This is a genomic window from Mesorhizobium sp. M0159, from assembly GCF_040322295.1.
Classification (GTDB): domain Bacteria; phylum Pseudomonadota; class Alphaproteobacteria; order Rhizobiales; family Rhizobiaceae; genus Mesorhizobium.
In genome coordinates, this window is record NZ_JAMYTF010000011.1 from 111,077 (window position 1) to 159,055 (window position 47,979).

Annotated in this window: 39 protein-coding genes and 1 tRNA gene; 17 read left to right on the forward strand and 23 right to left on the reverse strand. The window is 63.3% G+C overall.

Going from position 1 to position 47,979, the window contains the following annotated elements:
* Positions 1 to 5: 5 nt before the first annotated feature.
* The 3 genes from NKJ32_RS14320 to NKJ32_RS14330 all read right to left on the reverse strand — a co-directional run bounded on the left by NKJ32_RS14320 (position 6) and on the right by NKJ32_RS14330 (position 3,059).
* Complete coding sequence (locus NKJ32_RS14320) at positions 6 to 830, reverse strand: carbohydrate ABC transporter permease (protein WP_352458566.1); 825 nt, start codon at positions 828 to 830, stop codon at positions 6 to 8.
* A gap of 19 nt (positions 831 to 849) precedes the next feature.
* A complete protein-coding gene (locus NKJ32_RS14325) occupies positions 850 to 1,722 on the reverse strand; it encodes a carbohydrate ABC transporter permease (RefSeq protein WP_352449432.1) in 873 nt (290 codons plus the stop codon).
* Between the two features lie 68 nt (positions 1,723 to 1,790).
* Positions 1,791 to 3,059 (reverse strand): ABC transporter substrate-binding protein, encoded by a 1,269-nt coding sequence (locus NKJ32_RS14330; RefSeq protein WP_352458565.1) that lies wholly within the window; start codon positions 3,057 to 3,059, stop codon positions 1,791 to 1,793.
* A 256-nt stretch (positions 3,060 to 3,315) separates the two neighbouring features.
* On the opposite strand from NKJ32_RS14330, the gene NKJ32_RS14335 reads away from it, so the two are divergent.
* Both NKJ32_RS14335 and rnd read left to right on the forward strand, forming a co-directional pair.
* The gene (locus NKJ32_RS14335; RefSeq protein ID WP_023674455.1) at positions 3,316 to 4,563 is read left to right on the forward strand and encodes an MFS transporter; all 1,248 of its coding nucleotides are present in this window, start codon (positions 3,316 to 3,318) and stop codon (positions 4,561 to 4,563) included.
* 73 nt (positions 4,564 to 4,636) lie between these two features.
* On the forward strand, positions 4,637 to 5,788 hold the full coding sequence (gene rnd, locus NKJ32_RS14340; protein WP_352827891.1) for a ribonuclease D: 1,152 nt from the start codon (positions 4,637 to 4,639) through the stop codon (positions 5,786 to 5,788).
* Positions 5,789 to 5,800: 12 nt separating this feature from the next.
* On the opposite strand, the gene NKJ32_RS14345 is transcribed toward rnd, so the two are convergent.
* Genes NKJ32_RS14345 through guaB form a run of 3 tightly spaced genes read right to left on the reverse strand, consistent with a single transcriptional unit; the run spans position 5,801 to position 8,322 of the window.
* Entirely contained in the window at positions 5,801 to 6,220 is a 420-nt protein-coding gene (locus tag NKJ32_RS14345; RefSeq protein ID WP_352755177.1) for an MAPEG family protein, read from the reverse strand.
* A gap of 28 nt (positions 6,221 to 6,248) precedes the next feature.
* Complete coding sequence (locus tag NKJ32_RS14350) at positions 6,249 to 6,788, reverse strand: hypothetical protein (RefSeq protein WP_352692526.1); 540 nt, start codon at positions 6,786 to 6,788, stop codon at positions 6,249 to 6,251.
* Positions 6,789 to 6,819: 31 nt separating this feature from the next.
* A complete protein-coding gene (gene guaB / locus NKJ32_RS14355; RefSeq protein WP_352458563.1) occupies positions 6,820 to 8,322 on the reverse strand; it encodes an IMP dehydrogenase in 1,503 nt (500 codons plus the stop codon).
* A gap of 275 nt (positions 8,323 to 8,597) precedes the next feature.
* Here guaB and NKJ32_RS14360 point away from each other — a divergent pair, with 275 nt between their 5' ends.
* The gene (locus NKJ32_RS14360) at positions 8,598 to 10,019 is read left to right on the forward strand and encodes an MFS transporter (RefSeq protein WP_352755175.1); all 1,422 of its coding nucleotides are present in this window, start codon (positions 8,598 to 8,600) and stop codon (positions 10,017 to 10,019) included.
* 181 nt (positions 10,020 to 10,200) lie between these two features.
* On the opposite strand, the gene NKJ32_RS14365 is transcribed toward NKJ32_RS14360, so the two are convergent.
* Positions 10,201 to 10,896: an RlmE family RNA methyltransferase gene (locus tag NKJ32_RS14365; RefSeq protein ID WP_023674449.1), complete on the reverse strand. Its 696-nt coding sequence runs from the start codon at positions 10,894 to 10,896 to the stop codon at positions 10,201 to 10,203.
* Positions 10,893 to 12,305: a Ppx/GppA phosphatase family protein gene (locus tag NKJ32_RS14370; RefSeq protein WP_352571487.1), complete on the reverse strand. Its 1,413-nt coding sequence runs from the start codon at positions 12,303 to 12,305 to the stop codon at positions 10,893 to 10,895. Before NKJ32_RS14370 ends, NKJ32_RS14365 begins: the two co-directional genes overlap by 4 nt.
* Positions 12,306 to 12,790: 485 nt before the next feature.
* Here NKJ32_RS14370 and NKJ32_RS14375 point away from each other — a divergent pair, with 485 nt between their 5' ends.
* The 3 genes from NKJ32_RS14375 (at position 12,791) to NKJ32_RS14385 (ending at position 14,248) form a co-directional block, all read left to right on the forward strand.
* Positions 12,791 to 13,723 carry a putative bifunctional lysylphosphatidylglycerol flippase/synthetase gene (locus NKJ32_RS14375; RefSeq protein ID WP_352571488.1) on the forward strand — a complete coding sequence of 311 codons (933 nt, stop codon included), beginning with the start codon at positions 12,791 to 12,793 and terminating at the stop codon, positions 13,721 to 13,723.
* A 119-nt stretch (positions 13,724 to 13,842) separates the two neighbouring features.
* Positions 13,843 to 13,916 (forward strand) — tRNA-Gln (locus NKJ32_RS14380).
* A 116-nt stretch (positions 13,917 to 14,032) separates the two neighbouring features.
* Positions 14,033 to 14,248, forward strand: coding sequence for a hypothetical protein (locus NKJ32_RS14385; RefSeq protein ID WP_352571489.1), 216 nt, complete (start codon positions 14,033 to 14,035; stop codon positions 14,246 to 14,248).
* A 211-nt stretch (positions 14,249 to 14,459) separates the two neighbouring features.
* Here the strand turns inward: NKJ32_RS14385 and NKJ32_RS14390 are convergent, their stop codons facing one another.
* Positions 14,460 to 14,759, reverse strand: coding sequence for a hypothetical protein (locus NKJ32_RS14390; RefSeq protein ID WP_352571491.1), 300 nt, complete (start codon positions 14,757 to 14,759; stop codon positions 14,460 to 14,462).
* 252 nt (positions 14,760 to 15,011) lie between these two features.
* On the opposite strand from NKJ32_RS14390, the gene NKJ32_RS14395 reads away from it, so the two are divergent.
* Complete coding sequence (locus tag NKJ32_RS14395; protein WP_023674444.1) at positions 15,012 to 15,434, forward strand: CBS domain-containing protein; 423 nt, start codon at positions 15,012 to 15,014, stop codon at positions 15,432 to 15,434.
* 155 nt (positions 15,435 to 15,589) lie between these two features.
* Here NKJ32_RS14395 and NKJ32_RS14400 read toward each other — a convergent pair whose 3' ends face one another.
* The 4 genes from NKJ32_RS14400 to NKJ32_RS14415 form a co-directional block, all read right to left on the reverse strand.
* Entirely contained in the window at positions 15,590 to 16,015 is a 426-nt protein-coding gene (locus tag NKJ32_RS14400; protein WP_023674443.1) for a hypothetical protein, read from the reverse strand.
* Positions 16,016 to 16,749: 734 nt separating this feature from the next.
* Complete coding sequence (locus NKJ32_RS14405; protein ID WP_023674442.1) at positions 16,750 to 17,181, reverse strand: YybH family protein; 432 nt, start codon at positions 17,179 to 17,181, stop codon at positions 16,750 to 16,752.
* Between the two features lie 737 nt (positions 17,182 to 17,918).
* On the reverse strand, positions 17,919 to 18,581 hold the full coding sequence (locus NKJ32_RS14410) for an acyl-homoserine-lactone synthase (protein WP_352571494.1): 663 nt from the start codon (positions 18,579 to 18,581) through the stop codon (positions 17,919 to 17,921).
* An 83-nt stretch (positions 18,582 to 18,664) separates the two neighbouring features.
* Positions 18,665 to 19,387: a LuxR family transcriptional regulator gene (locus NKJ32_RS14415; protein WP_352571495.1), complete on the reverse strand. Its 723-nt coding sequence runs from the start codon at positions 19,385 to 19,387 to the stop codon at positions 18,665 to 18,667.
* A 150-nt stretch (positions 19,388 to 19,537) separates the two neighbouring features.
* Between NKJ32_RS14415 and NKJ32_RS14420 the strand changes: the two genes are divergently transcribed.
* From NKJ32_RS14420 to NKJ32_RS14430, 3 genes are read left to right on the forward strand one after another with little or no spacing between them, the layout of a single operon-like run.
* Complete coding sequence (locus tag NKJ32_RS14420; protein ID WP_352571496.1) at positions 19,538 to 20,185, forward strand: cysteine hydrolase family protein; 648 nt, start codon at positions 19,538 to 19,540, stop codon at positions 20,183 to 20,185.
* Complete coding sequence (locus NKJ32_RS14425; RefSeq protein ID WP_352827897.1) at positions 20,182 to 21,495, forward strand: type I glutamate--ammonia ligase; 1,314 nt, start codon at positions 20,182 to 20,184, stop codon at positions 21,493 to 21,495. The genes NKJ32_RS14420 and NKJ32_RS14425 overlap by 4 nt, the downstream gene beginning before the upstream one ends.
* Positions 21,495 to 22,271, forward strand: a complete 777-nt coding sequence (locus NKJ32_RS14430; protein ID WP_031211164.1) for an N-formylglutamate amidohydrolase — start codon at positions 21,495 to 21,497, stop codon at positions 22,269 to 22,271. The genes NKJ32_RS14425 and NKJ32_RS14430 overlap by 1 nt, the downstream gene beginning before the upstream one ends.
* A gap of 65 nt (positions 22,272 to 22,336) precedes the next feature.
* Here NKJ32_RS14430 and NKJ32_RS14435 read toward each other — a convergent pair whose 3' ends face one another.
* Genes NKJ32_RS14435 through NKJ32_RS14445 form a run of 3 tightly spaced genes read right to left on the reverse strand, consistent with a single transcriptional unit; the run spans position 22,337 to position 23,817 of the window.
* Positions 22,337 to 22,603 carry a hypothetical protein gene (locus NKJ32_RS14435; protein WP_352827900.1) on the reverse strand — a complete coding sequence of 89 codons (267 nt, stop codon included), beginning with the start codon at positions 22,601 to 22,603 and terminating at the stop codon, positions 22,337 to 22,339.
* Between the two features lie 44 nt (positions 22,604 to 22,647).
* Positions 22,648 to 23,100 (reverse strand): hypothetical protein, encoded by a 453-nt coding sequence (locus NKJ32_RS14440; protein ID WP_352827902.1) that lies wholly within the window; start codon positions 23,098 to 23,100, stop codon positions 22,648 to 22,650.
* Positions 23,101 to 23,160: 60 nt separating this feature from the next.
* Positions 23,161 to 23,817, reverse strand: a complete 657-nt coding sequence (locus NKJ32_RS14445) for a hypothetical protein (RefSeq protein ID WP_245274617.1) — start codon at positions 23,815 to 23,817, stop codon at positions 23,161 to 23,163.
* A gap of 257 nt (positions 23,818 to 24,074) precedes the next feature.
* On the opposite strand from NKJ32_RS14445, the gene NKJ32_RS14450 reads away from it, so the two are divergent.
* From NKJ32_RS14450 to NKJ32_RS14475, 6 genes are all read left to right on the forward strand, one after another.
* A complete protein-coding gene (locus NKJ32_RS14450; RefSeq protein ID WP_352590445.1) occupies positions 24,075 to 24,701 on the forward strand; it encodes a DUF4129 domain-containing protein in 627 nt (208 codons plus the stop codon).
* Entirely contained in the window at positions 24,698 to 25,897 is a 1,200-nt protein-coding gene (locus NKJ32_RS14455; RefSeq protein WP_023674433.1) for a DUF4350 domain-containing protein, read from the forward strand. Before NKJ32_RS14450 ends, NKJ32_RS14455 begins: the two co-directional genes overlap by 4 nt.
* The gene (locus NKJ32_RS14460; RefSeq protein WP_352755170.1) at positions 25,884 to 26,840 is read left to right on the forward strand and encodes an AAA family ATPase; all 957 of its coding nucleotides are present in this window, start codon (positions 25,884 to 25,886) and stop codon (positions 26,838 to 26,840) included. The genes NKJ32_RS14455 and NKJ32_RS14460 overlap by 14 nt, the downstream gene beginning before the upstream one ends.
* Positions 26,837 to 28,141, forward strand: coding sequence for a DUF58 domain-containing protein (locus NKJ32_RS14465; protein WP_352755168.1), 1,305 nt, complete (start codon positions 26,837 to 26,839; stop codon positions 28,139 to 28,141). Before NKJ32_RS14460 ends, NKJ32_RS14465 begins: the two co-directional genes overlap by 4 nt.
* A complete protein-coding gene (locus NKJ32_RS14470) occupies positions 28,138 to 29,169 on the forward strand; it encodes a stage II sporulation protein M (protein WP_352724518.1) in 1,032 nt (343 codons plus the stop codon). Before NKJ32_RS14465 ends, NKJ32_RS14470 begins: the two co-directional genes overlap by 4 nt.
* Positions 29,170 to 29,233: 64 nt before the next feature.
* Positions 29,234 to 30,022 (forward strand): RDD family protein, encoded by a 789-nt coding sequence (locus NKJ32_RS14475; protein ID WP_352724516.1) that lies wholly within the window; start codon positions 29,234 to 29,236, stop codon positions 30,020 to 30,022.
* A gap of 269 nt (positions 30,023 to 30,291) precedes the next feature.
* On the opposite strand, the gene NKJ32_RS14480 is transcribed toward NKJ32_RS14475, so the two are convergent.
* On the reverse strand, positions 30,292 to 30,978 hold the full coding sequence (locus NKJ32_RS14480; RefSeq protein ID WP_352457149.1) for a D-lyxose/D-mannose family sugar isomerase: 687 nt from the start codon (positions 30,976 to 30,978) through the stop codon (positions 30,292 to 30,294).
* Between the two features lie 145 nt (positions 30,979 to 31,123).
* On the opposite strand from NKJ32_RS14480, the gene NKJ32_RS14485 reads away from it, so the two are divergent.
* A complete protein-coding gene (locus NKJ32_RS14485) occupies positions 31,124 to 32,182 on the forward strand; it encodes a D-TA family PLP-dependent enzyme (protein WP_352724515.1) in 1,059 nt (352 codons plus the stop codon).
* Positions 32,183 to 32,416: 234 nt separating this feature from the next.
* Here the strand turns inward: NKJ32_RS14485 and NKJ32_RS14490 are convergent, their stop codons facing one another.
* From NKJ32_RS14490 to hutG, 6 genes are all read right to left on the reverse strand, one after another.
* Positions 32,417 to 33,169 (reverse strand): heme ABC transporter permease, encoded by a 753-nt coding sequence (locus NKJ32_RS14490; RefSeq protein WP_352827910.1) that lies wholly within the window; start codon positions 33,167 to 33,169, stop codon positions 32,417 to 32,419.
* Positions 33,170 to 33,428: 259 nt separating this feature from the next.
* The gene (locus NKJ32_RS14495) at positions 33,429 to 35,198 is read right to left on the reverse strand and encodes a glucan ABC transporter ATP-binding protein/ permease (protein WP_352827912.1); all 1,770 of its coding nucleotides are present in this window, start codon (positions 35,196 to 35,198) and stop codon (positions 33,429 to 33,431) included.
* 363 nt (positions 35,199 to 35,561) lie between these two features.
* Positions 35,562 to 44,132 carry a glycoside hydrolase family 94 protein gene (locus tag NKJ32_RS14500; protein ID WP_352827914.1) on the reverse strand — a complete coding sequence of 2,857 codons (8,571 nt, stop codon included), beginning with the start codon at positions 44,130 to 44,132 and terminating at the stop codon, positions 35,562 to 35,564.
* Between the two features lie 268 nt (positions 44,133 to 44,400).
* Positions 44,401 to 44,988 carry a HutD/Ves family protein gene (locus tag NKJ32_RS14505; protein ID WP_352827916.1) on the reverse strand — a complete coding sequence of 196 codons (588 nt, stop codon included), beginning with the start codon at positions 44,986 to 44,988 and terminating at the stop codon, positions 44,401 to 44,403.
* A gap of 8 nt (positions 44,989 to 44,996) precedes the next feature.
* Positions 44,997 to 46,667 carry a urocanate hydratase gene (hutU, locus tag NKJ32_RS14510; RefSeq protein ID WP_352457143.1) on the reverse strand — a complete coding sequence of 557 codons (1,671 nt, stop codon included), beginning with the start codon at positions 46,665 to 46,667 and terminating at the stop codon, positions 44,997 to 44,999.
* 32 nt (positions 46,668 to 46,699) lie between these two features.
* Positions 46,700 to 47,518, reverse strand: coding sequence for an N-formylglutamate deformylase (gene hutG / locus NKJ32_RS14515; protein WP_352827918.1), 819 nt, complete (start codon positions 47,516 to 47,518; stop codon positions 46,700 to 46,702).
* Between the last annotated feature and the right edge of the window lie 461 nt (positions 47,519 to 47,979).

Consider the following 47,979-nt stretch of genomic DNA (forward strand, 5'->3'; position numbering starts at 1 on the left):
TGCACTCACCCCTTGACCCCGCCCGCGGTGAGGCCGGAGATGATCTTGCGCTGGAAGATCAGGACAAGGATGACGAGCGGCACGGTGACGATCACAGATGCGGCCATGATGTTGCCCCACGGGATCTCGAATTGAGAGCTGCCGGAGAGCAGGGCGATGGCGACCGGCACGGTTCGCTGCTCGTTGCTGGAGGTAAACGTCAGGGCAAACAGGAACTCGTTCCAAGCACCGATGAAGGCGAGTAGCCCGGTGGTCGCCAGCGCCGGCCACATCAGCGGCAGGAAGACGCGGCTGATGATGATCCAGGGCGTGGCGCCATCGAGGATCGCCGCTTCCTCCAGTTCGATCGGCAGGTCGCGAACGAAGGCGGTGAGCACCCAGACGGTGAACGGCAAGGTGAAGATCATGTAGGACAAGATCAGCGCGAACGGCGAATTGTAGAGGCCGAAGGTGCGGATCAGCTCGAAAAGACCGGCAAGCACCGCCAATTGCGGGAACATCGAAACGGACAGGATAGTGAGGAGCAGAGCCGAGCGGCCGCGGAAGCGGATGCGCGCCAGCGCATAGGCAGCGGTGACGCCCAGGAACAGCGAAATGACGACAACGGCGCTCGAAATGAATAGCGAGTTCACGAGGTTGCGCAGGAAGGTCCCCTCGGTGAAAACGGTCTTGTAATTGCTGAAGGTAATCGTCTTCGGCCAATAATCGATCTGGAAGAGCGCCGTCCCGGATTTCAGGCTGGTGATGATGGCGTAGTAGAACGGGAACACCGCGACGACGACGATAACGGCGACGAGGAGATAGAAAGCCGTGCGCTTGACGATCCACATGGTCAGTAGTCCCCCATGATCAATAGTCCTTGTCCAGTCTTATCCGGCCGAGCCAAAGAACGAGCATGGTCAGCAGAGCGAGGATAAGGAAGAGAAGCGTCGAGGCGGCGGAACCGGAAGCGAACTTGTCGAACTCAAACAGGCTCTCGCGGGCAAACACCGACATCGACTTGGTGTGTATGTTGTTTGGCGTAAGCACGTAGATCAGGTCGAAGATGCGCAGGGCATCGAGACCGCGAAAGATCATGGCCACCATCAACGCCGGTCGGATGAGCGGCAAGGTGATCTTCCAGAAAATTCTCCACGCGCCGACGCCGTCGAGCTTGGCGACCTCGTAGATTTCTTGTGGAAGCATCTGGAGGCCGGCGAGAATGAGAAGCGCCATGAAGGGGGTCGCCTTCCAGATGTCGACAACAAGGACGGCGACCATCGCCGTGTCGGCGCTGGCCGTCCAGGCGATCTTGGTGCTGATCAGGCCGAGCTTGAGCAGGACGTCGTTGATGATGCCGAACTGGTCGTTGAGCATCCACTGCCACATTTTAGCCGAGACGATCGTCGGGATGGCCCAAGGGATGAGAATCGCGGCGCGTACGATGCCGCGGCCGCGAAACTTGGCGTTGAGCACCAGCGCGACGATCATGCCGAGCACCGTCTCGCAGGTCACCGAAATCACAGCGAAGCGCACCGTGTTCCAGACGGCGCGCCACCAGACCGGATCGGCGAGCAGCCCGTCATAGACGACGCGGCCGCTCGGCATTTGCAGGACGGAGAAATAGTTGGCGAAGCCAACCCAGCGGCGGGCTTCGAGGTCGGCGAGCGAGGCATCGGTGAAGCCGAAATAGATCGTGCGCATCAACGGCCAGCCGGCAACGGCGGCGAGCACGATGAGCATCGGAGCAAGCAGCAGCCATGCCGAGCGCACACGCTGACGCGCCAGCAGCGAGCCTGAGCGCGGCGAGGTCACCAGGCGGTGCCCTTGAGCCTGGTCAAGGAGAACTCCAGATCGGCAAGGTTGTCGGCGGCCGTGCCCTCGCCGGACATGGTGTTGTGGACGGCGGTCCAGAACTCGCTCGATGCCTCATTGTACCTGGTCTTGGCCTGGGCCGAGGGACGCGGCACCGCGTTGAGGACGACTTCCTTCCAGCGCGGAATGACCGGCTGCGCGCCGGCGATGTCGGCATCGTCATAGAGTGCCTGGATGGTCGGCAGATATGCCCCCTTCAAGGCGCGGTACTTCTGCATCTGAGGCGAGGCGATCCATTTGACCAGCTCGATCGCTGCATCCGGGTTCTTCGAATATTTGGAAACCGCGAGATTCCAGCCGCCAAGCGTTGCTGCCGGGCGCGCGCCCTCACCCGACCCCGGCGGCAGCGTGGTCACCTTGAACTTGCCTTTGATGGGGGAGCTTTCGCTGTTGCCAAGCGCGTAGGCGTAGGGCCAGTTGCGCATGAAGACGGCGTTGCCGGTCTGCCAGACGCCGCGCGACTCTTCTTCCTGGTAGGCCAGAACGCCGGGCGGCGAGATGGTTCCCACCCAGCTCCTCGCCATTTCCAGCGCCGCGGCTGCTTGCGGATTGTTGATGGAGATCGTGCCGTCCGGCTCGATAATCTGGCCGCCGCCGTTCGACTTCACCCATTCGAGTGCATCGCAGGTCAGCCCCTCATAGGCGTTGCCTTGGAAAACGAAACCCCACATGTCCTTGTTGCCGGCCGCGCGCTCCTTGTCCATGACAAGCTTGGCGGTATCGGCAAGTTCAGCCCAGCTGGCCGGGACCCTGGCGCCGTATTTGTCGAGGAGATCCTTGCGGTAGTAGAGCGCCGGAGCGTCGGTGAATATCGGCAAGGCGACGAGCTTGCCGTCCACGGTCTGCGATTTGATGATCGATGGGAAATGGGCGCCAACGACATCCTTGGTCGCTTCGGTCAGGTCGATGAACTGCCTTGCAAGCTGGGGGGCCCAGATGATGTCCGTTTGATAGACGTCGACGTCGCTGCTTCCGGCGGCAAGCCAGAGCCGGTATTGGCCAAACTGGTCCGTCGCCGAGGGAGGCAGCGGAACGACGCTAACCTTGTTGCCGGTCTTTTTCTCGTATTGATCGAGGATCTCGCGAAGGATTCTCTGGCCGTTGCCGGTATCTCCGGACACCATGGCGAGGTCGACTGCCCGCGCCGGCCCGGCCGCCAGAACTGCGGCCACGGCAAATGCCGCAAATGCGGAATGAAATTTCATGATGGCGGACCTCCCTTTGGAGCTTCAGGCCGGGCAGCAGAAACGACGTCGATGCCTGACACCGTCTCCGCACACCGGCAGCTCACAAGACGCGTATTCGCCCACCAGCACTGAACTACAAAGATACGCCTTGGTTCCCAACACGGAGGGTCCGGCGCCACGCGGTAGCCCCCGGCTGGCCCCAACGCCACCTGGAATTGCCGCTGGCATTGGCGAAGGCGATGGTTCAAGAAGGATCAACGACAGGCTTTCCTTCATGTCCTCCATCCGCCCGCTGATCCCCCTCCTGATCGCCGCCGGCATCCTGCTCGGCGGCAACGGCCTGCAGAGCACGTTGATTGCGCTGCGTGGTGCCCAGGAAGGTTTTCCCGCTTCCTCGATCGGCCTGATGGGCACGTTCTATTTCGCCGGCTTCCTGCTCGGCTGCCTTGCCGTGACCCGCATCATGAAATCCGTCGGCCATGTGCGCGCCTTTTCGGCACTCGCGGCGATCGCCTCGGCGGGAACGCTGCTTTTGGTGCTGGTCATCGATCCGGTGATGTGGTGCGCCGTGCGCTTTGCCGGCGGGTTCTGCTTTGCCGGCCTGTTCACCATCATGGAAGCCTGGCTGAATTCCGGCGTCACCAACACCGACCGGGCGCGGGTGCTTGCCATCTACCGGATGGTCGACATCGGCTCGGTGACGGGCGCCCAGTTCCTGATCCCGATCTTTGGCGCCGGCGGCTTTGCCATCTTCGCCATCATGTCGATGATGATCACCGTTTCGCTGGTGCCGGTTTCGCTCGGCGACCGCTCCAATCCGACGCCGCCGGAAGACGTCAAGCTCGATTTGGCGCGCGTCTGGCGGATCTCGCCGCTCGGCTGCTTCGGCTGTATCGCCGTCGGCGTCACAAACAGCGCCTTCCGCACCCTGTCGCCGGTCTATGCCGAGCAAATCGGCATGTCGGTCGCCGACGTCGTCACCTTCGTCAGCGTCGGCATTTTCGGCGGCGCCATCATCCAATACCCGCTTGGCTATCTCTCCGACCGCTGGGACCGGCGCTCGGTGCTGCTGATGACCACGTGCTGTGCGATGGTGGCGGCACTGGCGCTGGCATTCGTGGCAGGCGGCAGCCCGTTTCTCAACTTCCTGCTCGTCTTCATCTTCGGCTGCTTCGCCATGCCGCTTTATTCGTTGTCAGCGGCGCATTCCAACGACCGCGCCGACAAGGGCGAGTTCGTGCTGATCAACGCTGCCTTGATGCTGTTTTATTCCTTCGGCGCCATCGGCGGGCCGTTCGCAGCCTCGACGGTGATGCAATTTTTCGGGCCGAGCGCGCTGTTCGTGTTCAGCGCCACCGTCTATGCGATCTTCGTGGCCGTCATCCTTTACCGGATGCAGGCGCGCTCCGCCGTGCCGGCCACCCATCGCAGCCGTTTTACGGCGCTGTTGCGCACTTCGACGGTTTTTGCCCGGTTGGCGAAGCGGAATGCCGATCCCGATGAACCCGCAAAGCCTGGATAGAGGTGCTTGCGCTTGACGAAAGCGCGCGCGGCTGAAATTGAAAGAGACCCTATCCCTTGCCAAAAGCGATTTGATGCACGTCATCACCGCCCAGAAAGAACTCGAGACCGCTATTGCCGCTTTCGAAAAGGCGGAATTCGTCACCGTCGATACCGAATTCATTCGCGAAACGACCTTCTGGCCGATCCTGTGCCTGATCCAGATGGCAGCGCCCGGGGTGACCGCGCTGATCGATCCGCTGTCGCCCGACATCGACCTGAAACCGTTCTTCAGGCTGATGGCCAACGAGGCGATCGTCAAAGTCTTCCATGCGGCGCGCCAGGACATCGAAATCATCGTGCATCTCGGCGATCTGGTGCCGCATCCGGTGTTCGACACCCAGGTCGCGGCAATGGTCTGCGGCTTCGGCGACAGCGTCTCCTACGACCAGCTGGTGCAGCGCATCACCGGAGCGCGGCTCGACAAGTCCTCGCGCTTCACCGATTGGCGCCACCGTCCGCTGTCCGAAAAGCAGCTCGACTACGCGCTCGCCGACGTCACCCACCTGATCGAGGTCTACAAGCATCTCAGCGCCGAGCTGGTGCGGGAAAACCGCGCCCACTGGCTGAACGAGGAGATGGACGTGCTGACCTCGCGCGAGACCTACGATCCGCATCCCGAGGATGCCTGGAAGCGGCTCAAGATGCGGCTGCGCAAGCCGCAGGAACTGGCGATCGTGCAGGCGGTGGCCGCCTGGCGCGAACGCGAAGCGCGCGAGCGCGACGTGCCGCGCGGCCGGGTGCTCAAGGACGATGCGATCTACGAAGTGGCGCAGCAGGCGCCGCGCGACGCTGCGGCGCTGAGCAAGCTGCGTACCACGCCGAAGGGCTGGGAGCGCTCGTCGACGGCGACGGCACTGCTTGGCGCGGTAAACGCTGCCCTTGCCCTGCCCAGGGAAGAGATGCCGAAGCTGCCGAAGAGCTTCCAGCCGCCGGAGGGGTCAAGCGCCGCGGCGGAGTTGCTGAAGGTGCTGCTGCGGATCGTTGCCGAAAAGGAGGGCGTCGCATCCAAGGTACTCGCCTCCAGTGACGACATCGACCGCATCGCTGCCGAGGGCGAGGAAGCCGACGTGCCGGCATTGCAAGGCTGGCGGCGCGCCGTCTTCGGCGAGGCCGCGCTCAAGCTGGTGCGCGGTGAACTCGCCATCAGGTTCGACAAGCGCAAGATCGCTGTATTCGATTTGTAGCCTTGAGCTTGCTCAGATCAAGCCGAGCAGATGCAGCGCTAGCCATATCCAGCCAAGTGCAAGAACGACCGCGCCCAGGTAGAATGCCCTGCTGCGCAGGATTAGCCGATTGCTGGTCAAGTGGACCGACGCGTGAAGATAGCGGGAGACGACAAAGATCCACATCAGAGCCAAGGTCAGATAATTGACGCCATTGGTCACGTGCAGCGTCAAGCATAAGACGTAGAAAAGCACCTGCAGTTCGAACTCGTTGCTCAGATTGTCGGCGACGGTGATACTGGACCCAGGCTCCGTCGAGCGCGTCTTGAACTGGCCGGTCTTGGCTTCGCCCGACCTGACCGCACCATAGCGGCGCCGGCCCATTACGATATAGACGATATAGACCAGCAGCACCTGCGCCAGCATCGGCCAGAAGATCGCGGTCTGGTTCAAGACGCCCCCTGTCGTTGTCACCCAGCCTTCAAGGCCGTTTCTGAGCCATCAGAGTGAAAGCCGCAATGACCGTCACTGGTATCGCCAGTAGGGCGAACTTGGTGACGATCAGCGCCGAGGCGAAGGATAGTGAATCCGGATTGGCCGACAGAAAATCGGACAAAAGACGAGCCACGGCGATATTCTGGGCATAGTCGGTAAGCAGGTAGGGCAGCACCAGCACAACCGCGAATATCGACTGGGTTTGCGCAGGCAGTGCACGGAAATTCTTCAGCCGCCGGCCCGTGGCCAGGATCAGGCTGACCATCGTCAGCGATAGCAGCGCCGGAAAAAGCAGGTCGAAGGTCAGGTAATGCCAGACGAGAATAATTTCGCTGCCGCGCCGGCCGAGGGCTGTTAGCCAGGCCATGCCCTCATCCGGGGTGAAACCGGTATAGCGCATGTCGAGCGACGGCAGACCGCCGCTCAATTGGCGAAAATAGAGGAACTCCATCGCCGTCATGATGATGAAAACCGCCACGGTGGCGACACAGAGTGCGGCCGCGTGGCGCGACAGCCGCAGGATCATTGCCGCCAGATTGCGCCAAAGCGCATGACGGTCAGGCTCCGCCAGGATAATTCGGGCTTTCGCGGGTAATCGTGACGTCATGGGCGTGGCTTTCACGAAGTCCGGCATTGGATATCCGCACAAAAGTGGCGCGCTCGCGGAAATCGGCAAGGTCGCGGCCACCGACATAACCCATAGCGGCTTTCAGGCCGCCTGCAAGCTGGTGCAGCACGCCAGACACAGGTCCTTTGTACGGCACCTGCCCTTCGATGCCTTCCGGGACCAGTTTCAGCGTGTCGCGCACCTCGGCCTGGAAATAACGATCGGCGGAGCCGCGCGCCATCGCGCCGACCGAGCCCATGCCGCGATAGGCTTTGAAGGAGCGGCCCTGGTGCAGATAGACCTCGCCCGGGCTCTCGTCCGTGCCGGCCAGCAGCGATCCGATCATCGCAGCACTTGCGCCGGCGGCCAGTGCCTTGGCGAGATCGCCCGAATATTTGATGCCGCCATCGGCAATGACCGAAACGCCGGATTTCTGCGCCGTCTCGACCGCCGACATGATCGCCGAGAGCTGCGGCACGCCGACGCCGGCGACGATGCGGGTGGTGCAGATGGAGCCTGGTCCGATGCCGACCTTGACCGCGTCGGCGCCGGCATCGATCAGCGCCAAGGTGCCTTCCGCGGTGGCGACGTTGCCGGCCAGGATGCGAACCGAGTTGGACAGCTTCTTGGCCCGCGTCACCGCGTCCAGGACGCGCTGCGAATGACCGTGCGCGGTGTCGATCACCAGAAGGTCGACACCGGCATCGATGAGGCGCTCGGCCCGCTCGAAGCCGTCATCGCCGACGCTGGTGGCGGCAGCGGCGCGCAAGCGTCCCTGCGCATCCTTGGTGGCGTGCGGGTTGAGCTGCGACTTCTCGATGTCCTTGACCGTGATCAGCCCGACGCAATTGCCGTCCCGGTCGACCACAACCAGCTTCTCGATGCGGTGCTGGTGGAGCAGCCGCTTGGCCTCGTCCTGATCGACGTTCTCCTTGACCGTGATCAGGTTCTCGCGGGTCATCAGCTCATAGACCTTTTGCGCCGGATCGGACGCGAAGCGGACGTCGCGGTTGGTCAGGATGCCGACGAGCCGACCGACCGTATGGCCGCCGGTGCCGCCGTTCTCGACCACCGGAATGCCCGAAATGCTGTAGGTGCGCATCAGACCCAGCGCATCGGCAAGCGTCGCCTCGGGACCGATGGTGACCGGGTTGACCACCATGCCGGACTCGAACTTCTTCACCTGCCGCACCTGCTCGGCCTGTTCGGCCGGCGAGAAATTGCGGTGGATGACGCCAATGCCGCCGGCCTGGGCCATGGCGATGGCGAGCCGCGCCTCTGTGACCGTGTCCATGGCGGCCGACAGGATCGGCACGTTGAGGTCGATGTCGCCAGCGATGCGGGTGCGGATGTCGGTCTCGCCGGGCATGACCTCGGAATGACCCGGCTGCAGCAGCACGTCGTCAAAGGTCAGCGCCAATGCGCCGGTGGACGTCTCGATGATTTTTGCCATGGCCAGCCCTCGGAATGCAGGAAAGGCGCTCGCCCTGGATGGACAGCGCCGACTCGTCTTCTTCCCTTTCAGGATTGGCGCTGGCTCGTAACACGTCCCGTGGCCGTTGAAAAGCCGATGGTCGTGCGCGTTTTGATCGCGGATGCAACAAGTCGCGCAAACGTGACAGCAAATTAATGCGACATCCGGGCCAAGCCGTGATAACCGCCCTACGTGTCGGTTTGGCCCCCAAGGCCGGCAAGAATCGCGACGCAGATTTCAAGGCCGGATCCATCGTGAACCGCACCATTCCGCTTATCCTGGCGGTCGCTCTTTTCATGGAAAACATGGATTCGACCGTCATTGCGACATCGTTGCCGGCGATCGCCATCGACATCCACACCAGCCCGATCGCGCTCAAGCTGGCGCTGACCGCCTATCTGGTATCGCTGGCGATTTTCATTCCGATCAGCGGCTGGATGGCCGACCGCTTCGGCGCCAAGAATGTCTTCCGTGCCGCGATCGCCGTGTTCATCGTCGGTTCGGTCGCGTGCGCCATTTCCAATTCGCTGCCGGCTTTCGTGGTGTCACGTTTCCTGCAAGGCATTGGCGGCGCCATGATGACGCCGGTCGGACGCCTGGTGCTGGTACGCGCGACGCCGAAAAGCGAGCTCGTCGCCGCCATGTCGTGGCTGACTGTCCCGGCTCTGGTCGGCCCCCTGGTCGGCCCGCCGGTCGGCGGCTTCATCACGACCTATTTTTCCTGGCACTGGATTTTTCTGATCAATGTGCCGATCGGGCTGATCGGCATCTGGCTGGCCACGCGTTTCCTGCCGAAGACCGACGCCGCGCAGACGCCGCCGCTCGATTTCACCGGTTTCGTGCTGAGCGGGCTGGCGGCATCGGGCATCGTGTTCGGCCTGTCGGTGGTCAGCCTGCCGGCTCTGCCGCCCGTTGCCGGCTTTATCACCGTTGCCGTCGGGCTGGCATCGGCGGTGCTTTACCTGCTGCACGCGCGCCGCGCCAAGAGTCCGCTGCTGGCGCTCGAGCTGTTTCGCAATCGGGTGTTCCGCTCGTCGGTGCTCGGCGGCGGACTGTTCCGCATCGGCATTGGTGCCGTACCTTTCCTGTTGCCGCTGATGTTCCAGATTGGTTTCGGGCTGACGCCGTTCCAGTCCGGCATGATCACCTTCGTCTCGGCAATCGGCGCCATAGGCATGAAATTCGTCACCGCGCTGATCTTCAGGGTCGCCGGCTTCCGCCGGGTGCTGATTTCAGGCTCGCTCATCGCTGCCGCGTCCATCGCCATCAACGGTCTGTTCACACCCGACACGCCCTATGGGCTGATCCTCGCCATGCTGCTCGCCGGGGGCTTTATCCGCTCGATGTTCTTCACCGGCATCAATGCGCTTGCCTACGCCGAGATTTCGGCCGCCGACACCAGCAAGGCCACGCCGATCACGGCGGTGTTCCAGCAGTTGGCGATCGCACTCGGCGTGGCGCTGGCCGGCGGCATCCTGGAAGTGTCGACCAAGATCCATGGCGGCCCGCTGACGCTGAGCGACTTCCACACCGCCTTCTTCATCGTAGCGGCGGTGTCGGCGGCAGCCTCGCTGTCGTTCATGCGGCTGGCGCCGGACGCCGGCAATGCCGTGTCGGGACATGGCAGGTTGACACCGCCGAAGACGCTGGAGCCGGTGAGCCCGCCGGGGAGTTGAGGACCCCTTCCCTTCTCCCCTTGTGGGAGAAGGTGGATCGGCGCGCAGCGCCGAGACGGTTGAGGGGTGTTGGAAGAAATGAGGCGATGATAACTGCAAGCGTGTTGCCAAGCTGGAACACCCCTCATCCGACCTCGCTTCGCGAGGCCACCTTCTCCCACAAGGGGAGAAGGAAAGGGCGCTACCCCTTAAAATCCTTCGCCAGCAAATACAGCTCCACCGATTCGTCGCGTGAGGCTGGCGGCTTGACGTGATGGACCGAGCGGAAATTCCGCTTGAGTCTCGCCAGCAATTCGTTTTCGGCGCCGCCCTGAAACGTCTTGGCGAGGAAATGTCCGCCAGGCTTCAATACCGACAGCGCGAAATCGGCCGCCACCTCGCAAAGATGCATGGTGCGGATGTGGTCGGTCCGCTTGTGGCCGGTGGTGGGTGCAGCCATGTCGGAGAGCACGATGTCGGGCTGGCCGCCCAGCGTCTCGGCCAGCTTTTCGGGTGCCTGCGGATCGAGGAAATCCATCAGCAGCACCGGCGCGCCCGGCACGGCGTCCATCTCGAGATAGTCGATGCCGACGACGTTCGGGTGTTCCGCGGTCGACTTGGTACGCGCGGCGGCGACCTGGCACCAGCCGCCGGGTGCCGCACCAAGGTCTATCACCTTCATGCCGGGCTTGAGCAAATGGTGCTTGTCGTCGATCTCGATCAGCTTGTAGGCGGCGCGCGAGCGATAGCCGTCGGCCTTCGAGCGCTGGACATAGGGATCGTTGATGTGGCGCTGCAACCAGCGGCGCGACGATTCCTTCAAGCCGCTTTTCTTCTTGATCTTCGTCTTCAGCACGCGAATGCCGGCGGAGCTCGGTCTTTCCGGTTTTTTGGTCATTGCCGGCCCCGCCCGCTGTTGCGCCAGACGCCGTCATCGGCCATCAATTCGCTCAGTATGCCCTCGCGCAGGCCACGGTCGGCGACACGCAGCCGCTCCGACGGCCAGACGGCACGGATCGCCTCCAGTATGGCGCAGCCGGCCAGAACCAGGTCGGCGCGGTCGGCGCCGATGCAAGGGTTGGCGACGCGCTGCTGGAAATCCCAGCCGACCAGTTTTTCGACCATGCGGTCGACGCTGTCGCGATCCATCCACAGCCCGTCGACGCGGCGGCGGTCATAGCGTTCGAGGTCGAGATGAACGCCGGCCAGCGTCGTCACAGTGCCCGATGTGCCGAGCAAATGGAATTTCGGGCTGGACAGGAGGTGGCTCAGCCGATCGCGCCCGTCGAAGGCGCGCAGCCGCATTGCGACATCCTCGACCATGGCGCCAAAGATCGCGCGCGTCACCGTGCGGCCGCCAAAACGCTCGGCCAGCGAGACGACGCCGACCGGCAGCGACGTCCACGAGACGATGTGGTTGGCAAGCCTTGGCGAGCGCTGACCGGTGAGGTCGATCAGCGCAATTTCGGACGAGCCGCCGCCGATGTCGAACAGCACGACGCCTTGCGTGTCGCGCTCGACCAGCGAGCCGCAGCCCGACACCGCCAGCCGCGCCTCGGTCTGGCGGTCGATGATCTCGAGCTTCAGGCCGGCCTCGCGCTCGACGCGCTCGAGGAACTCGACGCCGTTGGCGGCGGTGCGGCAGGCCTCGGTGGCGATCAGCCTGGCCTTCCTGACCTTGCGGTTGCGCAACTTGTCACCGCAGATCTTCAGCGCCTCGACCGCGCGGTCCATTGCGGCGCCGCCAAGCCGACCATTGGCGGTAAGGCCCTCGCCCAGCCTGACAATGCGCGAGAAGGCATCGATGACGCGGAACTGGCCATGGCGCGTCGGCACCGCGACCAGCAGGCGGCAATTGTTGGTGCCGAGATCGAGCGCCGCAAATACCGGCAATTCCTGCAGCGGTGGCGGCGTGCGGGCACCTTGCTCCGGCCTTGGCGAGGCTGGAGGCAATTGCGCGATCGAGGACTGGGGCGCGATCGAAGCCGCTGGCTGGGGCGGGCGAGCGGCCGGGGCCTCGCCGGCGGCGGACACCGAAGTGCCTGATATCACCGGACGAGCCTCGTCGCGTGCGAAAACCTTGCGCCCGCGCCGCCGCTTGCGCCGTTTCTTGGGTTTGCCGTTCTGATGCGGGCCGTTCTGGCCCTTGTGGTCGTGGGACGTGTCGCCAGCCTGTCCATTGCCGGACCGGGGCTGCACCTGACGGCCGTAGCGTCCGGTGGATGGGCTTGCCTGGCCGGACGGCGTCGGCGAATCCCTGGACACGCCCACTTCCGGCGCGCCAGCGCCGGCTTCGTGGTCTTCCACTGTCGTTCCTTCCGGCGCCGCGCGAACCGAGATCGGACGCAGCAGGCGCTTTTACATGTTCAAGTTGTCGCCAGACTATCAGCGCCGGGCCGGATCACCAAGAGCGCTCGCGGCGAATTTTGCCGGCGGCGTGAAGGCGGCGACGTCGGTGATCCCTTGTCCCCTGGGGAGAAGGTGGCCGAGCGAAGCTCGGTCGGATGAGGAGTGCCGGAAGGATCGCGGCATTGAAGATGTAACCCCTTCAAATCATTTTATTTTTTCGAGCCGAGTTCCTTCCGGCACCCCTCATCCGGCTCGGCGCTGCGCGCCGATCCACCTTCTCCCACAAGGGGAGAAGGGAAGGCGCGAGCGCCACAACGCGCCTTCCCGGTTGAATAGCCGGCTTCAATGAGGCATTTCTGAAATGAACCATTCGGGACTGCGGGCGGTTTGCCTGCTGCGAACCGGAAAACGGGGTACGGGCTGCAACGCATGATCGTCAGGCCATGAACTGGAGGCGTTATTTCTGGCCCGTGATCGGCATCGCCGCGGTGGTGTTCTCGCTGTGGCTGCTGCTGCACGAATTGCGCGGCATCTCGCTCGACGATGTCTGGGCCGGCATAATCGCCATCCCGGCGCGCGGCTGGGTGCTGGCGGCGCTGAGTTCGGTCATCGCCTATGCCTCGCTCGCCGGTTACGACCACATCGCGCTGCTGCACATCGGCAAAAAAGTCTCGTGGCTGTTCGTCACCTTCTGCTCGTTCACCACTTACGCGCTGTCGCACAATATCGGCGGCTCGGTATTTTCTGGTGCGGTGATCCGCTACCGCGCCTACGGCACCAAGGGCCTGACCGGGCAGGATGTCGGCGTTCTGGTGGCGATTTGCTGGATCACCTTCGTGCTGTCGACACTGTTCGTCTCAAGCATCGTCCTGCTGCTCGAGCCCGAGGTGATCGACCGGTTTTCCGGCACGCCGCATCACAAGCTGTCGCAAGCCGCAGGGCTCGCCATGCTGCTCGTGGTGGCGGCCTATGTCTTCGGCAGCTGGCTGCATCTGAGGCCGCTGAGGATCGGCAGCTTTCAGTTGCACTATCCGGCGCTGCCGATCGTGGCGCGGCAATTGCTGGTCGGCCCGATCGAGCTGCTGGCGGCGGCGGCGATCATCTTCTTCGCCCTGCCCGTCGCCGGCAATCCCGGCTATTTCGTCGTGCTCGGCGTCTTCCTGGTGTCGTTCTCGATCGCGCAGATCTCGCATGCGCCGGGCGGGCTCGGCGTGTTCGAGGTGGTGTTCCTCGCGGGCTTGTCACATATGGATCAGGTCGGCGTGCTGGCAGCGCTGCTGGTGTTCCGGCTGTTCTACCTGATCGTCCCGCTGCTGATCGCGCTCGGCGTGGTGCTGTTCTTCGAGCACTCGCAATACAGTCGCAGCGAGAGTTGAAGTGCCGGAAGACGATGATTGAGCCCCAACACAGGGTTGACTATTTTCCGGCGGCGGCTACAAGGCACGCGCGGCGACGTCGCCGCCCTGCCCGTGTGGTTTTCAACAGCCGCGCCTGCTGGGGAATAGGTTAACGGTAGACCCACGGACTCTGACTCCGTTAGTCCTGGTTCGAATCCAGGTTCCCCAGCCAGCTTCTTTTTTTCAATAGAAACAATTACTTAGATCATTCCCGAAAATGGCATGTGTTACAACCATGCGGATGATCCGCATGGTATTCTATCCGCGTCATTCGGACCGGGAGGTGGCATGAATCTTCGATGGTCAATAAACCTGCTTGAGGACGGCGCTGTCGTCACTCAGGAAGGCGAATATCTCGGAACTTGGGGAATCGATGAGTCGGACGCGATATATGAATTCACGCCAGACGGTGCAGCTGAGCCGTTGCTGTGCAGTGGATTTGTGAAGTTCCTATGCGATAGCATTGAACAATGGCACAGCCTGCAACAGAGCGGCGGCGCGTGAGCCACTCGCGATCGAAGCTGTCAAGTGCCTGCGTCCGCGCACGACGTTGATCCTTATACTTGCTGGACGGCTGAGCACACTACATCTAGGAATTACGGTGACAGTGCACTTTTTACCATGTCGCCCCGTGTCTAGATTGACCGCATGGTGCACCTTGCCCGCGTTCCCGCCCTGCCGCATCCCCGGACCGTACGGGCGAGCCAAAGTGTTTTCACGTCCGAAGACTATGTGTTCCGCAAGAACTGCTCATCGAGTATTGCCGCGTCGCCGATGTCGCGGTTTTTCGATGCACCCGGGGGCCGAGAGTATCGCCGGGCAAATCGGCAAAGCCGAGAAACCCGGAAACGAGCCAGGCGGCGAAAAGAAAATAGTGCACCGGAATTACGGTGACGGTGCACTTTTTACCATGTTCGCCCCGCCGCATCGTGTAACCTTGCCCGCGTTCCCGGTCTGCCGCAGCACCGTACAGGCGAGCCAAAGTGTTTTCACGTCCGAAGACTATGCGTTCCACAAGGACCGCTCATCGAATATTGCCGCGTCGCCGATGTTGCGGTTATCGATGCTGGGGGATGCGGCAGACCGGGAACGCGGGCAAGGTGCACCATGCGGCGGGAGCGACATGGTAAAAAGTGCACTGTCACCGTAATTCCGCATGACAACCACCGCAAAATGCGGGTCTGGATGATGACCTCTGGCAGCCAAACCCCGTCCGCGTTAGAATGGGACAGGGGGACATTCACCAACCCAGCAAGGGAGGTCCGCCATGAAAGTCAAAGACGCAATGCATAAGGGTGTCGACTGGGTCAGCCCCGAAACCGCTGTCACCGAACTGGCGAAAATGATGCGAGCCCAGGATATCGGGTCGATTCCCATTGGAGAGAACGACCGACTGATCGGAATGGTGACCGACCGCGATATTGTCTGCAACGGACTGGCAGAAGATGGTTTCGACGGCCGCATCGCAACGGCGCGCGATGTTATGACGGCCGGCATTCACTGCTGCCGCGAAGACGACGATCTGGCCAAGGCCGTACGGCACATGGAAGAACTGAAAATCCGCAGGTTGCCGGTGATCAACAAGAATATGCGGATGGTCGGCATCCTTAGCGTCGGCGACGTCAGTCAGTCGGCACCGAGGGAACTGGTGTCCGAATACGTCAAGAGCGTTTCCGCCCACCACCACTGAAGGGCGGCTCGCCCGTGCGCTAAGGCCTCAGTCTGCCGCCGCGCTGGCCACAGCGCGCCGGCAGAAATGTCCGGTCATCGAGGCCGTGGCGCACCGGAAAAGCCCGCCGGCCGAAGCCGGCTGGAGCGTCTGCAGTCGCCAGAGTGTGGGTAACTTTATGCAGCCTTCAGGTTAATCACCCGCATCACTGCGACCGCTGTTCCGTTGTTCGTAGCAGCCTCCTTCGTGCTACCCTTGCCGCAGCTCCATACGTCACCCTCCTTGGCCGTGAACTGCATGTCTCCGGCCGTGACCTGCAGCTCGCCTTCAGTGACCGTGCAGACCATATCGTCGGCCATGACATCCCCGAGCGGGCTAGTTGCCTTTGGCTGGTAGACGACGTCTTCCATGGCAATTTTCTTGTACCCCTTGATATGGGAGTCTCGTGTTCCCAGTTCGACGAGCCGAACGCCGGGAAAAATCTCTTTGCCATCAGTCGGACCGTAGGTCTTGGCCGCTACCGGAATGGGCTTTGCGACCAATAGCGGGGCCGCCAACGAGGTGGCACCAAGGGCGAGAGCATTACGTCGATTCATCTTCATAACATCCTCCCTGAGTTAGTTCGCCCGACCGGGCGAACCTGATATTTTACGCTCCCGTTCAGCCAAATAGTCAAAACACAATTGGGCAAGCCAACGCCTGGCCTGCGCGCGTTCTGGCGTGCCGCTGTCCTACACCGCCGAAGGTGCTTCGCGCGTCTTGGCGGCTCGCTGCGGCTGGCTGCGCATGGCCTGCCTGCCACACCTCTTGACTGTCCGAGCGGGTTAGATACTTTTTGCTGCGTGCCTTGAGAAAAGCGGTGCCGGGCACCTTGGCCAGCCGCGTGATAACCGACGAATGGGTGAGCCCTCACGTCGAAGAGAAAGAAGAAACAGCACCAGCTCTTGCTGGCCGCGCTGCCTAAAGCGAAACCGAAAATGACCTAGATTGTTGATGCGACGCCGGAAATTGGCCGCTAAGGATGAATTACGGTGACAGTGCACTTTTACCATGTCGCCTCCGCCGCATTGTGCACCTTGCCCGCGTTCCCGGTCTGCGGCATCCCCCAGCACCGTACCGGCGAGCCAAAGTGTTTTCACGTCCGAAGACTATGTGTTCCACAAGAACTGCTCATCGAATATTGCCGCGTCGCCGATGTCGCGGTTTTCGATGCACCCGTGGGCCGAGAGCATCGCCGGGCAAATCGGCAAAGCCGTGAGAACCCGGAACGAGGCGCGCGGCGAAAAGAAAATAGCGGACTGTCACCGTAATTCCTAAAACCTCTCCGGCAACCCTTCTACTCCCCGACAATGGACGTCGGCGGGCGTGCCGAGGTTATCGGATCGGCATGACGAAGGACGATCCTCCACGCGCCTTCCTCGCGCCGGAATATGGTGGTGACTCGAAGCGCAATCGGCACCAGTTTGTTGCCACCACCGACCTTGGATTGGAACCGCTCGACCTCGATGATGTATCCCAAGTCGGCTGTCGCATACTCCGAGATGCGCTCAAATCCGATGGCCTTGCCGTGCCGGTAATTGGTGGCGGCCCGTTCCATGGTCTCAGCGGCCTTTCTCCATCCCTTCGCCGGCGGGCCAAAGGGATTGGCAATAATGACGTCGTCCTGTCGCGAGTAGAGGTTTTTCAAGGGCTCAGGATCGCCCTTTACGAAGGCATCCAGAGCCAGATGATCCTGCTCGATAAATTTCGTTAGGTCGGAGGCTAACATCTTAACATCGCCACATGACTAAAAAGAGAACTCTATCAAGCGCTTCATCCGCCCTTCGCCTTGCCGTAGGCATTCGAGCTGGTGTCCCGAGTATAGATCAGAATTACGGTGACAGTGCACTTTTTACCATGTCGCCCTCGCCGCACGTGCACCTTGCCGGTGTTCCCGGTCTGCCGCATCCCCAGCACCGTACGGGTGAGCCAAAGTGTTTTCACGTCCGAAGACTATGTGTTCCACAAGAACTGCTCATCGAGTATCGCCGCGTCGCCGATGTCGCGGTTTTCGATGCCCCGTGGGCCGAGAGCATCGCCGAGGAAATCGGCAAGGCCGTGAGCCCGGGAAAACGAGGCAGGCGGCGAAAAGAAAATAGTGCACCGTCACCGTAATCCGCTCACAGGCCTCTAGCTGTGGCGGCGCCTTCACTAGACGGTGGAAACTATGACTGCCGTGAAATCGGTAGGCGGAAATACCCTTCCACTTGTGTCCTGAGCTGACTGCATCACGACGATGTATTCCGATCCAACCTGCTTGATCCAATAGCTACTCGTTACATGAGGAACGTTATGACAGTGAGATACTATTGGCACAAAATGCCCTTTGTACTTTTCTGCAATTTCAAATGATAACACATTGTTTTCCCATTTCACATTTGCCGAATGTTCCGCGAGCTGACCTTCCTTTATTCTGGCTGACGCAAGAATGACAGACATAATTACCCTCCCAGTTAACCATTAGACTTAGACCCGATTACAGACCAATGACACGCTGGTTTCTAGGAGGAACGGTATTTGCGTTCCACACCGAACCAACAACGAATGCTCAACCCCTAGTATCTTCCGCACGCTCGACAGCGCCGCCTCATTCACCTCGATATAGGCGACGATGTACCACTCGCCGTTTTCTTCCCTGGCCATGCCCATCGGCTCGGCCCGCCATTTGAGCGCACCGTGGTGCGGCATGAAGTAGGTTTCCTGGATGCCGCCGACTGCGCTGAGGCCCTCGTCGAGAGCGTATTCCATCACCGCGCAGCACAGCTGCGTCAGCGTGCCCCTCAGTCCAGCAGTTCGTTTATCGGGAACGACGAATGTGCGCGTCCATTCGGCCCAATCGGGACGCCTCGGGACGCCCGATCTTTCGCACATGTGAGAAAAGACCTCCGAGACCATATGCGGCTCGCTCGTTGGGATCAATCGAGCCGAAGTCACCACACGACCATCTTCGATACCGAGCAGGTAAGTCGCCGCGTCTGTATCGAATTGGTCCAGCTCGCGACCGTCCGGGCTTGGAGGGCGCCAATGTTTCTGGTGCACGAAAAAGTCGTGCCGGCGGCGCAGAAACTCGTCGAATTCGTTTTCATAGAGATGCTTGTTATGCGCATTGACTACGTGGGCCGTTATCATGGCGCGATCCCCCGATCGTTCTCAACGGGATACTCGCAGTCGCGCTAATATACGTCACCTGTCCGATGGGACAGTTGACGCGTTTAGGGGTGGATCAGACGCCGGCGCACCGCCTCGACGACCGCCTGCGTGGTCGTTGCGACGCCAAAAGCCTCGCGAGCCCGTGTCGAGTGCCATTTGACCGTGCGCTCGGTCAGGCCAAGGATCTGCGAGGTTTCCGATGAGGTCTTGCCAGCCGCGGCCCACAAGAGCACTTCTTTTTCGCGGTCGGTCAGCACGCCCTCGTGGTCATCGTCGTCATTCGCCAAGGCCTGGATCGACATGCCCGCGTATACCGCCATGGTCACCAGTTGCACCTGATGGCGCGGCGACAGGGTGCAGGACTTCGTGGAAGACGCAAACGACAGCACGGATTGCCAATGATGAACGCTGAGCATCGGTACGGCGAAGCCGCTACAGATGCCGAACTCTGTCGCCTCGCCGGCAACGCGTCGCGAGCCCTGCGTATCCGACCACTTTGCCGGGACTTCGGACCAGAGGAACGGCTTCAAGGTCTTTGCCGAGTAAACGCAAACGCCGTCGACGGCGGCATGATCGGCCTCGACATAGCGCTCGAACCAGCCGGCCGGCCAGCCATTCAGTTCGACCATCGGTGCAAGCTTCTGGCCACCAAGCGGCACGCCGCTCAGGATAAGGTGCTCGAAGCCGAGATTCCTCACGGTTTCAAGCAGGTCGCTCAGCAGCGGCCCGGTAGCTGTGTGTTTCCTGCAGCGTTCGACAAAGTCGAACACATCTGAATCGATCATGACAGAGACCCCCGTCTCCACGCCGAAAACAAAGTTTAACTCAAATTAGCAACTTCGAATACTCCCAATAAGTGTGTCCGCGACGCAGGACGCGTGGACCAAAATCAGCTAAATCAGCCAGACGTGATCAGCGAAGCAGGACCACCAAGCATGACGCCAGCATTGCCGAAACGAAACGAGCCGTTCCGGGCTGGCGAAACTGCGCTGCTGCTGGTCGACATGCAACGGGTCTGGCTGGAGCCGGGTGCCGATCCGGCGCATCCGGAGCGCGGTTCCGACCACTATTTCTACCGGCAGACGGCGTCGCAAACGATCCCCAACCAGGAGCGCCTGCTGGCGGCGGCGCGGGCCAACGGCGTCGAGGTGATCCATACCATCATCCAGAGCCTGACCGAGGACGGCCGCGACCGCTCGCTCGACCACAAGCTGACGCCGATCCATATCGCGCCGAGCCGGCCGGAGGGGCTGCCGGTGCCGTCGCTGGCGCCGGTCGGCGACGAGATCATGCTGCCGAAGACATCGTCGGGTGTCTTCAACTCGACCAACATCGATTATGTCCTGAAAAACCTCGGCGTGCGTTACCTGGTCGTCGCCGGCATCATGACCGACCAGTGCGTCGACATGGCGGTGCGCGATGCCGCCGATCGCGGCTATCTCGTCACCTGCGTATCGGATGCCTGCGCCGCCGCCACGCGGGAGCGCCATGATGGCGCGCTCGAGGCTTTCGGCGGCTATTGCTGGGTCGCAGATACCGCCATCGTTACTGCCCGTTTCGAAGCCTTGGGAAAAGCTGCATGACCGTCGAACCGCTGGTTGCCGTCGTCACCACCGATCTTTCGGCGATCACGCGCGGCCGCTCCGTCGTCGAAAGCAGGCTGCAGAAGATCGCCGCGACCGGCGTCGGCTGGCTGCAGGCCAATCTGTCGCTGACGCCGTTCAACTCGATCGTCGATCCCAATCCCTGGGGTTCGTCCGGCGATGTGCGGCTCGTTCCCGATCTCAACGCGCGGTTCCGCACGGCGCTGACCGGATCGGCGACGCCCTTCGACATGGTCGCCGCCAACATCGTCGAACTCGACGGCAGCCCGTGGGTCGGCTGTACGCGGACCATGCTCAAGGATGCGCTTACTGAGTTGAAGGCAGCGGCCGGGCTTTCCGTCATCGCCGCCTTCCAGCATGAATTCCATATCGAGGGCGACTTCGGCCCGGCTCATTCGATGTCGTTGGCAGCACTGCGCCGCGCCGACCCGTTCGCCGCCAATCTGATGGCGGCGCTGGCGGAAGCCGGCGTCGCGCCCGAAGTGGTGATCGCCGAATTCGGCACCGACCAGTTCGAGGTGACATGCGAGCCGGCCGATGCGCTCGCCGCGGCCGATCGCGCCGTCGCCATCCGCGAGATCACGCGCGAAGTCGCGCGATGTGCCGGCTGGCGGGCGAGCTTCGCGCCCAAAACCGCGCCCGATGCCGTCGGCAACGGCGTCCACATCCATTTCAGTTTCGTCGACGAGGCCGGCAAGCCGGCGACCTACGATCCGGCCCAGCCTGGCGGCCTTTCCAGCCGTGCCGCTTCGTTCTGTGCCGGCGTGCTGCGCCACCTGCCCGCGATCACCGCCATGACGGCGGCGAGTGTGTCGTCCTACTACCGGCTGAAGCCGCATAGCTGGAGCTCGTCCTACACCTGGCTTGCCGATCGCGACCGCGAGGCGAGCCTGCGCATCTGCCCGACGGTGACGATCGGCGGGCGCGATCCGGCGCGGCAGTACAACATCGAATACCGGGCAGCCGACGCCACGGGCAATCCATATCTATCGCTGGCGGCGATCGTGCGCGCCGGGCTGGAGGGGCTGAAGGCCAAGCTGCCGGCGCCGCCGCTTGTCTCGGGCGACCCGACGCAGATGAGCGGTTCCGAGCGCAAGAAGCTTGGCCTCGTGCGGCTGCCGGAAACGCTGCCTGCGGCACTCGACGCGCTCGTTGCCGACAAGACCGTCACCGGATGGTTCGCGCCGGTGTTCGTCGAGACCTTTGTCGGCCTCAAGCGGCATGAGACCGAGCGCCTCGCTGGTCTCGACCCAGTGGCGGTCTGCGATCTCTACCGGACGCTGTGTTGATGGCTGAGCCGCTTGCTAACGCCATCCTACCGGAAGGTTGGCTTCCAGCGGTCGAAGCAATCAACGAAACGGGGCGTTCCGATATCGTTTTGATATGCGAGCACGCTTCCAATCATATTCCGGCAGAGTATGCGCGGCTCGGTCTCGACAGCAGCCATTTGCAGCGCCATATCGCCTGGGACATCGGCGCCGCCGAAGTGACTCGTGTTCTGTCAAGACTGCTCGACGCTCCGGCTTTCCTCAGCTCCTATTCGCGGCTTTTGATCGATCTCAACCGGCCGCTTGGTTCCAGCGGCAGCATTCCGGTGCTATCGGAAGGCACTGACATCCCCGGCAATGTCGGCCTCGATCCGGAGGAACGAAGCCGGCGTGCCGAAGTCATGTTCGCGCCGTTCCATGACCGCGTGGCCGCCCACCTCGATGGCCGGGCGAAGCAGGGCAGACCGACGCGGATCGCGACGATCCACTCCTTCACGCCGGTCTTCCTCGGCATTGCACGGCCCTGGCACGCCGGCGTGCTTTACGATCGGGCAGTCGATTTCGGCCAGGCAGTGCTTGCCGGCCTGCGCGCCGACAGTGCACTCAACGCCGCGGCAAACGAGCCCTACGTGATCAGCCGCGACGGCGACTACGCCATACCGGTCCATGGCGACGATCGCGGCATTCCCGCGGTCCTTATCGAGATCAGGCAGGACCTGCTGGCGAGCCGCTCCGGCATCGAGCAATGGGCGAAGCGGCTGGCGGCGGCGTTGCCGGCGCAGACACAGGCTTTGTGAACAAGCTCGGCTCAGTAGCGCAACGCGAGAGCCCCGAGCCGTCGGTGAAAAGCCTCCACGCGTCCTCAGGAGAAGATTTCCGCCAAGTCTTCGACGCTGGTGCCTTCCTTGACTTGCCGCAATTCGACATAGCTGACCGCTGCCGCGATCGACAATACGACTTGCTCGGCTGCGCCCCGCAAGGCGTCCAGGAAGAACCCGAGCGTAATGCCTAAGGAAGATAGGACGCGGTCCGACGCAAAATTGATTGCGACCGAAGCCACGAATAGGGGAAACCAGAGACCGAGCAGACGCCAGCGGCTCCCCTTGGAAAGGTCGCGGCTGCGGCCCAAACTCGCGAATACTCCCAAACGTTCCTGTATCAGAACCGGTATCGCTACAACCCAGAGAACCAACCACAACAATCCCGGAACGATGAGCAGCACGAGGCCGACTGTGAAGCCGATGTTACAATCAGCGAAATGCCGATTGCCGGCAGCAGGAGCGCCAAGGCTGTCCCCATACAATCTCGCATCGACGGCCGCTTGCCGCTCAAATCCTCGATCGCAGCGCGCGTCAGCACCGCCTCCAGGAAAGCCATAAGGACCACATAGCCGATCGCGCCAACGACCGTGAGCACGAGCCGTTGAACCGAGAATTCCGCAACGCCATGCTCGATATTCGTAACGGATTTCCAGAACCAGAGCGCAAACACGAATCTGGGCAAGGTGTAGAAAATCAGGGCAAGCCCGAGGCAGAGCGCGAGATTGCGGCCGATGACCGCAAAGCTGGCGCCGAAAACCCTGCCGATACGAAATGTGTTGGGCTGGTCCAGCGTTATTGACGCCACGATATTACCTATCCAGTCCAGACCGATCCTGACGCGATGAAGGCAGCAAATCCCTTGCCGCTACGAGAAGATTTCCGCCAAGTCTTCGACGCTGGTGCCTTCCTTGACTTGCCGCAGCTCGACATAGCTGACTGCCGGGGCGATCGACGTCACAATGGATACGATCGCTGTCACCAGGGCGCCAAGAAATATGCCGGTGGTTAGGCCAAAGACCATGATCGCACGGCTGAGCACGGCCTGGATCAGCACCACAGCTATGAACAGGACAATCCAGAATCCGAACAGAGCCCAGCGGCTTCCTTTGGTAAGTTCCCGGCTGCGCTTCATGCTGCCGAAGACCCCCAGTCTTTCCTGAACCAAAACAGGCACAGCGACAGACCAACGAAGCCACAATATGATGCCGGGAACGAGCAGAAGCATCGCGCCGGCGGCGGCGCCGAGGCTCACCAGCACCGCGATGCCTATCACCGGCAGCAGGAGAGAGATTGCCGTCTTGAGGCAATCGCCAATCAATGGTCGCTTGCCGTTCAGATCCTCGATCGCGGCACGCACCAGCGCCGCCTGCAGGATTGCCGACAGTGTCATGGAAACCAACACGCCAACGATCGTGGCAGTGATTCGTTGGACTGAGAACTCCGGAACGCCAGCCTCGACGTTGGTCGCCCATTTCCAAATCCAAAGCTGGTAAAGAAGCGTAGGCAAGCCTGAGAACAGCATGGCCAATCCAAGGCAAAGCACTGGATTGCGGCTGATGACAGCGAAGCTGTCGTTGAAAACCCTGCCGATGCGAAATTTGTTCGGCCGTTCCAGTGTCACTGATGTCATGATGCTTCCCCCTGCCTCACCGCCGCATGGCTGGCGGCCCCGGTGGTAAATCTGCCAAGATTGGTGGTCGCCGTCCAGCCCACTTGCAATTGTTCCGCTGCATTGTCAGTGTCGGCTGGGAACCACAGGTTGCAGGGGAGCGGGTGGCGGTGGCACAGCCAGGCACAGCGGAAGCCGAACGGCTGACCAATCTGCACAAGCAGCTGATCGCCGACGAATCGATCCAGTTCGACCTGCCGGCCTATGTGCCGCCGAAGCCGCCCGAGTGGCTGAAACCGCTGCAGGATTTTTTGTCGTGGCTCGGTCCCTACATGATCTATCTGTTCTGGGGGGCGGTGATATCGGGCGTCGCAATCATCCTGCTTCTGGTCTTCCTTGAGGTGAAAGGCATCGCCTGGCGGCTGCCGTGGCAGCGCGCGCGGCCGGAAGTCGAAGACGAAGAAACCTGGCGCCCAGACGCCGGCGCCGCGCAGATCCTGTTGTCGCAAGCGGATGCGCTGGCCGCACGCGGCGACTATGACGAGGCGGTTCACCTTTTGCTTCGGCGCAGCGTCGCCGATATCGCCGGCCGGCTGCCGGACTTCCTGCGCCCGTCGCTCACCGCGCGCGACATCGCCAATGCCCCTTCCCTGCCGGGAAGGGCACGCCATGCGTTTACCGAGATCGCCCGCATTGTCGAGGCGGCGCTGTTCGCGCGCCGGCCGGTCGGCGCGGAAGGCTGGCGGCAGGCGCGCGGCGCCTATGAACGTTTCGCCTTCCGGGATGCCTGGACGTGAGTGCACCGACGGTCGAGGCACAGGAGCCGTTCAATCGAAAGACACTGTTTTGGGGGATTTTCGCCAGCCTCCTTGCGGCGGCCGGTTTTTTCCTGCTGTCCACCTATGCTCCCGATTTCCGGCAACCCGGCAATGGCGGCGCCACGCCGCTATCGAAAAGCGGCGTCGGCTACGCCGGCCTGGCGGAATGGCTGCGGCTCACCGGCGAAGCGCCCTTGATGGCGCGGACCGAAGACGATCTTGCCAGAGATATACTGCTGATCGTCACCATCTCGCCCGATAGCGATCCGGAGGCGCTCGACCACATCCTCAATCTTCGCCAGGATCAGAACACGCTTTTCGTGCTGCCCAAATGGCAGATCCTGCCGCTGCAGGGGCATGAAGGCTGGAACATGAAATTCGGGCGATTGCCCGGTTCGGTGGTGAACGAATGGCTTGGCCGCATCGCCGATGCGAAGATCGGTGCCGGCCAGAGCACGGCAAAGCAACTCGACATCGAAGGCAACATGGTTGCCGCACCCGAAGAATTGCAGTGGGTGGCCGACAAGTACCCTCTCATCGCAGCCGGCAATGACAAGGCTGTGCTTACCGAACTGAACGACAAGCCGTTCTATATCCTGACTGACCCCGACCTGATCAACAACGCCGCCCTCAAGGATCCCGAAAAGGCGGCAGCCGCGCTCGGGCTGATTGCCTTGCTCCAGCCCGACGACGGCCTGGTGATGTTCGATCTGACGCTGCACGGCGCGGGGCGGAAGTATGATCTGGCCAAGCTTCTGGTCGAGCCGCCGTTCCTGGCGCTGACACTGACGATCCTGATCGCTGCGGCGCTGGCGTTCCTGCATGGCCTTGGCCGGTTCGGCCCGCCGCGTATCGACCAGCGCGCGATCGCCTTCGGCAAGCGTGCGCTGGTCGATACGACGGCGATGCTCATGCGGCGTGCCGGCCGGCTGGACGAGCTGGGAGGCCGCTATGCGGCCTTGATGCGGGTGCGCGCCGGCGCGCTGCTCGGCGCACCGCAAGGGTTGCAAGGCAAAGCGCTCGACCACTGGCTCGACTCTCGCGATAAGGAGCAAGCTGGCGGCTTCACGACGCGCTCGCAAGCGGCCGGCGAGGCGAAGAATCTGACGCAGATGCAACAGGCAGCAGAACGGCTGCATGACTGGACGGCAAGGAGGCTCGGTGAACGTCGATGATGTGAAGGCCCTGGCGACACGGATCAGGGAAGAAGTGGCCAAGGCGATCACCGGGCAGCACGATACGGTCGACCTGATGCTGACCGCCTTGTTTGCGGGCGGGCATATCCTGCTGGAAGGTCCTCCGGGCACGGCCAAGACAATGACGGCGCGCTGCTTCGCCCAGGCGCTTGGGATCGCCTACGGGCGGATCCAGTTCACGCCGGACCTGATGCCCGGCGATATCGTCGGGTCGAACATCTACAACTTCCAGACCGGGCAGTTCACGCTGACGCGCGGCCCGATCTTCTGCGATCTCCTGCTCGCCGACGAAATCAACCGCACGCCGCCCAAGACGCAGGCCGCACTGCTCGAGGCGATGCAGGAACATGCGGTCACCTTCGACGGCACCACGCATTCGCTCGGCCGCAATTTCATGGTCGTCGCGACCCAGAATCCGATCGAGCACCAGGGCGTCTATCCGCTGCCGGAGGCGCAGCTCGACCGCTTCCTGTTCAAGCACCACGTCAGCTATCCCGGCCCGGAGGAAGAACGAGCCATTATCGTCCATCACGGCGGCGGCTCCGCCTCGCACGACATCGCGCAATATGGCATCGAGGCGCAGACGGATCGCGAAACGCTGCAGGAGGCCCTTGAAGTCGTCGGCTCCGTCACCCTTGTCGACAATGTCGTCGGCTACATAGCGGCGCTGGTTCGGGCTACGCGCGAAAATGCCGATCTGGAGGTCGGGGCCAGTCCGCGCGCCGGCGCCATGCTGGCGCGGGCGGCGCGTGCCCGGGCGGCGCTGGACGGACGCGCTTATGTGATCCCCGACGACGTCAAGGCGCTGGCGGTGCCGGCGCTGCGTCATCGCGTCATCCTTTCGCCCGCCGCACAGATCGATGGCCGGCTGGTCGAGCAGATCGTCTCCGACCTGGTCGACCAGACGGAAGCACCACGTTGATCTATCCCAGCGGCCGAGCGGTATGGGCAGCTGCGGCCGGCGCGGTGCCGGCCTTCCTGGTCGCGCTGGCACTGCCGTCGTTCTGGTATCTGGGGTTGCTGTGGAGTTGTCTGCTGCTTGCCTTCCTGGCGGTGGATGCAGCGGCCGGACGCGGGCGGGCATCGCTGAATGCCAGCATCGATGCGCCGCAGCAGGTCGGTGTCGGCGGCGAGTTCGGCGTGCAAATTGCCGCCCGTCACTCGCGGCCGCGCGCCGCGGAGGCCCGCGTCGGCCACGATGTGCGGCTGGCGCCGGTGGACGGCAGCGGCGGGGCCTTGCCAACCGGCGGAGGCGGCTCGCTCGACCTTCGCTTCCAGGCGCTGCGGCGCGGCGTCGCCAGCTTCGACCGTCTCTGGGTGCGCTGGCGCGGGCCGTTCGGGCTGGTCTGGAACCAGGTCGTCCTGCCGGTGGAAAGCAAGGTTGCGGTGCTGCCCGACGTCAGCAGCGCTCGCGGCGAGGCAATCACGCTGCTGCAACATGCGGCGCTTGCCGAAGGCCATGCGCAGCGCCGCGCCGGTCAAGGCCGCGAGTTCGACGCGCTCAAGGATTACCAGCCGGGCATGGGCCGGCGGATGATCGACTGGAAGCGCAGCGCCCGCCACGGCAAGCTGTTGGCGCGCGAGTTCCGCATCGAGGAGAACAACAACATCGTGCTGGCCATCGACAGCGGACGCCTGATGTGCGAACCGGTTGACGGTGTGCCGAAGGTGGACCGGGCGGTGACGGCCGCCCTGCTGTCGGCATTCATCGCGCTGAAGGGCGGTGACATGGTCAGCTTGTTCGGCTTCGATGCAAGGCCGCGCGTTTCGAGCGGCGCGGTGCGCGGCCCCGCCAGCTTTGCGATGATCCAGAAACGGGCCGCCGAGATCGACTACTCCAGCGAGGAGACCAATTTCACACTGGCATTGACGACGCTGGCGGCGCGGCTCGACCGCCGCTCGCTGGTCATCATCTTCACCGATTTCGTCGATTCGATCAGTGCGGAATTGATGCTGCGCACCGTGGGCCGGCTCACCGAACGACATCTCGTGCTGTTCATGATGATGAAGGACACCGAACTGGAGGGCCTGGCCGACCTGCCGCCACGCTCCGGCGAGGATGTTGCCCGCGCGGTCGTTGCCGGAGGGCTCTTGCGCGAAAGGCAGGTCGTCATCGGCCGGCTGCGCCTGCTCGGGGCGCATGTGATCGAAGCCGACCACAACCGGCTCGGTCCGGCGCTGGTCGAGCGCTATCTGCAGTTCAAGCAGGAGGATTTGCTGTGACGGCGCCGGTACGCGGCAATGCGATGCGCGGCGACGCGGTACGCCAGTCGCTGGCCAGCTTCCGCCGCGAGCGCGAGGCCGACTGGAAGGCATTCGAGGCGCTGCTGGCGCGTGTCGAGAAGCGTGCGCCGCGGACGCTTTCCGAAGAGGAGCTGCTGTCGCTGCCGCTGCTCTATCGATCGGCGCTGTCTTCCCTTTCCGTGGCACGGGCGACCTCGCTCGACAACGCGCTGGTCGCCTATCTCGAAGCACTGTCGCTGCGCGGTTATTTCTATCTCTATGGCGCACGCCGCGGGCTGCGGCAGCGCCTCGCCGATTTCTTCCTGCATGACTGGCCCGAAGCCATTCGCGACCTGTGGCGCGAGACATTGGCGTCGGTCGCGCTGATGGTGATCGGCATTGGTGCAGGCGCCTGGCTGGTGGCATCCGACAAGAGCTGGTTCGACGCGATCATCCCGCCCGGCCTGGCAGGAGGCCGCGGCCCCGACACCTCGGCCGAGCTGCTGCGAGGCATGCTTTATGATGGCGACAATGGCTTTCTCTCAGGCTTTGCCGCCTATCTGTTCACGCACAACGTCCAGGTCGCAATCCTGGCCTTCGCCCTTGGCTTCGCCTTCGCGGTGCCGACGGTGCTGCTGATGCTGTACAACGGCTGCATGATCGGGGCGTTGTTCCAAGTCTACTGGTCCAAGGGGCTTGGCATGGAGCTCGGCGGCTGGCTGGCCATCCACGGCACCACCGAATTGTTCGCGATCTCTTTGGCCGGCGCGGCGGGCATGCGCATCGGCACCAGCATCGCCTCTCCCGGCGAATTGACACGCATGGCGGCAGCGGCTCGCGCCGGACGCATCGCCGCGAACGCCATGGTCGGGGTCTCGGTCATGCTGCTGTTTGCCGGGCTGCTCGAGGGTATTGGCAGGCAGACCATCACCAGCGACGTCACGCGCTACGGCATTGGCGGTGGCATGCTGGTGCTGTGGATCGGTTATTTCTACCTGTTCCGGGCGGTGCGGCATGGCGATCGCTAAACGCGCCGCATTCGCGGCTATACGGCCGCTGATCACGCCCGAAGGCGTCGATCTCCGGATAAAGTTGGCCGACGCCGGCACGCGGGCCTCCGCCTTCCTGCTCGACATCGTGTTCATCGCCGTGGCTGCAATCGTGATCACGATCGTCGCGCTGTTCGGGGTGGGAGGCCTTGGCAGCGAGGGATTTCAGCCGCTCTTCGTCGTCTGGATCATCCTGATCTTCTTTCTGCGCAACGCCTACTTCATCGTTTTCGAAGCGGGCCGGCGCGCGGCTACGCCCGGCAAGCGGATCGTCGGCATCCGGGTCGCGTCGCGCAGCGGAGACGGCCTGTCGATCGACCAGGTCATCGCCCGCAACCTGATGCGCGAGATCGAGGTGTTCCTGCCGCTGTCGATCATCGTTGGACGCAGCGGGACCGACCTCGCCGACACGCTGACGACGGTGTTCGGACTGGTGTGGGCGCTGCTGTTTGCCTTGTTCCCGCTGTTCAATCGAGACCGCATGCGGATCGGCGACCTGTTGGCGGGGACCTGGGTGGTCGAGGCGCCGAAGCGCGCCTTGCTTGAAGACCTGTCGGCACGGCAGGATCCGGCGGCCGGCGCCTTCCGGTTCAGCCACGCCCAGCTCGATGCCTACGGGATTGCCGAACTCCACAAGCTGGAGGAGGTGCTGCGCCGCGACGACTATTTCGCCCTGCGGACGGTTGCCGAAACGATCGCACGCAAGATCGGCGCAGCACCCCAAGCCCATGACCCGCGCCCGTTCCTGACGGCTTACTACGGCGAGCTACGGGCGCATCTCGAACGCAAGCTGCTGCTGGGCAACCGCAGAGCCGACAAGCATGCGCGGTAGCAGTTGCCGAACAGGTGCAGCTAGCGACAAGCATCGGTGCTGCCCCTCATCCGCCTGCCGGCACCTTCTCCCCGTATAGTGACGGGGAGAAGGGAGATAGACGCAATGTCGACCACTATTCCGCAACGCTGCCAGTTTGCGAAACCATCTGCGATAGCGTCTTTCTCCCCGTCACTATACGGGGAGAAATGCCCGGCAGGGCAATGAGGGGCGGCGCCGACGAACCTGATGAGCCCCTCTCATGAGGCCGGTTCAAATGCCACCCTGCCCTACCCCACCCACTTCTCATAATCGGACACCAGCAGGTGCAGCGGTGCTGTGTCCTCGTCGATGTCCGCGAAGCGGCCGATTGGTTCGCGAAAGACATTGTCGGTGAGATCGTCGTTGACGGTCGAAACCTCGCCGATCAGCACGTCCTTGCCCTCGGCCCAGAAGGCATGCCAGACACCCGGCAGCAAAGTGACGCTCTGGCCTGGGTCGAGCTTCAGGAGCCCACCCGCAGGTAGTCTGTGGATGGTTCCGTCGACAGGCACCGATACTTCGGCCTTCGGATCGATGCCGCCATCGCGATCATGCATGAACAGCTCCAGCACCAGTTTGCCGCCGCCGCGGTTGATGATGTCCTCGGCCTTGATGTTGTGGCGATGCATCGGCGACAACTGGTCCTTGCGCGAGATCATGATCTTTTCGGCATAGAGCATGCCCATGCCCTTCTTCATGTCCTCGTAGCGGCCGTTGCGGACGGTGAACAGGAACAGGCCGAGCTCGTCGAATTTCTCCTGGCCGTAGTCGGTGATGTCCCAGCCGAGCCGGGAGGAGAAGATTGCCGACGAATCCTGCCGACGCGCCTTCATCTCTTCGGGGGTCCAGTAGGCGAAGGGCGGCATGATGTAGCCGAAAGAGCGGATGAAGGCGTCGGCGTCGCGGATGATGTCGTTGATGGCGGAGCGTTTCATGGTCGTGGTTCCTTCCCGTCGCGTTCCAAGCGCTAACCGCATAGCCGAACGCCCATCCGGTGTCGATGCAAACTGCTGTCGCTGGCCCCATGACATGCGGTCCGATCAGGGCCATAAGGTCAACCAATTTTCCGATGGTGAGACCATGCGCAGCATAGACGACCTCGATACGCCGGCGATCCTGATCGATGCCGGCCGCGCCGAAGCCAATATCGCGCGGGCGCAGGCCCATGCCGACCGGCACGGGCTGAAGCTCAGGCCGCACATCAAGACCCACAAACTGCCCTACTGGGCAAAGAAGCAGATCGCGGCCGGCGCCGTCGGCATCACCTGCCAGAAGATCGGCGAGGCCGAGGTCATGGCCGACGCCGGACTGACCGACATCTTTCTGCCCTACAATATCCTCGGGCGGGCCAAGCTGGAGCGCCTCAAGGCGCTGCACGGCCGCGTAACCCTGTCGGTGACAACGGACAGCATGGACACGCTGATGGGACTTGCCGCCACCTTTACCGATCCCGGCCACCGCCTGCCGGTGCTGGTCGAATGCGACACCGGCATGGGCCGCTGCGGTGTGCAGTCGGCCGGCGAGGCAGTCGCGCTGGCGAGCGAGATCGACAAGGTCCGGGGGCTCGTCTTCGGCGGCTTGATGACCTACCCGGGGGCGGGCCGCGCCACCGAGACCGAGGCGTGGCTCGCCGATGCGCAGCAAGCACTTGCCGCAGCCGGCCTTGCTTGCGAGCGCATCTCCAGCGGCGGCACACCCGATATGTGGCGTTCCGGCGAGCACAGCGTCGTTACCGAATACCGGCCCGGCACCTACATCTATCTCGACCGCTACCAGGTCGCCAAAGGCGTCGGCAGCCTCGACGATTGCGCACTGACGGTGCTGTCGACGGTGGTCAGCCACCCAACGCCGATACGCGCCATCCTCGACGCCGGCAGCAAGGCGCTCTCCAGCGATACGCTGGGGCTCGCCGATTTCGGCGAGCTGCTGGGCATTTCAGGCGCAAGGGTGACCAGCCTCAGCGAAGAGCACGGCAACGTCACGCTGTCAGGCGGCGCCGAGCTTCGCATCGGCGAGCGCGTGCGCGTCGTGCCCGACCATTGCTGCGTCGTCACCAACCTGTTCGACGAGGTGCATCTGATCGAAGGCGACAAGGTGCTGGAAACGCTGCCGGTGGCAGCACGCGGGCGGATGGGGTGAGTCCAGCTGGAGCGCGTGCGCTTCAGGTACAAAATCCTTCAAACGCTTATGGGACAGCGCCCCCCTCTGGCCTGCCGGCCATCTCCCCCTCAAGGGGGGAGATCGGTAGCTTCGCCGGTAGCGCCTCTCTTTCAACATTCGCGATTGGCGAAACGATACGTGACATTCAATCTCCCCCCTGGAGGGGGAGATGGCCGGCAGGCCAGAGGGGGGCGCGAAGGAACTCGACGGCGGTCAGTTAGCCTGCCTCGCGGCAACCCGGCGCATCGAAATGACGCGGCGGCGCCGGATCTCGGTGCGCATCCCCATCAGATGCAGCGCGAAGAACAGCACTGTGAAGCCGAGTGCCATCACCAGCAACGGCCACAACAGGCTTGGATCGATGGTCGGCCCGCCAAGCCGGAACACCGACGCCGGCTGATGCAGCGTGTTCCACCAGTCGACCGAAAATTTGATGATCGGAATGTTGATGAAGCCGACCAGGGTGATGATGGCGGCGGCCCAGGCGGCGCGCCCGGCATCGTCGAGCGCGCGGGTCAGCGCGATGATGCCGAGATACATCAGGAACAGTATGAAGACCGAGGTCAGCCGCGCGTCCCACACCCACCAGGTGCCCCACATCGGCTTGCCCCAGATCGAACCGGTGATCAGTGCAAGGGCGGTGAAGACGGCGCCGATGGGTGCCGCCGATTTTAGCGCCACGTCAGCCAGCGGATGGCGCCAGACCAGCGTGCCCAGTGCCGAGACCGCCATCAGCGTGTAGCACATCATGGCAAGCCAGGCGAAAGGCACGTGGATATACATGATGCGAACGGTGATGCCCTGCTGGAAGTCCTCAGGCGCCGTGAAGCTCATATAGAGACCCACGCCGAGGACGATGGCGGCCACGCTCGCCAACCACGGCACCACCTTGTCGACCAGCGCGACGAACCGCGTCGGGTTGGCAAGGTCCATCCAGCCGGAGAGGCGTGAAGTCGTATCGCTCATGCGGCTTTACATAGACCGCCGGCGGAGTTGCGGCAACCGCAGCGGCGGTACGTCTTCCCTTCTCCCCTTGCGGGAGAAGGTGGATCGGCGCGTAGCGTCGAGCCGGATGAGGGGTGCTGGACGGAGTGAGGCGCCAATGATCGCCGTGCGCCGAAGTCTGGATTTGGATGAAGATTTGCGCCAAGCTGGAGCACCCCTCATCCGACCTCGCTTCGCGAGGCCACCTTCTCCCGCAAGGGGAGAAGGCAAGCCGCGCTGCTCAGGCGGCTTCGTTCACCGGACGGCTGAGGCGGCGGACCTCCTCGTCGTTGAGCAGGCCGCCGGCGCGCAGCAGGCTGGCGAAGCGACCGTTGCGCAGCGACAGTTCGGTGAACCCGCCCATCTCGACCACCCGGCCCTTGTCCATGAACACGACCAGATCGGCGTCGCGAACGGTGGTCAGGCGGTGGGCGATGATGAAGGTGGTGCGGCCGCGCCGCAATTCGTCGATGGCGTCCTTGACGCGGTCTTCCGTCTCGACGTCGAGCGCGCTGGTCGCCTCGTCGAGAACCAGGATGGGCGCGTCCTTCAGCACGGCGCGGGCGATCGCGATGCGCTGGCGCTCGCCACCGGACAGCTGTCCGCCGCGTTCGCCGACGACCGTGTCGTAGCCCTCGCACTTTGACAGGATGAAATCCTGCGCGGCGGCGGCATTGGCCGCGGCATGGACCTCGTCATAGGTCGCCTCCGCGCGGCCGACGCGGATGTTGTCCTCGATCGAGCGGTTGAGCAGGCCGGCATCCTGGAAGACGGTGGCGATCGAATGGCGCAGCGACTTGCGGGTCACCGTGCGGGTGTCGATGCCGTCGATCAGGATACGGCCGCTGGACGGGGTGAAGACGCGCTGCAGAAGGTTGATGAGCGTCGTCTTGCCGGCGCCCGTGGGGCCGACGATGGCGACGGTCTGGCCGGCCTGGACCTCGAACGACGCGTCGTCGACGCCCTGCCCGGAATTGCCGAACTCGAAGCAGACGTTCTCGAAACGCACGTGACCCGTGACGTTGACGAGGTCGCGCAGCCCGTCGGGCTCGGCGGCATCGGAAGCGGAGTCCTCGAGATGATAGAATTCCTCGAGCTTGGCGCGTGCCTCGGAAATCTGGTTGGCGAAAGCCGACATCTGGTCGAGCCGGGCAATCAGCAGCGTGGCAAAGCCGGTAAAGGCTATGACGTCGCCGATGCGCAACTGGCCGTGCGTCACCAGGTAGGCGCCAATCAGAAGCACCACCATCATCGAAATCGTCGACGACAGGCGATGCAGCGCGTTGGCCATTGCCCACCAGTCGAGCACGGGGTTCTGCACATCGAGCAGATTCTTGACGTAGCGCTTCAGCGCCTCGGTCTCGTGGCCGATGCGGTTGTAGCTCTGGAGGACGGCGACGTTGCTGACCGAGTCGGTCACATGCGCAAACACCTTGTGGTAGTGACGCTCCACGGCCGCCTGGCCTCCCTTGGTGCGCCGCATCACCAGCCGTCCGATGCCGACATAGAGCGCGCCAAGCGCCAGCAGCACCATCGACATGCGGATATCCATGCTGAGCGCCGTGGGCACCAGCAGAACCAACGCGACCGCTGTCGACAGGTGCTGCCGCATGAATTCGAGCCAGAGGCTGAACAGGGTCTCGACCGCCCGCAGAAGCGTGTGCAGGGAATTGGAGGTGCCGCGCTGATGATGCCAGGCAAGCGGCATGGTGATGACGCGCTCGAACGACTGGCAAAGAACCTCGCTGCGCCGCTGGTGGGCAAAGCGATCAGCGCCGCGCGCCACCAGAACGAAGGCGACGATATTGAAAGCGCCGATGCCGGCCCACATTGCGAGCGTCGAGAACACCGAGCCGCGGTCCGAAATGGCATCGATCACCCGGCCGAACATGATCGGCTCGAGAATGGCGATAATGGCAAGCGCGACATTCGCCCCGCAGATAAACGCAACGCGTTTCCTGTCGGCAGCGAGATAACCAAGGGCTCGCCAGTAGATTTGCAGAAGTGACACTTCAGCTACTCCGCCAATTATTTATGGTGCAGTGCGTCATTTTTTGACTCGTATCGGTTGACGCGTCGCAAAACAATGCTCGTCTAGCTCTTCCGTTCCCATTCCGCGAACAAAAGATGACGACGCTTCGAAATTTGCCGTGATCGTCTAACAGTTTGAGATAAAAGGTGAAATGTCAGCGTTGCGGCAAAATCATGGCAGCTGGAAAGCACTGCCACAATTTTAATCAGCAAGACCCTGGGCACGACGTCTAAAGTCGTGTGCAGGCATTCAGCAAGGTCAAACGCAAATATAACCGGTAGAGGCACTTGGAGCGCCCGTGCGTGCCCTGGGAACGCTAAGCGACGCTCCAAGCCCTTGAATCTAGGCCGGTATTCTGACGACCACCTCGGCACTATCTCCGGCTTTTGGCTCGAAGGACGAAGATTTGGTCTTCGTGCCATTCACTTCAAGTGAGATGGCCCGGGCCTTTTTGTCGCGGACGACGCGTACCTTGATCTCGGCGCCCAGCATCTTCAGAGTTGCCGAATAGCCGTCCCAATGGCTAGGAAGTCTCGGCGTGAACTGGAGGCGCTGTCCGCGGCGCTCTATGCCGAGAATGCTCTCGACCGCGGCGCGATAAAGCCAGCCCGCCGACCCGGTATACCAGGTCCAGCCGCCGCGGCCGCCCTTGTCTTGCCCGGAATAAACGTCGGCCGCGACGACATAAGGTTCCACCCGGTAGCGCTCTGCCGCGGCTTCGTCGAGCGCATGGTTGACCGGATTGAGCATTGAAAGGCAACGGTAGGCATCGTCGGTGCGACCCATCTCGGCTAGCGCAATGACGAACCATGTTGCCGCGTGCGTGTATTGGCCGCCGTTTTCACGGACCCCCGGCGGATAGCTCTTGATGTAGCCCGGGTCCTTTTCCGTCTTCGAGAAGGGCGGGGTGAACAGTTTGGCGATCTTGAGGTCGTCGTCGACGAGCGCTTTCATCGCCTGCGCCATTGCCGTGGTCGACCGCGCCGGGTCGCCCTCGCCCGAAAGCACGCTCCAGGACTGGGCGATCGAGTCGATCTTGCACTCGTCCGACTTGCGCGAGCCGAGCGGCGTGCCGTCGTCGAAGCTGCCGCGCCGATACCACTCGCCATCCCAGGCGGTGCTTTCCAGCGCCCGTTTCAGCACCTCGGCGTGCTTCGTCCAGGCCTGCACGCGCTTGGCATCGCGCTCCGCCTTGGCGACGGCGGCAAAGTCGCCCAGCGTCTTCAGCAGGAACCAGCCCAGCCACACGCTCTCGCCCTTGCCGTGCTCGCCGACGCGGTTCATGCCGTCATTCCAGTCGCCGCCGAGGATCAGCGGCAGCCCGGCCGGGCTGCTGCGCTTGACGGCAAGATCGAGCGCCCGCGCGCAATGGTCGTAGAGCGAGGCTGTCTTCTTCGAGATTTCCGGGATGAAGAAAGCATCGTGCTCGCCTTCGCCCAGCGCCTGCCCTTCGATGAAGGGCAGTTGCTCCTTCAGGATCGCGGTGTCGCCGGTCACCAGCAGGTAGCGGGCCGTGGCGTGGGCCAGCCAGACCACGTCGTCCGAGATCATGGTGCGGACGCCGGCCTCGGTGCGCGGCAGCCACCAATGCTGCACGTCGCCTTCGGGGAATTGCCGCCGGGCCGCGTTGAGGATCTGATCACGCGCCAGCTTGGGGTCATGCGCCAGCAAAGCCAAGGTATCCTGCAGCTGATCGCGGAAGCCGAAGGCACCGCTCGCCTGATAGAACGCAGAGCGGGCACGGATGCGGCAGGCCAGGCTCTGATAGGGCAGCCAGTGATTGACCATAGCGTCGAGTGCCTTGTCCGGCGTCTCGACCTGGATTGTGTCGAGAAAGCCGCGCCATGTGCGCTCGTTGTCGGCCAGCCGCTGATCGAAATCCCTTGAGCGATGGGTCTGCACCAGCGCGCTGGCCGCCTCGGGCGAGGCCGCGTCGCCGAGCAGCCAGAGCAGCGTGACGTCGCCGCCGGCAGCGATGTCGATGTCGCGTGCGATGGCCGCGCAGGGGTCGTCGCCGGCCTCGACACGGCCGGACAGGCCGGCGCCGCTCAGCACGGCATGCGGAAACTCGCTCGTGCCTTGCCTGCCGATGAACTCGCCGCGATCGGCGGTGACCGAATGCACAGCACCGTCGGCGGCCAGAAAGGCGATCCGCTCGCCGAAATCGAGCCCATAGGGATTTTGCGCCAGCAATGCGCCGGTTGCGGCATCCCTCGACGGAACGATGCTTGCAGCGGTGCGCGAGCGATGGCCGCCAAGAACCCATTCCGCATAGGCGTAGACGCGCAGCCGCATCGGCACCGAACCCGAATTCTGGATGCGCAGCCGCGATATCTTCACCGGATCGACGGGATCGACGACATGGGTCAGGTCCATCGACAGCGGCCCGCGTTTTGAGCGGAACGTCGAAAAACCCTGCCCGTGCCAGGTTTCGTAGGTCATTGTCGGATCACGCACCACAGCAGCCATTGGCGAGAACGCCCTGCCACTGGCATGATCGTAGATATAGATGCCCTCGCCCGGCCGGTTGGTGACCGGATCGTTCGACCATGGCGTCAACTGATAGTCGCGGCTGTTGCGGCTCCAGGTGAAGGCAGCGCCTTCAGCCGACATGTGGAACCCGAACGATGGGTTGGAGATGACGTTGATCCACGGCTGCGGCGTCGTGCGCCGGCCGGCAAGACGCACGACGTAGTGGCGTCCGCCGCCGTCGAAGCCGCCGAAACCGTTCCATTGGTCGAGCCCGCTGCCGTCGACGCGGCCCTCGATCAGTGCCTGGGCGGCAGATGCTTGCGACGTCGGCACCGGCAAGGACGGCTCGCGAAGCGCTGCAAGGTCTGCCGGCTGGAGGGCGGCGTCCCGCGCCTGCAGTGCCGCGGCCTCGGCGCGCTCGATCTGGTCGAAGATGGTGCCGTTGCGCGTATGCAGCACCACCCGAGCGACGGCGAGCAAGGTCCTGTAGGTCGTTTCCTCCATCAGATCGCGGCGCACTGCGAAGATGTGCTGGCGGGGTCCGAGTTCCTTGCCGCGCAACCGGCTGTTTTCGCACAGCGTCTCCACCGCGCGCTGCAGGTCCTGCACGTAGGATGACGCCTGCTCGTTGACGACGACAAAATCGATCATCATGCCGCGGGCGCGCATGTATTCCTGGAAGCGAAGCGCCTGGGCGACGATCTCCAGATCGGCGACATCGGCGATCCTGACCAGGAAAATCGGAAAATCGCCGGATATGCTGGTCGGCCACAGGCTGGACTGCCTGCCGAGCCCGGAGACGATGGATTCGCCCGGAAGGCGCAGGAACGGATCGGGATAGATCAGATAGCGCGCCAGCTTCTGCACATTGGCGGCGTCGGACAGGCTGAGGCCAAGGTGCCGGGTCTGCACCTGCGAGCGCGTCCAGGCGAGCATCGCCTGGCGGGCGAAGCTTTCGGGATGGTCGAGCCGTGCGATGGCGGCATCCAATTCGGCGCGATGGCTACCGACGACTGTCCAGAACGTCAGCGAAATCTTCTTGTTGGCCGGCACGCGCACCTGCCGGCGAAGCGATGCGATCGGATCCAGGGTGAAGCCGGAATGGCCGCCAAGCGTGGCGCCGGGATCAAAGGCAGCCGCTTCGGTGATGGTGCGGCCGCGGCCGATGAAGGCGCGCCTGTCGGTTTCCGCCTCGGCGTCTCGCGCCGATCCAGACGGGTCGGTGACGAAATGCACCATGGTGACGTCGGGTTCGTCCTTTTCGCGCTTGCGCCTGGTGGCGAAGATCGCGCCGTTGTTCGGCGCGATCTCGGTTTCCACGAACATCTTCGAAAAAGCCGGATGGGCATTATCCGAGGGCTCGGAGCCCAGCACCAGTTCGGCAAACGAGGTTACTTCGATATGCCGGTCGGCGGGGCCATCATTGTGGAGCGTCACCCGTCGGCCCTCACCATTGCCTTCCGAGATGACGATGCACTCGACTTCCGAACGCAGCGATCCAATCGATTTGACGAAGCTCGCCTTGTCGTCGGAGAACAGCGTCTGCGCACGCTCGCCGGCGGCGCGCTTCGGCTCGGCGGTGGCCGACCACCAGTCGCCGTTGCTCGCGTCGCGCAGGAAAATATAGGAACCAAGGCGGTCCTCGGTCGGATCCGGCTGCCAGCGCGTGACGGCAAGTTCGCCCCAGCGGCTGTACCCGGAGCCGGTGGCGGTCACCATGACCGAATAGCGGCCATTGGACATGACACTGGTCGAGCGGAGCGCCCTGAGCGGATCGAGCACAATGCGGGTATCCGGGCTTTCCAGCTCGGTCTCGTCCTTCGAGCGCTCGTCGGCCTCGGTCCTGACGGTCGCAGTCGGGATGTCGCGCGGCGCCCGTTCCTGCAGCAGCAATTCGGCCGACTCGATCACCGGATCGCTGTGGAAGCGGTCGCGCAGGCGCCCTTCGAAGATCGCATCGGCAACCGCGGCAATCGACATGCCGGAGTGGTGGGCCATGTAGTTGAGCACGACGGCGTGGTCGGTGCCCTCGGGGACGCGTTGCGGCGTGAAATCCACCGCGTCGTAAAAACCGTGCCGGCCCAGTGCGCCCAGCCGCCTCAGCCTGGCCAGGTTCTGGACGGATTCATGCGGCGTGAACTGCGCTGCCAGCACGGTCGCGTAAGGCGCGATCACCGTGTTTTGGCCAAGGCCGCGCTTCAGGCCGAGCCCGGGCACGCCGAAATTGGTGTACTGATAGGTTAGCTCGCGGTCGCGGGCGTTGTAGGCCGCTTCCGAAATCCCCCAGGGAACGTTCTTCGAACGGCCATACTGGATCTGGCGCTTGATGATGAGCTTGCTGGTCTGGTTGAGAATGCTGCCTTGCGGCTCCTTCATCACCAGCGGCGGCATCAGATATTCGAACATCGAGCCGGACCAGGACATCAGTGCGCCCTGGAAGCCGATCTCGACGATCGGCCGGCCGAGCCGAAACCAGTGCTCGGTCGGCAAATCGCCCTTGGCGATGGCGAACAGGCTGGTCAGCCGCGCCTCGGAGGCCAAAAGGTCGTAGCAGCTTTCGTCGAGCTGATGCTCCTCGACCCGGTAACCGATCGACAGGAGCTTGCGCTCGGGCCGCATCAGGAACGAGAAATCCATCTCGAAGGCGAAGCGGCGCGTGCGCTCGCGCAAGGTCAGAAGCTTGGCCCGCAACGCCGCGACCGCGTTTTCGTCGCTGTGCGCATCGTGCACATGCGCCTCGCAGGTGGCTTCGAGCCTGGCCGCCCAATCGGCGATGGTGTCGCTCTGGGTCGACGCGGCCTCGGTATGGATGGCTGTCGCGAGCTTGCGTATCTCGCCGGCCAGGACGGCCAGGTTGATGGTGCGGATCGACGCCATCTCCGGCTGCGCCTTGATCAATTCCACCGCCCGCCGCATGCCGTCGAGACGGTCGGCGAGCCGCTGGCGCAAGGGCCGCAATTGACGCCGGTCGTCGGGCAGTTCCTCAAGGCTTTCGTCGAGGATGGTGACGGTGTCGAGGATGCCTTCGAAGTCGCCCTGCACATGCACCGACGGCGCTTCGGCCCATTCGGCGCAGGCAGCGGCCACGGCCACCAGATGGCCGGCGAGATTGCCGCTGTCGACCGCCGAAATGTACAGCGGGTAGAGCGGCTTCAGGGTCGTGGTGTCATACCAGTTGAAGAGATGGCCGCGGTCGCGCGGCATGCTCTCGATGGTCGACATGGTCGCGTCGATGCGGTTGACCGCGTCGGAGAGGCTGATCCAGCCGAAATCGCGTGCCGAAATCACCGACAGCAGGTAGACGCCGATATTGGTCGGCGAGGTGCGGGGCGCCACCACGGGGGCCGGGCTTTCCTGGAAATTATCCGGCGGCAGATTGTGATGCTCGGCCGTCACGAAGGTCTCGAAATAGTGCCATGTACGCCGCGCCACGGTGCGCAGCGCGTGGATGTCGGCGGCCGATATGCGCAGGCGGTCCTCGGTTTCGGCCGAACGGCTGATCCAGCAGGCGATGGCGGGCGAGCCGATCCAGAACAAGGCAAAGAAGAAGGCGACGAAGGCGCCGGTGGAATCGGCCAGCACCGGGACGGCGAGGCCGACGACGCCGATGGTCACCGCGCCGTACATGATGCTGTAGTAGGAGCCGAGATCGTTGTCGCCGCCCTTGTGTGCCTGCGAGGCGGTGCGCCATTCGAGCAGGTTCTGGCGGCTGACGAACAGGCGGTAGAGCGTGCGGATGATCGCGTCGCCCATCATCCAGGCAAGATGCGCCATCAGCACGATCTTCAGCGCCACCAGGGCAGTGCCGAAGGCAACGTCGCGTGCCAGTGCCGAGAAATGGCCGCGCGGCGTCTGGTCGCCGCTCTTCGGCAGGATGGCGTCGACGATGTCGAAAGTGGGCGCCATGAACAGCGTGAGGATCAGCAGCGCCTGCCATTGCGCGGCCTGCGTGAAGGGCAGCAGCGTCCAGCCGGCGATCGCGGCCATCACCCAGAAGATCGGCGTCACCGAGCGGCGCAGATTGTCCACCATCTTCCAGCGCGACAGCGCCGGCACGTTTGAGCGCGGGCCAAGAATGAAGCCCAGAAGCTGCCAGTCGCCGCGTGCCCAGCGATGGTGGCGCGACGCGTCGACCGAATAGCGGGTCGGATAGTCCTCGACCAGTTCGACGTCGGTGACCAAGGCCGAGCGCGCCAGGGCGCCTTCGAGCAGATCATGGCTGAGGATGGTGTTTTCCTCGATGCGGCCTTTCAGCGCCGCCTCGAAGGCGTCGACATGGTAAAGACCCTTGCCGGTGAAGGAACCGTCGCCGAAGATGTCCTGGTAGAGGTCCGACACGGCAAAGACGTACGGATCGAGCCCGCGATTGGCGGAAAAGACACGCTGAAAGAACGATGCCTCGTCGCCACTGGTCAGCGACGCGGTGATACGCGGCTGCAGGATGGAATAACCTGCCGTAACCTCGCGCCGTGCGACATCGAAATGCGGACGGTTGAGCGGATGGCAAAGCTTGCCGGCCAGCGCAGCGACGGCGTCGCGGGTGGTGCGGGTGTCGGCGTCCAGCGTCATCACGTGGACGACGCTCTCCGGCAATGGCACTTCCAGCGGCAGGAAGGTGGTGTCGCTGTCCCCGCGCAGCAGAAGGTTCAATTCGTGCAGCTTGCCGCGCTTGCGCTCCCAGCCCATCCAGACGCCTTGCGATGCGTTGTAGAGCCGGCGCCGATGCAGCAGATAAAAGCGCGGCGCCCCTTCCGAGGGATAGCGGGCGTTCAGCCTGGCGATTTCGGCGCGGGCGAATTCGAGGATTTCGACATCCGCCGTATCGATCTCGGTCTTCGAGTCCGGCCAGTCGGAAAGCAGCGCGAAATAGACTTCGCCCGCCGTGTTGGCGAGGTGATGCACCTCGATGTTGCGGATGTTCTCCTCGACATCGTCGCGCGAGCCGATCAGCGACGGCACCACCACCAGCGTGCGCGCCTCGGGCGGCACACCGTGCCTGAAATCATAGCCGATGAGACGCGTCGGCTTCAAAAACAGCGAGACGACGGTGTTGAAGAATGCGAGCGCGCCTTCGCTGGCCGGCACCGCGAACAGGGCCAGCATCAGGACGATCGACGGCACCGACAGGCCGAGATTGGCAAGCGCATTGCCGGAAACGACCAGAAGCAGGACCGTCAGCGCAAACACCGGCACGACGATGCCCAGCCATCCGGTCTTGCGGAAGGTCCGGTTGAGCGTCTTGCCGATGGTCGGCCGGTAGCCGATCGACCGCTCGAGCTCCTGCCGGCGCGGGCCGACCAGAAAGAAGCCGACGTCGGTGTGAGCGATCGGACCGGTTTCGGAGCCCGGTGCCTCGGCAGCATGGCCGGCGAGCTCGATCGCCCTTTCGGCAACGCGAAATTCGGAGAGATCGGAACGGCGCGCCAGCTCCTCGATCGCAGTCCGGTATTGGTCGCGCGAAAAGAAATCGAGCGCGGCGAAATCGGTGCGTTCGCGCAGCAATGTGTCGATGCGGCTGACGCCCTCGAACCACACCGTCCAGTCGATGTCGTTGATCAGGCGCAGGCCGCGGATGATGTTGCCGGTGGTCACGTTGCCGCTGGACAGCGTGTGGTGCTCGCTGAGGATGATCTCCTCGGCGTCGGAGCCGGTCCTTTCCAGCTCGCCCTCCAGCCATTCCAGCGCCCTGCCGGCATTTTGCGAGCCGTCACGCAGCCGGTAGAGCAACTGGGTGGCGAAGGTGGTGTCCTGCGCATGGGCGCTGTAGTGGGAAAGTATCGCCTGCCGGTCGGCGCTGTCGTCCGTCGCCAGCACACGGTCGGCGACCTCGTTGGCGATCTGGCGCAGTTCCCGCGTGCGATTGACGCGGACCGCGATCCGGCGAAGGTTCTCGATCAGGACGAAGCGCAGCAGCGACGGCAGCGCCCATAATTCGCCAATCTTCAGCGGCTCGACGGACTGGAAGCCTTCGACGATCGCCTTGAACATGGCCGACGAGACGGAACTGTCGGAATGCGCGACATAGGTCCACGCGACCGCCAGTGCGCGCGGCACGCTGGATCCATCCGACAGTTTCAGCGTCGGCAACTGGCGGTAGAAGCGGCGCGGCAGGTCGCGCTTGACCTGAAAAATGGTCTCCTCGACCAGGTAGTTGTTGTCGAGCAGCCACTGCGCCGCGGGCGTGATCGTTTCGCCCCTCGCCTGGGCAGCGTTGGTGGAACGGTAGACATCGAGAATTTTCCTGGCGCTGTCGCGGATGCGCGCCTGAAAATCGAAAGGCGTCAGACCGAACAAGTCCTTGGCGTCGCCATTGGCAAGGGCTGCGCCCAAAGCGCGCAGCCGATCTTCCGGCAGGAAATTGGAGCGTATCGGCACGTCGGTGACAGCCGGGAAGCTGGCGCTCGTCTTTTCGATCTGTGCGAGATTGGTCTGGATATTCATCTAAGGTTCCGTGTTGGGGACGCAGTGCGGCGTCACCGCCACGGCAATGTCCCTAAAACCGGTCCAAATGCAATTGGTTGCATCGCAACACTTGGCCGAAAGTTTTGTTTCCGCACCACGACAAGATGCCGTCTTTCGACAACTTCCAGGCGGGCACTATGAGCATCGTTTCGGCTTCTGATCGGCGGAAGATTCAGGCTTTTTCGTGATGCAGCGACCAGCTTACGCGATATTTGGCCGGCGTCACGATCATGTTTGGAAACAGACGTTAATCGTTGCCGGCAATGCGGTCGATGCGGATCACGAACAGCATGGCCGGCCGGACCGGATCCAGGCGCAGTTCCGGCGCTTGCGCCCCGAGCAACAGCGCGTCGAGCGGCCCAAGTTGCATGGGCGCCGCGCCGGCCACGCTGAGTTCGCCGTCGACGCACAGGATGAGTGTTTCATCGGCTTCGGCCTGGATCTCCGTCGGAGCCGAAATCAGCAGGCGCTCGACCGTGTGGATCGCCCGGGCGCGGCGGGTCATGACGTTGAGGTCGGTGATCGGACCGGCGATCAGCGTGGCTTGCGTCGGCACGTCGGCCGGAAAGGCAAGCGGTGCGGAAGCCTTGATGATTTCGACCGGTAGCCGGCCGGCGATGTCGAGGATCATGCCCTCGCCTTCCAGCAGCGCCAAGGTCCGGTCGACGCCAGGAAAGCCCGAAAACGGGCCGTCGCCCTCGACGCGCGCCATCGAGACGCGCCAGTCGAAATCGTCGAGCCCGGCACCTGGCGGCGAGACGGCAATCTCCGTCGTCACCCCGCCGCCGTTCTTCCACGGCATCGACCGGTATTCGGCTGCCCGAAGGATGCGCAAGGCGCGGCTCAGCCCAAAATGCCGGGCAGGTTGAGCTGGTTCTCCCGGGCGCACTCGATCGCGATGTCATAGCCGGCATCGGCGTGGCGCATGACGCCGGTCGCCGGATCGTTCCACAGAACCCGCTCCAGGCGCTTGGCCGCCTCGGGCGTGCCGTCGGCGACGATGACCATGCCGGCATGCTGTGAAAAGCCCATGCCGACGCCGCCGCCATGGTGCAGCGACACCCAGGTGGCGCCGGACGCCGTGTTGAGCAAGGCATTGAGCAACGGCCAGTCGGAGACGGCATCGGAGCCGTCCTTCATCGCCTCCGTCTCGCGGTTCGGCGAGGCGACCGAGCCGGAATCGAGGTGATCGCGGCCGATGACCACCGGCGCCTTCAGTTCGCCCCTGGCGACCATCTCGTTGAAGGCGAGGCCGAGCCGGTGGCGATCACCAAGCCCAACCCAGCAGATGCGCGCCGGCAGGCCCTGGAAGGCGATGCGCTCACGCGCCATGTCGAGCCAGTTGTGCAGATGGGTGTTGCCGGGGGTCAGTTCGCGCACCTTGGCGTCGGTCTTGTAGATATCCTCGGGATCGCCGGAAAGCGCTGCCCAGCGGAACGGGCCGATGCCGCGGCAAAACAGCGGACGGATATAAGCCGGCACGAAACCCGGGAAGGCAAAAGCATTCTCGAACCCCTCCTCCTTCGCCACCTGGCGGATGTTGTTGCCGTAGTCGAGCGTCGGCACGCCGGCATTCCAGAACGCCACCATCGCCTCGACATGCTCGCGCATCGACGCGCGGGCAGCTCTTTCAACGGCCTTCGGGTCGCTGGTGCGCTTCTCGCGCCACTCGGCCAGCGACCAGCCCTTGGGCAGATAGCCATTGAGCGGGTCATGCGCCGAGGTCTGGTCGGTGACGATGTCAGGGCGCACGCCGCGCCGCACCAGTTCCGGCAGGATGTCGGCGGCGTTGCCGACCAGGCCAACCGATTTCGCCTCACCGGCTTTGGTCCAGCGCTCGATCTTTTCCAGAGCCTCGTCGAGCGTGTCGGCGCGCTCATCGACATAGCGGGTGCGCAGCCGGAAATCGATGCGGTCGGGATCGCATTCGACGGCCAGGCAGCAGGCGCCGGCCATGACCGCGGCGAGCGGCTGGGCACCGCCCATGCCGCCGAGACCGCCGGTCAGGATCCACTTGCCCCTGAGATTGCCGCCATAATGCTGGCGGCCGGCCTCGACGAAGGTCTCGTAGGTGCCCTGCACGATGCCTTGCGTGCCGATGTAGATCCACGAGCCGGCCGTCATCTGGCCGTACATCATCAGGCCCTTTCTATCGAGCTCGTTGAATTTCTCCCATGTCGCCCAGTGCGGCACCAGGTTGGAATTGGCGATCAGCACGCGCGGGGCGTCAGGATGAGTGCGGAACACGCCGACCGGCTTGCCCGATTGCACCAACAACGTCTCGTCGTCGCCAAGCGTCTTCAGCGAGGCAACGATGCGGTCGAAATCGTTCCAGGTGCGCGCCGCCCGGCCGATGCCGCCATAGACGACCAACTCGTTGGGGTTTTCGGCGACGTCTGGGTCGAGATTGTTCATCAGCATGCGCAACGGCGCTTCCGTCAGCCAGGTGCGGGCGTTGAGCTCGCTGCCGCGCGGGCTGCGCACTTCACGGATGTTGTGGCGAGGATCGGTCATGATTGTCCCTTTCGAGTGAGGTGCACCGCGCGTCAGCGTTCGGCCCAGGCGATCGCGGTTTCCAGGATCTTCTTCAGCGTGACGCGGATCGGCGCCGCGAATTCGGCCTCGTAAGGCACCGGCCAGTTATCCGGTTCGCCCTTGCCTTCGGGCTCGCGCATGTAGCCGCGGTTGGAGAGTTCCATCTGCAGCGCGTGGACGCCGGCTTGCGGCTGGCCGAAATGGCGCGTGATCCAGCCGCCCTTGAAGCGCCCGTTGACGACGTAGCTCTCGCCGGTTTCGGCGAGGATCTGGCCAACCGTCGCTTGCAGCGTCGGATCGGCGCTCTTGCCGTCATTGGTGCCGAGATTGAAGACCGGCAATTTGCCTTCGAAAAGGCGCGGCAGCACCGAGCGGATCGAATGGCAGTCATAGACGACGACCTTCCCATGCAAAGCGCGCAGCCTGTCGATCTCGGCCTGCAGAGCGGCATGATAGGGTACGAAGAACTTCTCGCGGCGTTCGTCGATCTCCGACGGTCCCGGCTCTTCACCCTTGCGGTAGAGCTGATCGCCGTCAAAGGTCTCTGTCGGGCAGAGCCCAGTCGTCGTCTGGCCGGGATAGAGCGAAACGCCGGACGGATCGCGATTGACGTCGATAACGGTGCGCGAAATCGCCGTATGCACAACGGTCGCGCCGAGGTCTTCTGCGAAGTCATAAAGCTTGTCGATCCACCAGTCGGCGTCACGGCGGCCGAGCCAGGGCGAGACCAGCCGGCTATCGAGGCCGGCGAGATCGATGCCGGTATGCGGGATCGAAACCAGCAGGGGTGCTGTGCCTTGGGTGACGGTGAGCCAGGAGGGCGAGGTCATAGAAGATTCTCCCGCGTTGGAGCTCTACGGCACCCCCCTCTGTCCTGCCGGACATCTCCCCCACGAGGGGGGAGATTGGCCGTCAGACCGGCTTTCGCCATTCTCCAACGTTGCAGGACAGAGCGAGGCGCCGCAGCTGCCAATCTCCCCACTAGAGGGGGAGATGCCCGGCAGGGCAGAGGGGGGCGCGAAGGAACTCGACCAAGCGTACCGACGTCGGGATTGCCGACAAGGCGAGGCAGCGCAGGGAATTCGCATTTTACTGCCCGCTGCAACGCATTTTGTTCTTGCTTTGTGCCGGCAGCTATGCTACTAACTTCGGTATGGTGCTGATTCGGCCCGACGACCCGCCTTTGAGGCGGGTTTTTTGTTTCTGGATTTGAAAGTTTCGGTGTTGCCGGGGTGAGGTCGGCGGGACAGCGCCCCCCTCTGTCCTGCCGGACAGTCCGGCAGTACAGAGG

Excerpts from the sequence above, each read along its gene's own strand:
- NKJ32_RS14395 (WP_023674444.1), top strand. The coding sequence starts at position 15,012 with ATGAAAGTCAAAGACGCAATGCATAAGGGTGTCGACTGGGTCAGCCCC.
- NKJ32_RS14325 (WP_352449432.1), bottom strand. The coding sequence starts at position 1,722 with ATGCTCATCGTGCTCGCCGCCGTTGCCGGCTGGCCGTTGATGCGCACG.
- NKJ32_RS14485 (WP_352724515.1), top strand. The coding sequence starts at position 31,124 with ATGCGCAGCATAGACGACCTCGATACGCCGGCGATCCTGATCGATGCC.
- NKJ32_RS14330 (WP_352458565.1), bottom strand. The coding sequence starts at position 3,059 with ATGAAATTTCATTCCGCATTTGCGGCATTTGCCGTGGCCGCAGTTCTG.
- NKJ32_RS14420 (WP_352571496.1), top strand. The coding sequence starts at position 19,538 with ATGACGCCAGCATTGCCGAAACGAAACGAGCCGTTCCGGGCTGGCGAA.
- NKJ32_RS14445 (WP_245274617.1), bottom strand. The coding sequence starts at position 23,817 with ATGCTGTTCTCAGGCTTGCCTACGCTTCTTTACCAGCTTTGGATTTGG.
- hutU (WP_352457143.1), bottom strand. The coding sequence starts at position 46,667 with ATGACCGATCCTCGCCACAACATCCGTGAAGTGCGCAGCCCGCGCGGC.
- NKJ32_RS14500 (WP_352827914.1), bottom strand. The coding sequence starts at position 44,132 with ATGAATATCCAGACCAATCTCGCACAGATCGAAAAGACGAGCGCCAGC.
- NKJ32_RS14365 (WP_023674449.1), bottom strand. The coding sequence starts at position 10,896 with ATGACCAAAAAACCGGAAAGACCGAGCTCCGCCGGCATTCGCGTGCTG.
- NKJ32_RS14335 (WP_023674455.1), top strand. The coding sequence starts at position 3,316 with ATGTCCTCCATCCGCCCGCTGATCCCCCTCCTGATCGCCGCCGGCATC.
- rnd (WP_352827891.1), top strand. The coding sequence starts at position 4,637 with ATGCACGTCATCACCGCCCAGAAAGAACTCGAGACCGCTATTGCCGCT.
- NKJ32_RS14375 (WP_352571488.1), top strand. The coding sequence starts at position 12,791 with ATGAACTGGAGGCGTTATTTCTGGCCCGTGATCGGCATCGCCGCGGTG.
- NKJ32_RS14480 (WP_352457149.1), bottom strand. The coding sequence starts at position 30,978 with ATGAAACGCTCCGCCATCAACGACATCATCCGCGACGCCGACGCCTTC.
- NKJ32_RS14350 (WP_352692526.1), bottom strand. The coding sequence starts at position 6,788 with ATGATCCTGCGGCTGTCGCGCCACGCGGCCGCACTCTGTGTCGCCACC.
- NKJ32_RS14385 (WP_352571489.1), top strand. The coding sequence starts at position 14,033 with ATGAATCTTCGATGGTCAATAAACCTGCTTGAGGACGGCGCTGTCGTC.
- hutG (WP_352827918.1), bottom strand. The coding sequence starts at position 47,518 with ATGACCTCGCCCTCCTGGCTCACCGTCACCCAAGGCACAGCACCCCTG.
- NKJ32_RS14430 (WP_031211164.1), top strand. The coding sequence starts at position 21,495 with ATGGCTGAGCCGCTTGCTAACGCCATCCTACCGGAAGGTTGGCTTCCA.
- guaB (WP_352458563.1), bottom strand. The coding sequence starts at position 8,322 with ATGGCAAAAATCATCGAGACGTCCACCGGCGCATTGGCGCTGACCTTT.
- NKJ32_RS14490 (WP_352827910.1), bottom strand. The coding sequence starts at position 33,169 with ATGAGCGATACGACTTCACGCCTCTCCGGCTGGATGGACCTTGCCAAC.
- NKJ32_RS14415 (WP_352571495.1), bottom strand. The coding sequence starts at position 19,387 with ATGATCGATTCAGATGTGTTCGACTTTGTCGAACGCTGCAGGAAACAC.
- NKJ32_RS14410 (WP_352571494.1), bottom strand. The coding sequence starts at position 18,581 with ATGATAACGGCCCACGTAGTCAATGCGCATAACAAGCATCTCTATGAA.
- NKJ32_RS14405 (WP_023674442.1), bottom strand. The coding sequence starts at position 17,181 with ATGTTAGCCTCCGACCTAACGAAATTTATCGAGCAGGATCATCTGGCT.
- NKJ32_RS14425 (WP_352827897.1), top strand. The coding sequence starts at position 20,182 with ATGACCGTCGAACCGCTGGTTGCCGTCGTCACCACCGATCTTTCGGCG.
- NKJ32_RS14320 (WP_352458566.1), bottom strand. The coding sequence starts at position 830 with ATGTGGATCGTCAAGCGCACGGCTTTCTATCTCCTCGTCGCCGTTATC.
- NKJ32_RS14400 (WP_023674443.1), bottom strand. The coding sequence starts at position 16,015 with ATGAAGATGAATCGACGTAATGCTCTCGCCCTTGGTGCCACCTCGTTG.